Origin of the sequence: Actinomadura sp. NPDC049753 (genome assembly GCF_040674655.1) — a bacterium.
Taxonomy (GTDB): domain Bacteria; phylum Actinomycetota; class Actinomycetes; order Streptosporangiales; family Streptosporangiaceae; genus Spirillospora; species Spirillospora verrucosospora.
Genome location: NZ_JBFARL010000038.1, coordinates 1 through 50,210 on the forward strand (window position 1 = coordinate 1; position 50,210 = coordinate 50,210).

34 protein-coding genes and 2 tRNA genes are annotated in these 50,210 nt (G+C 72.9%); 21 read left to right on the forward strand and 15 right to left on the reverse strand.

Annotation, left to right across the window (positions count from 1 at the left end; all coding sequences use genetic code 11):
- The first annotated feature begins 320 nt into the window (after positions 1 to 320).
- The 4 genes from AB0K37_RS13180 to AB0K37_RS13195 all read left to right on the forward strand — a co-directional run bounded on the left by AB0K37_RS13180 (position 321) and on the right by AB0K37_RS13195 (position 2,791).
- Complete coding sequence (locus AB0K37_RS13180; RefSeq protein WP_179836164.1) at positions 321 to 767, forward strand: roadblock/LC7 domain-containing protein; 447 nt, start codon at positions 321 to 323, stop codon at positions 765 to 767.
- 30 nt (positions 768 to 797) lie between these two features.
- Complete coding sequence (locus tag AB0K37_RS13185) at positions 798 to 1,253, forward strand: DUF742 domain-containing protein (protein WP_363979341.1); 456 nt, start codon at positions 798 to 800, stop codon at positions 1,251 to 1,253.
- 34 nt (positions 1,254 to 1,287) lie between these two features.
- Positions 1,288 to 1,902: an ATP/GTP-binding protein gene (locus AB0K37_RS13190; RefSeq protein ID WP_363979426.1), complete on the forward strand. Its 615-nt coding sequence runs from the start codon at positions 1,288 to 1,290 to the stop codon at positions 1,900 to 1,902.
- Between the two features lie 115 nt (positions 1,903 to 2,017).
- On the forward strand, positions 2,018 to 2,791 hold the full coding sequence (locus AB0K37_RS13195) for an SGNH/GDSL hydrolase family protein (RefSeq protein WP_363979344.1): 774 nt from the start codon (positions 2,018 to 2,020) through the stop codon (positions 2,789 to 2,791).
- Positions 2,792 to 2,822: 31 nt separating this feature from the next.
- On the opposite strand, the gene AB0K37_RS13200 is transcribed toward AB0K37_RS13195, so the two are convergent.
- The gene (locus AB0K37_RS13200; protein WP_345184612.1) at positions 2,823 to 3,161 is read right to left on the reverse strand and encodes an STAS domain-containing protein; all 339 of its coding nucleotides are present in this window, start codon (positions 3,159 to 3,161) and stop codon (positions 2,823 to 2,825) included.
- Positions 3,162 to 4,705: 1,544 nt separating this feature from the next.
- Here AB0K37_RS13200 and AB0K37_RS13205 point away from each other — a divergent pair.
- From AB0K37_RS13205 to AB0K37_RS13225, 5 genes are all read left to right on the forward strand, one after another.
- Positions 4,706 to 5,983: an SseB family protein gene (locus tag AB0K37_RS13205; RefSeq protein ID WP_363979347.1), complete on the forward strand. Its 1,278-nt coding sequence runs from the start codon at positions 4,706 to 4,708 to the stop codon at positions 5,981 to 5,983.
- On the forward strand, positions 5,980 to 6,348 hold the full coding sequence (locus AB0K37_RS13210) for a hypothetical protein (protein WP_353832141.1): 369 nt from the start codon (positions 5,980 to 5,982) through the stop codon (positions 6,346 to 6,348). Before AB0K37_RS13205 ends, AB0K37_RS13210 begins: the two co-directional genes overlap by 4 nt.
- A gap of 121 nt (positions 6,349 to 6,469) precedes the next feature.
- Complete coding sequence (locus AB0K37_RS13215) at positions 6,470 to 7,471, forward strand: hypothetical protein (protein ID WP_363979350.1); 1,002 nt, start codon at positions 6,470 to 6,472, stop codon at positions 7,469 to 7,471.
- A gap of 552 nt (positions 7,472 to 8,023) precedes the next feature.
- Entirely contained in the window at positions 8,024 to 8,443 is a 420-nt protein-coding gene (locus AB0K37_RS13220) for a hypothetical protein (protein WP_363979353.1), read from the forward strand.
- A 381-nt stretch (positions 8,444 to 8,824) separates the two neighbouring features.
- Complete coding sequence (locus tag AB0K37_RS13225) at positions 8,825 to 10,249, forward strand: sialidase family protein (RefSeq protein ID WP_363979356.1); 1,425 nt, start codon at positions 8,825 to 8,827, stop codon at positions 10,247 to 10,249.
- A 73-nt stretch (positions 10,250 to 10,322) separates the two neighbouring features.
- On the opposite strand, the gene AB0K37_RS13230 is transcribed toward AB0K37_RS13225, so the two are convergent.
- The gene (locus AB0K37_RS13230) at positions 10,323 to 11,135 is read right to left on the reverse strand and encodes an RNA methyltransferase (protein WP_363979359.1); all 813 of its coding nucleotides are present in this window, start codon (positions 11,133 to 11,135) and stop codon (positions 10,323 to 10,325) included.
- A 272-nt stretch (positions 11,136 to 11,407) separates the two neighbouring features.
- Between AB0K37_RS13230 and AB0K37_RS13235 the strand changes: the two genes are divergently transcribed.
- The 3 genes from AB0K37_RS13235 to AB0K37_RS13245 all read left to right on the forward strand — a co-directional run bounded on the left by AB0K37_RS13235 (position 11,408) and on the right by AB0K37_RS13245 (position 17,144).
- A complete protein-coding gene (locus AB0K37_RS13235; protein WP_363979362.1) occupies positions 11,408 to 13,630 on the forward strand; it encodes a substrate-binding domain-containing protein in 2,223 nt (740 codons plus the stop codon).
- 291 nt (positions 13,631 to 13,921) lie between these two features.
- Positions 13,922 to 15,442, forward strand: a complete 1,521-nt coding sequence (locus AB0K37_RS13240) for a sigma-70 family RNA polymerase sigma factor (protein ID WP_363979365.1) — start codon at positions 13,922 to 13,924, stop codon at positions 15,440 to 15,442.
- Between the two features lie 214 nt (positions 15,443 to 15,656).
- Positions 15,657 to 17,144, forward strand: coding sequence for a sigma-70 family RNA polymerase sigma factor (locus tag AB0K37_RS13245; RefSeq protein ID WP_363979368.1), 1,488 nt, complete (start codon positions 15,657 to 15,659; stop codon positions 17,142 to 17,144).
- A 27-nt stretch (positions 17,145 to 17,171) separates the two neighbouring features.
- On the opposite strand, the gene AB0K37_RS13250 is transcribed toward AB0K37_RS13245, so the two are convergent.
- Positions 17,172 to 18,257: a phosphotransferase family protein gene (locus AB0K37_RS13250; RefSeq protein WP_363979371.1), complete on the reverse strand. Its 1,086-nt coding sequence runs from the start codon at positions 18,255 to 18,257 to the stop codon at positions 17,172 to 17,174.
- A gap of 428 nt (positions 18,258 to 18,685) precedes the next feature.
- Between AB0K37_RS13250 and AB0K37_RS13255 the strand changes: the two genes are divergently transcribed.
- Positions 18,686 to 19,375 carry a hypothetical protein gene (locus AB0K37_RS13255; protein WP_363979374.1) on the forward strand — a complete coding sequence of 230 codons (690 nt, stop codon included), beginning with the start codon at positions 18,686 to 18,688 and terminating at the stop codon, positions 19,373 to 19,375.
- Positions 19,376 to 19,379: 4 nt separating this feature from the next.
- Here the strand turns inward: AB0K37_RS13255 and AB0K37_RS13260 are convergent, their stop codons facing one another.
- The gene (locus AB0K37_RS13260; RefSeq protein WP_363979377.1) at positions 19,380 to 20,696 is read right to left on the reverse strand and encodes a PLP-dependent aminotransferase family protein; all 1,317 of its coding nucleotides are present in this window, start codon (positions 20,694 to 20,696) and stop codon (positions 19,380 to 19,382) included.
- 117 nt (positions 20,697 to 20,813) lie between these two features.
- On the opposite strand from AB0K37_RS13260, the gene AB0K37_RS13265 reads away from it, so the two are divergent.
- The 3 genes from AB0K37_RS13265 (at position 20,814) to AB0K37_RS13275 (ending at position 22,243) form a co-directional block, all read left to right on the forward strand.
- On the forward strand, positions 20,814 to 21,464 hold the full coding sequence (locus AB0K37_RS13265; RefSeq protein WP_363979380.1) for a pyridoxamine 5'-phosphate oxidase family protein: 651 nt from the start codon (positions 20,814 to 20,816) through the stop codon (positions 21,462 to 21,464).
- A 52-nt stretch (positions 21,465 to 21,516) separates the two neighbouring features.
- Positions 21,517 to 22,113, forward strand: coding sequence for an oligoribonuclease (gene orn / locus AB0K37_RS13270; RefSeq protein WP_363979383.1), 597 nt, complete (start codon positions 21,517 to 21,519; stop codon positions 22,111 to 22,113).
- A 54-nt stretch (positions 22,114 to 22,167) separates the two neighbouring features.
- Positions 22,168 to 22,243 (forward strand) — tRNA-His (locus AB0K37_RS13275).
- A 47-nt stretch (positions 22,244 to 22,290) separates the two neighbouring features.
- On the opposite strand, the gene AB0K37_RS13280 is transcribed toward AB0K37_RS13275, so the two are convergent.
- The 3 genes from AB0K37_RS13280 to AB0K37_RS13290 all read right to left on the reverse strand — a co-directional run bounded on the left by AB0K37_RS13280 (position 22,291) and on the right by AB0K37_RS13290 (position 24,834).
- Entirely contained in the window at positions 22,291 to 23,124 is an 834-nt protein-coding gene (locus AB0K37_RS13280; protein WP_363979386.1) for a Crp/Fnr family transcriptional regulator, read from the reverse strand.
- Positions 23,125 to 23,310, reverse strand: coding sequence for a hypothetical protein (locus AB0K37_RS13285; RefSeq protein WP_363979389.1), 186 nt, complete (start codon positions 23,308 to 23,310; stop codon positions 23,125 to 23,127).
- A gap of 567 nt (positions 23,311 to 23,877) precedes the next feature.
- A complete protein-coding gene (locus tag AB0K37_RS13290; RefSeq protein WP_363979392.1) occupies positions 23,878 to 24,834 on the reverse strand; it encodes a restriction endonuclease in 957 nt (318 codons plus the stop codon).
- 195 nt (positions 24,835 to 25,029) lie between these two features.
- Here AB0K37_RS13290 and AB0K37_RS13295 point away from each other — a divergent pair, with 195 nt between their 5' ends.
- Together AB0K37_RS13295 and AB0K37_RS13300 are read left to right on the forward strand one after the other, a co-directional pair.
- Entirely contained in the window at positions 25,030 to 25,599 is a 570-nt protein-coding gene (locus AB0K37_RS13295; protein WP_363979395.1) for a response regulator transcription factor, read from the forward strand.
- A gap of 84 nt (positions 25,600 to 25,683) precedes the next feature.
- A tRNA-Lys gene (locus AB0K37_RS13300) sits at positions 25,684 to 25,756 on the forward strand.
- Positions 25,757 to 25,882: 126 nt separating this feature from the next.
- Here AB0K37_RS13300 and AB0K37_RS13305 read toward each other — a convergent pair.
- From AB0K37_RS13305 to AB0K37_RS13315, 3 genes are all read right to left on the reverse strand, one after another.
- Positions 25,883 to 26,512, reverse strand: a complete 630-nt coding sequence (locus tag AB0K37_RS13305; RefSeq protein ID WP_363979398.1) for a hypothetical protein — start codon at positions 26,510 to 26,512, stop codon at positions 25,883 to 25,885.
- Between the two features lie 117 nt (positions 26,513 to 26,629).
- A complete protein-coding gene (locus tag AB0K37_RS13310; protein WP_363979401.1) occupies positions 26,630 to 28,159 on the reverse strand; it encodes a VWA domain-containing protein in 1,530 nt (509 codons plus the stop codon).
- 44 nt (positions 28,160 to 28,203) lie between these two features.
- Positions 28,204 to 29,412 (reverse strand): hypothetical protein, encoded by a 1,209-nt coding sequence (locus AB0K37_RS13315; protein ID WP_363979404.1) that lies wholly within the window; start codon positions 29,410 to 29,412, stop codon positions 28,204 to 28,206.
- 582 nt (positions 29,413 to 29,994) lie between these two features.
- Here AB0K37_RS13315 and AB0K37_RS13320 point away from each other — a divergent pair.
- Both AB0K37_RS13320 and AB0K37_RS13325 read left to right on the forward strand, forming a co-directional pair.
- Positions 29,995 to 32,022 (forward strand): serine/threonine-protein kinase, encoded by a 2,028-nt coding sequence (locus AB0K37_RS13320; RefSeq protein ID WP_363979407.1) that lies wholly within the window; start codon positions 29,995 to 29,997, stop codon positions 32,020 to 32,022.
- A 22-nt stretch (positions 32,023 to 32,044) separates the two neighbouring features.
- Positions 32,045 to 34,051, forward strand: coding sequence for a serine/threonine-protein kinase (locus AB0K37_RS13325; protein ID WP_363979429.1), 2,007 nt, complete (start codon positions 32,045 to 32,047; stop codon positions 34,049 to 34,051).
- Positions 34,052 to 34,103: 52 nt separating this feature from the next.
- Here the strand turns inward: AB0K37_RS13325 and AB0K37_RS13330 are convergent, their stop codons facing one another.
- Positions 34,104 to 35,573 (reverse strand): hypothetical protein, encoded by a 1,470-nt coding sequence (locus AB0K37_RS13330; protein WP_363979410.1) that lies wholly within the window; start codon positions 35,571 to 35,573, stop codon positions 34,104 to 34,106.
- A 114-nt stretch (positions 35,574 to 35,687) separates the two neighbouring features.
- A complete protein-coding gene (locus tag AB0K37_RS13335; RefSeq protein WP_363979413.1) occupies positions 35,688 to 37,415 on the reverse strand; it encodes an ATP-dependent DNA helicase RecQ in 1,728 nt (575 codons plus the stop codon).
- A gap of 250 nt (positions 37,416 to 37,665) precedes the next feature.
- On the opposite strand from AB0K37_RS13335, the gene AB0K37_RS13340 reads away from it, so the two are divergent.
- Positions 37,666 to 40,464 (forward strand): AAA family ATPase, encoded by a 2,799-nt coding sequence (locus AB0K37_RS13340; protein WP_363979416.1) that lies wholly within the window; start codon positions 37,666 to 37,668, stop codon positions 40,462 to 40,464.
- A gap of 15 nt (positions 40,465 to 40,479) precedes the next feature.
- Here the strand turns inward: AB0K37_RS13340 and AB0K37_RS13345 are convergent, their stop codons facing one another.
- From AB0K37_RS13345 to AB0K37_RS13355, 3 genes are all read right to left on the reverse strand, one after another.
- A complete protein-coding gene (locus tag AB0K37_RS13345) occupies positions 40,480 to 42,273 on the reverse strand; it encodes a hypothetical protein (RefSeq protein WP_363979419.1) in 1,794 nt (597 codons plus the stop codon).
- Complete coding sequence (locus AB0K37_RS13350; protein ID WP_363979421.1) at positions 42,270 to 46,748, reverse strand: hypothetical protein; 4,479 nt, start codon at positions 46,746 to 46,748, stop codon at positions 42,270 to 42,272. The genes AB0K37_RS13345 and AB0K37_RS13350 overlap by 4 nt, the downstream gene beginning before the upstream one ends.
- Positions 46,745 to 50,210: hypothetical protein (locus AB0K37_RS13355; RefSeq protein ID WP_363979424.1), on the reverse strand; the 3,466-nt coding region annotated here is incomplete at its 5' end. The genes AB0K37_RS13350 and AB0K37_RS13355, both read right to left, overlap by 4 nt.

Genomic DNA, 50,210 nt, shown 5'->3' on the forward strand with positions numbered 1-50,210 from the left:
CCGATCTACCGACCGTCCGGGACATCCCGACGGTCGGTCGGTCCCCGACTGCGGCTGTATCGGCTGGAGACGCTTCGGCCCTGCCCGGGGCCGGACGGCTAGGGACCGCAGGCGCCGACGCAGGGCCTCCCGGTCGTCGGCCAGGCGCCCGGGCAGCCGCAGGGACAGCAGGAGCAGGGCCACGGCCAGTCGGCCGACGTCGTACGCAACCGCTTTGCGAGCCTGCAGCGCGGCGTCCACCGCGGACGCCATGAGGCACGCGGCGCAGGCACGTCAGGTGAGGTGCCGTCACAGAGTGACGGCGAGACAGGAGGCACCCGGTGAGCGGGCAGGATCTCAACTGGTTGGTGACGAACTTCGCGGACCGTGTCGCGAAGGTCGCGCACGCCGTCGTGGTCTCCTCGGACGGATTGCCGATGGCCTACTCGGCGGGCTTCCCGCCCGAGCGGGCGGACCAGCTGTCGGCGATCGCCTCGGGGCTGATGAGCCTGACCCAGGGCGCGGCGAAGATCTTCGACGCCGGCGGGGTCAACCAGACCGTCGTGGAGATGGACCGCGGGCTGCTGTTCGTCATGTCCATCACGAACGGGTCGGTGTTCGCGGTGCTGGCGGCGCCCGACTGCGATCTCGGGCTGGTGGCCTACGAGATGACGCTCCTGGTGGAGCGGGTGGGACGGGTGCTGACTCCCGCCCTGCGCGCCCAGGAGCAGCCACCGTACTCGGGGCCTTCCGTGACCGAGATGGGCGCCGGGCCCGCCCGCTATTGACCGTGACTGACTCTGACGGAGGTCGGCGACATGGATCGAGGCAGTCCCTTCGGGGGCGGTCCCGGAGGCGGCGGCCGCTGGCCGGGTGACCAGGGGCGGGCCCCCGCGCAGGGCCGTCCCCCCGAGCGCGACGACAACGACGGCAGCTCGCTCGTGCGCCCGTACGCGGTCACCGGCGGGCGCACCAGGCCGCGCTACGACCTGGCCATCGAGGCGCTGGTCACCGCGGCGCCCTACCCGCCGCGGGACGTGGCCGTGCTGACCCCGGAGTACCGGGCGATCATGGACCTGTGCCGGTCGGCCCGCTCGGTCGCCGAGGTGTCCGCGCTGCTGCGCCTGCCGCTCGGGGTCGCGCGCGTCCTCGTGGCCGACATGGCCGTCGAGGGGCTGCTGCGGCTGCACCAGTCGCAGTCCCCCACCACCGCCGGCGGACAGCCGGACCTCCGCTTGCTAGAAAGGGTGCTCAGTGGCCTTCGGAAGCTCTGACCAGGTCCCGGGGCCGCACGGCGGGGAGGCCGAGCTGACCTCGGTCAAGATCGTCGTCGGTGGTGGCTTCGGCGTCGGCAAGACCACCTTCGTCGGCTCCGTCTCGGAGATCATGCCGCTCACCACCGAGGCGGTGATGACCGCGGCCAGCGCCGACGTGGACGACCTGTCGGCCGTCCCGGACAAGACGACCACCACGGTCGCGATGGACTTCGGCCGCGTGTCGCTGGACAGCGAGCTGATCCTCTACCTGTTCGGCACGCCCGGGCAGCACCGCTTCTGGTTCATGTGGGACGACCTGGTCCGCGGCGCGATCGGCGCCGTCGTGCTGGTGGACACCCGCCGGCTGGAGGACTGCTTCGCCGCGGTGGACTACTTCGAGGAGCTCGGCCTGCCGTTCGTGGTGGGGGTCAACGGGTTCCACGGCGAGTTCCAGTACGCCGTCGAGGACATCCGCGACGCCCTGTCGATCAGCGCGCACGTGCCGATCGTGCAGTGCGACGCGCGGAGCCGCGAGTCCACCAAGCAGGTGCTGATCACGCTGGTCAAGCACGCGATGACGGTGCACGCCGCCGGAGCCCCCGCGGGCGCCCCCGCGCCGGGCGCCCCCGGCGGGCAGCTCGGCACCACGTCCCCGAGCTGGACCTAGACGCCGCGCGCGGGGGGCGCGGCGCGGTCCGGCCGGGGGCTACGGTCGCGTAGGTCGTGTGCACGATGCATGATTGTTCGTCGTGATCGAGCATGAATCCGCTCTGGGGGTTGCGATGAGCCAAGTGGAGAAGATCGGAACGTTCGTGGCCATCGGCGACAGCTTCACCGAGGGCATGAACGACCCCTACCCGGGCGAGACCGACGTCTTCCGCGGCTGGGCCGACCGGCTCGCCGAGCACATCGCCGTGCTGAACCCGGAGCTGCGCTACGCCAACCTGGCCGTCCGCGGGAAGCTCGTGCGGCAGATCGTGGACGAGCAGGTGCCGATCGCCGTCGGCCTCTCGCCCGACCTGGTGACGCTGTGCGCGGGCGGCAACGACATGATCCGTCCGGGCGCGGACCCCGACGCGGCCGCGGTCGTGTTCGACGACGCGGTCCGGCGGCTGCGCGCCACCGGTTCGCGCGTCGTGGTCTTCACCGGGTTCGACCCGCGCGGGCTGCGCTCGGGCGGCCGGATCCGGGGCAAGGCCGCCACCTACAACATGCATCTGCGCGCGATCGCCGACCACCGCGGCTGCTCGGTGGTGGACCTGTGGCCGCTGCGCGTCTTCCACGACCCGCGCGCCTGGTACGAGGACCGCCTGCACCTGTCGCCCGAGGGGCACCGGCGCATGGCGCTCTACGTCGCCGGGGTGGTCGGCGTCCCGGTCGAGGGCGACTGGCGCGAGCCCTGGCCGCCCCTGGACTCCGCCGACTGGCTCACGATGAGGCGCCAGGACGTCCACTGGGCCCGGACCTACCTGCTGCCGTGGATCGGCCGCCGGGCCACGGGCCGCTCCTCCGGCGACGGCCGCGGCCCCAAGCGCCCCACCCCCCTCCCGCTCTAGGGCGGGGCCGCCCGCCCGGGCCGCGCCGGCCCTAGGCGCGGTCGGGCTCGGCCGCCAGCGCCTCCTGGAGGGTCCTCTTGACGGGGATGCGCCGGTGCAGCCCCGTGATCTCCAGGGCGCGGCGGACGATGGGCCGGGGGCCGGCGAGGACGAGGCTTCCGCCCGCCGCGGTGGCGGCCTTGTAGCAGGCGACGATGACCGAGAGGCCGCCCGAGTCCATGAACTCGAGGTCGGTGAGGTCCAGCACGAGGTGGTCGCCGTGCTCGCGGCGGGCCTCGTCGAGGTGGACGCGCAGCTCCTGCGAGCCCGCGGCGTCGAGTTCTCCGCACAGCCTGAGGACGGCGCGTCCGCCGTCCGGCCGTGTGGTCACTTCCAAAGGTGACACGGGGGGTTCCCCTCTTGTGTGCTGCTTTGACCGGAGTCGTCCGGCAAATATTTTCCGTTCGACAACTATCGCGGACGCCGGGCCGCCTGCCAACCCGCGGCAACGGGGGTGTGCGTGATCGTGACGCGCCGTAAGGTGCTTGTCGGATGTGATTGCCTCGACGATCCGCTGCGTAGGAGACGACCCCAGGTGAGTTCCCCCCGGCTGCCGGACCATCTCGAAGTGCTGCTCACTGAGGAGCCGGTCCTCGACGTGTACGCCTACGGCCCCTGGCGCGTGCCGGACGGCCTGTACGAGGAGATGCGCGAGCGCGCGGTCGCCTACAACACCGACCAGCGCGCCGTCGTGCTGACGCGGCAGCTCAGCGACTTCTACGGAAGCGACACCAGCGCGGCGGGGGCCGAGCAGTGGTCGCTGCTGACCTTCCTGCTGGGCGCGTCGGCGTTTCAGAGCCTGGCGTTCCCGGGCCTGCGCCTCAGCACACTGAGACACCGGCCACCGGTCCGAGCGCGCCAGAAGGAGCGGACCGCGCGCACGCTGACTTGCCCAGCACGACCGCTCCCGGCACGGCCACGCCCTCCGGCGGCGACGCAAAGCCGGGCGTTCCCGGGCCTGCGCCTGAGAACGGCGGCCCCCTCGACACCAAGCCAGGCCTGCCAGACGACGCGGGCCGTCCCTACGCGGGCGCGCCGAGCACGGCCATTCCCGACACGACCGGCCCGTCCGGCGGCGTCCCGGAGCCGAGCCTTCCGGCGACCACCTCTCAGAACCTCGCGGCGCCGGGGAGCGAGCCGGGCGCGCCAGACGACGCCGGCCGCCCCCACACGGACGCGCCCGTCCCCGGCACGCCCAATCCCGTCGGCGGGGTCGTGGAGCCTGGGCTTTCCGGGGCCGTGGCCCAGAGCAGCGAGCCGCCGAACAGCGGATCGGGCGCGCCAGAGGACGTAAGCCCCCACACAGGCGCGACCAACCCGAACGATGGCATCAGGCAGCCAGGCCTTCCCAGTGCGACGACACAGGGCCCCACGACAACAGGCCCAGGATCGGATGCGCCCGCCCCGGGCACGCCGAACCCCGTCGGAGAGGTTGTAGAGCCGGGGCTGCCCGGGGCCATGTCCCAGGGCAGCGAGCCGCCGAACAGCGGATCGGGCGCGCCAGAGGACGTAAGCCCGCAGCCGGGCCTTCCTAGTGCGACGACACAGGGCGTCACGACAACGGGCCCAGGATTGGACGCGCCCGCCACCCCGCCGAACACCGCTGCTCCTCAGGGCACCGGGCCTTTCGGTGCCGCGTCGGGTCTTCCCGACGACGCGGGCGTGCCCAGCGCGACGGGTTCTGGTGTGGGGCCCGGCCTCCCCGGTGCGGGATCTCAGGGCAGCGAGCCGCCGAACACCGGGTCGGACGCGCCCGGCGTACCGTCCGGGACCACCGGATCTCTCGGTGCCGCGCCGGAGCATGGGGCCGGACGAGACGGCCGCCTGCCGGACGGCGCCGACCGCCGTGTTGCGGGGCCCGTCGCGCCTCACGGGGTGGCGCGGCCCGGTCAGGACGCGGGCGTCCAGGGCGCCGAACCTCCCGGCGCCACATCTGGCACCCCGGGGGAAGCGGAACTTCACCGCGCGGGCACGCCGATCCCATCGCATGGCGCGGTCGGCGAGGCGCCCGGGGAAGCGACGCCGGGCGGCCTCGCGGCGGTTCCTCAGGACGCCGCGCACCCTGGCCAGGCGGAGGCAGGCGGCGATGACGGCGCGCCTGCCGGGGAGCCGGGGGCGGGACGGGCGCTGCATGCCGTCGGGGAGCCGGAGCCCGAGTTCGAGCCGGGGAACCGGATCGACCAGGAGCTCTTCGAGGCGGCTTCGGGCGGCGACTCCGACGCGTTCCTGCGGGTGCTGCTGAACGCGAACGTGCTCGTGCCGATCCCCGATGACGCGCCGCTTGAGGTGACGCCCGTCCAGCGGGAGTTCCGGTGGGACGCGGCGCTGCGGGACGCGGTGTCCGTGCAGGTGTTCACGTCGATGGTCCGGTTGCGGGAGGTGCTGCCGCAGTCCCGGTTCGTGTACGCCGACTTCCGGGAGCTGATCGGCGCGTGGCCCCGGGAGGACTGGGCCATGGTGCTCAACCCGGGCACGCACATCGGGGCGTCGCTGCACGGCGACCAGGTGCGGTCGCTCAGCGAGTGGGCGGTGCGGGTCGGGCTCGTGCAGGCGCGGCCGGAGGTTCCGCTGCCGCCGCCGCGGCGGGAGCCGGTGCCGCAGGCGCCCACCGACCCCGAGGACCGCGTCTCGTCGCCGGCCATCATGCAGAAGGTCGTGCCGCACGGTCACGTCTCCTGGTACCTGGAGCAGGGGTACGACCGCGTCGGCGGCTTCGTCCACTCCACGAACGACGTGGCCGAGCTGCAGACGCCCTCCCAGCTCTACGAGGCGCTGGGGCTGCTGTTCCCCGACTCCTCGTTCTCTCTCGACGACGAGGGCGTGTACGTCATCCGGTGGCCGGCGTACTGCCCCGACCTGTACCGCGTCCCGTTCGGCGGGCGCGACGAGGAGGAGATGGCGGCCTGGGGCGAGTCCGGGTGGGTCATCGAGCGGCCGCCGTTCACGGGGAGCGGCTTCGCGCCGGGAAGCGCCGGGTCGATCCGCGAGTACAAGGTGACCAGCGTCCGGCTGCCGTACGGAGCGGAGATGTACTACATCGGCAGGGACCGGTCGGAGCGGTTCATCGCGATGTACGACCCGGACCGGCTCGCCTGGCTGCGGCCGGACGCCGGCGCCGAGGCGTGGGACGGACGGACGGAGGCCGCGCAGTGATCCGGGACGGGTACGTCGCGCGGTGGCTCGGCCGCGACTTCGAGGCCGCGCCGGGCGCCGACGGCGAGATCAGGCTGTACGCGCCCGGGCCGACGGACGGGTTCGAGGAGCTGCGCCCGGGGCGCTTCCGCCGCATCGTCCCCGCGTCCGAGGTCGAGGAGCTCCGCTACGTCCGGACGACGTGCCGCTGGCGCGGCGAGCGCTTCGTCATCGTCGGGGAGCACGAGACGTGGCTGCGGGTCGAGTACGCGGGCGGGCGGGCCCCGGTCGCCGAGAGCCTCGGGCTCGACCGCGTCGACCAGGGCATCTGGCAGGCCTGGGCGCCCGGGTCGGAGATCGAGGACGTCCGGGAGGAGTTCGTCTGACCGGGTGGGGTTGATTTGGCCCTTGGATCCGTGTTCGCATGTGTGCCGAGGCGATCCCTCGGACGGAAGCGCTCAACGGCGACGCGACGGAGGTGCGGCGGCAGTGATCTGCCGAGCGACGGTGAAACCGATCCTTGTTGGGCTCGGCACGGCGGCCATCCTCGCCGCCGGGGGCGCGTCAGCCGTGGCCGACGAGTCGCCCTCCCCCTCAGGGTCGGATCCCGCGTCCCCCGCGACGGGCAAGCTCACCGTGGACGTCGCCTCGACGGCGGCCAGGCTGGACCCCGGCGGCTCTCTCGACATCACGACGACGGTCACCGCCGTCGGCGGCGACGTGGCGAACATCAAGGTCACCAACATCACGGCGACCCTCAAGGGCACGACGGTGACCGGTGACTGCGGCGCGCCGTTCGAGTCGGCGGGGTGCGCCGTCGGCGACCTCGCCGACGGGAAGAGCGGCACGCCCGTCAGGTCGCATGTGACGGTCCCGAAGGACGGGCCGGAGGAGACGGCGGTCTACACGATCATCGTGACCGTCGACGCGGCCGACCTCGCCCCGGTCGCCGGGACCACGACGTTCAAGTACGTCGTCCCGTCCAAGCCGCCGCCCACGAAGACGCCGACCCCGACCCCCTCGAAGACGCCCACGAAGTCGCCGTCGCGCAAACCCACGAAGCCGTCGCCCACGCCGTCGCACTCCACGTCCTCGGGGACGTCGCGCGGCGGGTCCGGCAGTGGAAGCGGCTCCTCGGGGAACGGGTCCGGGAACGGTACGGGGACGAGCGGGTCCGTGCAGACGTCGCCCAACTCGTCGTTCGAGCCGCAGAACCCGCAGGTGGCGTTGCCGTCCATCCAGGCGCCCAGCCCGTCGGTCGCGCCGAGCCCGGCACCCGGGGCGGAGACGCCGCAGAGCCGCCTCCAGGGCAACCAGGCGCCCGTCGCGCAGGACCTGACGTTCGAGCGGATGGCCAGCACGCAGATCGCCTGGCTGGCGGCGCTGATGGTGGCGTTCTCGCTGCTGCTGACGCAGCTGCGCCTCGGCCGCCGCCGCGTGCCCGCCGGGGCTCCGAGGCGGCCCAGGGGAACGCACCGCCGACCGCGGGGCGGCATGTTCGGCCGCTGATTCCCGGCGCCCGCGTCCTTCACCCAGGCGATCAGCGCGGCTCACGCGCCGGTCACGCTTTCGACAGGTGGCTCGCGTTCGTTGGAGGCATGCCCCGAGGAACTCGACCGCCTGCACTCCGCACCGCATCGGCTCTGGAAACGGCGGATTCTCGAATGAGAATCTCACAAATGCCTTTCCGATGCGCGGAGAACGGGACCGGAAATACTCACGCACGGCGACGCCAAGGGTCCGAACCGATGCGGATCGCCCACCGGCGAAACTGATGAATGACGGCGGGAACGGCGTAGACCGTGAGGCGGCGCGGCACCGGCGGGCCCGTTCCAAGGCAAGCGAATACCCCGGTTCGCGCAGCGCGCCTTGACGATCGTCGGCGGGTGGGCGGCGCGTCCGGCGAAACGGCGGCGACCGCGCGCCCTTCCTTCCGCAATCAGGGGCCCGGCCCGGCAACTCGCCGGACGGAAGCGGTTTGAGGCCCTCTGGAATGGTTACTTTCCCGAAGCGGCTGTTCCTTGCCAGCGCCCTTGCTGCCCCCGGAAGAGGTGACCGGTAATGGAAATTCGGACAAACGGTGACGTACCGAACCAGGACGAGATCGCAGAGCTGCGCGCCCGAGCGGAGGCCGGCGACCGGAACGCGGCCGGACGCCTCGGCGAGGTCCTGGCGAAGCACGGCGACCTGGCAGCCGCTCTGGACGTATGGGCCCGCGCCTACGGCGACGCCGCGCCGACGACGAGGCGGCTGGCCGAACTGCTGGCCGACCGCGGCGACCTGAGGGCCGCCGTGGAGGTGTGGCAGTTCTCCGACCCGGTCCGGCAGAACCCGTCCGGCCTCCACGAGGAGTTCATGGCCGGCCTCGACATCGAGGAGCGCGTCGACTGGGAGGACGACCCGGAGGACTGGGCGTTCATGGAAAGGGAGCGGCTGGCCCGGCTCCTGGCCGACCGGGACGACGAGGCCGCCGTCGCGTAGCCGTCGCGGCGCCCGCTCCGCCAGGAGGCGCCCTCCGCGTGAGGGCACGGCGGGCGAGCGCAGCGGCCGCGGTGGCGCCGAGCCGCTCGACCCCGCTCAGATTGGCCGGAACTCCATTTATGGATGTCCTCATTTTCGGCCGACCGGCGCACCCCCGGGACCAGGTTGGACATTGTCCAAATAGCCTCTCCGGACGATTCCCGACGCGGGAGACGAGGTGCGCCGAGGCGAAGCGGGCGAGGAAGTCGATCTTGGGCTGTAATGTCGTCCTGCTGTTCGGCCTTTGCTGGGAACGCGCTGCCGGCCAGGTGGCGGCGTCTCCGGCGAGACCCCCCATCGAGGACGAGGAATGCACCGTTGAATCGACGTTCCAGGTCGGCCATGGTCGCAGCGGCCACCCTGTTCGCCTTCGCCTTCGCGGCCCAGGCCGCGTCGGCGGATGGAACCGATCCCGCCGGCGTGGTGCCGGTCTCGGGCACCAGCGCCCTGCCGCAGGGGTGCGGACTGCCCGAGGGCGACGGCTATGTCCTGAACCCGAACACCGAGGTCCAGCCCATGGTGGCGCGGGACCCGAAGCGGCCGTGGCGTCTCGTCACGGTGTACCAGCAGGACAGGTGGAACCGCTACGGCGGTAACGGGACCGGCACCGCCGTGTCCGACGACTACGGCGCGACCTGGCGCCGGTCGGCGGACCAGCCCGCGTTCTCCCGGTGCGACGGCGGCACCGCCGCCAACGGCGGGGACTACGACGTCACGACGGACCACTGGGTCACGATGACGCCGTCCGGCGCGGCGGTGGCCGCGTCGTTCTCGCTCTCGCGCACCGGCGAGGTGACGGCGATCCTGGTGTCGCGGTCCGGCGACGGCGGCGACCACTGGGGCGCCCCGGTGACCCTGCAGCGCGACGACGACGCCCGGTTCTTCAACGACCGCCCGGCGATCACCGCCGACCCGTACCACCCGGGCACGGTCTACGCGGTGTGGGACAGGGTCGACACCCAGCCGAACGGCGACTGGGTGCAGCCGATCTACATGGCGAAGTCGACCGACGACGGGCGCACCTGGACCACGAAGAAGGTGTACGACTTCCCGGCCAACAGCGGTGTCATCGGTACCGAGCTCGTAACGATGGCCGACGGGACGCTGCTGATCGGCATGCACCACGAGACCAACACCACCGCGGCCACCCAGGTCATCCGCTCGACCGACGGCGGCGCCACGTGGTCCGCGCCGACGCTGAACGTCGCGGCGCCCATGGCCGTGGGCACGAGGATCCCCGACCCCGACAACTCGGGTGACCCGGTGCGCAACGCCACGCTCCCGCTGCTGGCGGCACGGCCGGGAAGCAAGGTGGTGAACGCGGTCTGGCCGAGCCAGGACGCCGACGGCACCTTCCATGTCGCGTACGCGCGGTCCGCGGACAACGGGAAGACCTGGTCCGCCCCGGTCCGGGTGGACAAGACGCCCACCGGCTCCGCCGCGGTGCCGGCGATCGCCGTCTCCCCCGGCGGCACCGTGGCGATCACCTACTACGACTTCCGGAACAACACGTCCGCCGCCACCCTGCCCACCGACTTCTGGGCCGTGACCTGCGCGACCGACTGCACGAAGCCCGGGTCGTGGCGCGAGCGGCACATCGAGGGCCCGTTCGACGCGCGCACGGTGCCGGCGACGAGCTCCGGCCGGATGCTCGGTGACTACACCGGCCTGGTCTCGACCGGCTCGTCCTTCGTGGCCGTCTACGGCGTGGCCACCGGGCAGGCCGCCAACCCGGTGGACATCCACAGCGCGACCTTCTACAACTGACCGGCCCGGTGCGGCCCTCCTGCGCGGAAAGCGCAGGAGGGCCGCACCCATTTCCGGCGTTCGGACAGTCCTGCTACCGCATGAGGGTGTGGCAGGCGATCGCGGCGGCCGCGGTGACGTTGAGGGAGTCGACGCCGGCGGACATGGCGTCCCCGCTCATGGGAATGCACACCGGCTCGTCGGCCTCGTCCAGCCAGTGGGACGAGAGGCCATCGCCCTCCGAACCGAGCATCAGGGCCACGCGGTCACCCATGGACGCCTTCTCTATGGGCGTGGCGGTCTGGTCGGGGGTCAGGGCCAGCAGGGTGAAGCCGGCGGCGCGCAGCGTCCCGAGGTCGTCGTGCCAGTTGGTCATGCGAGCGTAGGGGATCGCGAAGACCGCCCCCATGGACACCTTCACCGACCGGCGGTAGAGGGGGTCGGCGCACCTCGGCGACAGGATGACCGCGTCGATGCCCAGGGCGGCGGCGCACCTGAAGATGGAGCCGACGTTCGCATGGTCGACAAGATCCTCCAGGACAAGGGCACGGCGGGCCGGGGTGAGGACGGCGTCGACGGACGGCAGGGGGAGGCGCTCCAGCGAGGCCAGGGCGCCGCGGTGCACCTGGAAGCCCGTGATGGATTCCATGGTGGCGTCGTCGACCAGGTAGGCGGGGGCGTCCACGCCGTCCAGCAGGTCGGCCAGCGGTTCGGCCCAGCGCCGGGCCATCAGCAGCGACCGGACGGGGTGCCCGGCGCCGACCGCGCGGCGGATCACCTTCTCGCCCTCGGCGACGAACAGGCCGTGCTCGGCCTCCAGGCTCTTGCGGAGGTTGACGTCGCGGAGGCGGACGTAGTCCGCGAGGCGCGGGTCGGCGGGGTCGGAGACGGGGATCAGGCTGGCCATCCCCCAAGTCTGCCGCCGGGCGGGCGGTGCCCCGGCTGCGCGGCGGCCGGATCCGGCCGCGAAAGGCCACTGAATCCGGTTCTAGAGAGGGATTCGCGTACGCTCGTACCCCTCCGATCGCTGGGCGCGGCGGCCGTGCGCGCTGCCAGGTTCGTCCGGGACTCACGCTCATGACCTGCGTCATTAGCAGTTTTGAGTCCTTTGTAACCTCTGGGGCGTACTACTACAGTGCCGGGGAACATCGGCCGGTTTCAGGTGAATCGAGGGCAGCCGTGAGCGGACGTCATCGCAATGACTTCCCCGAAGGGACGGGTGAAGGCGGGTACGACCCGTCCACCCCGGTCTTCGGGCCGGCCAATGACGGGTCGTCCGACTGGTTCGGTGGGCGGGTGGGCCTGGGCCCGCCGCTCGCCCAGCCCCCGGCGGGCCCGCAGGGCGCCCCGCCCGGCATGGCGCCGGGCGGGTCCGGTGAGACGCCCGAGTGGTTCACGCCCCGGCAGTCGTCCGAGCAGCCGGTCTACGGGCAGGGCCGGTACGGGGAGGAGCCGAGGGCCGCGTCCCCGCAGGGGCCTCCCCCGGCGTCCTCGCCGCTGGCCGGGACGGGTTACAGCGAGTACGACGCCATCGGCAGGTCGGACGGCGGCCAGGCCGGTTTCTTCGGCGGCTCCGGCGGCTCGGGTGACTCCGGCGGCTACGGCGGCGGATCCGGTGGTTCGGGCGGTTCGGGCGGCTACGGCGGCGGCTCGGGCGGCTACGAGTACGGGCGCCGCAGGCGCAAACGCAGCGCGACCGCGCTGATCGGTCCGATGGCCGGCGCTGTGGGCCTGGCGCTGCTGCTCGGCGTGGGCGTCTACGCGTTCGCCGAGAGCGGCGGCGGCTGCTCCGGCGACGGCGCGATGGACCTGTCCGTCGCCGTCGCGCACGACATCGCGCCCGTGGTGGAGAAGGCCGCCGGACGGTTCAACGACGGCAAGCACAAGGTCGACGGCAAGTGCGTCAAGGCGACCGTGAAGAGGGTCGAGCCCTTCTCGGTGACGACGCTGCTGTCCGGGCAGGCCGTGGCGAACGACCGGCCGGACGTGTGGATCCCCGACTCGTCCCTCTGGGTCTCGCTGGCGAGGACCGAGGGCGACAACGGCGACAAGAGCGGCGTCGTGTCCACCAAGACCTCCCTCGCGACGAGCCCGATCGTGGTCGGGCTGCCGCGGACGCTCGCGGTGGAGCTGAAGAAGCAGGGCATCACCGCCAGCCCGTCGTGGGACAACCTGCTGAAGGCCGCGGGCGGCGTCGCGGGCGGCGCCGTCACGAAGAACCAGATGATCCCGGCGGGGTCGGTGCGGCTCGTCGTGCCCGACCCGATGCGCAACGCCGCGGGCATGGGCTCGCTGATGGTCACGAGCACGCTGCTGGCGAACGACCCGAACCGGGACTCGATCTTCACGGGCATCGTCCGGACCGTCCGGGAGAGCACCGTCCCGAACGTCAAGGCGGAGTTCGAGCACTTCCGTAAGGACCGCACCGGCAAGCAGCCGATCTCGCTGTCGTCGGAGCAGGCCCTCTACTCCTACAACCGGAGCAGGCCCGCCGAGCCCGCGGTCGCGCTGTACCCGATCGAGGGCACGCTGTCGATGGACTACCCGTTCACCGTCACCGCCCAGGGCGCCTCCCAGCGCAAGGCCGCCCGCCTGCTCGAACAGGCGATGCGGACCGAGGCGACCCGCAAGGACGTCCTCGACGCCGGTTTCCGGGCGACGGACGGCAAGGCTCCGCCCGGGTTCGGCGAGGCGGCCGGCGTCAGCCCGGCCCGGCCGCGGCAGCTGCCCGCGCCCAAGAGCGAGGACGTCGCGAAGGTCATGCAGGCGTGGTCGAAGCTGTCGCTCGGCCTGCGGATGCTGACGCTGATCGACGTGTCCGGCTCGATGGCCGAGAAGGTCGGGCCGAACGTCAACCGCCTCCAGGCCATCGCGCAGGTCTCGCAGGGCGGGCTCAGCATGATGTCCAACGACACCGAGCTCGGCCAGTGGCTGTTCTCGACGAACATGGACGGCAAGACCCCGTACAAGGAGACGGTGCCGGTCGGCGCCCTGGGCGATCGGATCGGGTCCAACACGCGGCGCGGCCTGGTGCTGTCCACGCTCAACCAGATGAAGCCGAAGCCGGACGGCGACACCGGCCTGTACCGGACGATGCTGGCCGCGTACAAGAGCATGAACGACTCCTACAAGCCGGAGTTCGGCAACTCGATCCTGCTGCTCACCGACGGGAAGAACGACGACCCGGACGGCCCGTCGCTGCAGGACACGCTGAAGCAGCTCAAGGACATGCAGGACCCGAACAAGCCGATCCAGGTGAACATGATCGGGTTCGGCAAGGGCGTGGACCGGGGCGAGCTGGAGCAGATCGCCGCGGCGACGAACGGCAACGTGCAGATCGCCATGACGCCCGGCGAGATCTCCAAGATCTTCCTGAAGATGCTGTCCCGCCGGATCCAGTGACCACCAGTCGGTGATCTTCCGGATGCGCCAGGTAGTTCTTGATTTTTCCCTGAAATCCATGTCAACCGGGCGCCGGATTCGGCCGTCAATCTATGTGGAGGCCCGACGGGGAGCGGGGCCGTCGGGCCTCCGACCTACTCCCCTCCCAGGCCCGTGACCGGGAGGCGGCCGCCGGTCGGACGACCGACCGGGGCCGGGAGAGCGCACCGCTCCCTCTGAGATCTTCCAGCCCGTCCCCGGCGTCCCGGACGCCCCGGACGAGGATTCCGAGCAAGCCCGCAGGAGGACTTCGTGTCCGGTTGGCCCAGTCTCGACCGCGCCGACGACGAGCGCCTGGCGCGGACGCTGGCGGCAGGCGATCCGAGTGCCCTCATCCAGGTCATGGACCGCTACGCGGCCCGCCTGTACGACTACTGCCACGCACTGCTGCGCGACCAGGACCAGGCGGCCGGCGCGCTCCACGACGCGCTCATCGCCGCCTACGCGCACGTGTCCGTCCTCCGCGACCCCGAAGGCTTCCGCGGCTGGCTGTACGCGCTCGTCCGCAACGAGTGCATGCGGCGGCTGCGCGACCCGGACCGTCCCGCGCAGCGCCGCGAGGCGCCCGAGGTCGAGGACGGCTTCCTGGACGACGCGGAGCTCGCCCGGCGCCAGGAGGCCCGGCGGCTCGTCCACGCCGCCCTGTCCGGCCTGCGCGGGCGCGAGCGCGAGTCGCTCGACCTGCTGCTGCGGCACGGCCTGGACGCCGGAGAGATCGGCGGCGTCCTCGGCATGGACGCGCAGCAGGCCGCGGCGCTGACCGCCGAGGCCCGCGCCCGCCTGGACGACTCCCTCGCCGCCGCCTACATCGCCCGCACGGGACGCGGCGACTGCCCCGAGACCGCGGCGATCGTCGACGGCGCCGGATGGCCGCTCCCGCCGCCGGCCGTGCACAGGCTCGTCCAGCACATCGACTCGTGCGGCGTCTGCGGGCCCCGGCGCGACCGCACCGTCTCGGCGGCGCGGCTCCTTCAGGTGCTGCCGGTCGCGATGATGCCGAACGACCTGCGCGGGCTCGTCATGGCGACCGCCACCGACCCGGCGCTGGCTCCCGACCTCGCCGCCATCGCGCATACGGCCGAGCCGTTCGACGACTGGGGCTGGCCCTCCATGGTCGAGCAGGAGCCCGTGCGCGCCGCGCCGTCCGGAACCGGCGGCGGGAGCGGGCGCGGGGTGTGGGCCGCGCTGGCCGCGGCGGCCGCCGTCATCGCGGTCGTCGCGGCGGCGTTCTACCTGATGTCGGGCCCGTCCGGCGAGCCGACGGCCGCGCAGAGCCCCTCGGACAGGACGTCGGCGCCCGAGGTGTCGCCGTCCTCCCCGACCGAGTCCCAGGAGCCGTCCGACACCCCGACGCCCACGCGGTCCGCCACCCCGACGCCGACGACCACCTCGCCGACGCCGACCCCGACGAGGACGCGCGAGCCGTCGCGCTCGCCGAAGCCGACCGCGACCCGCACCCAGCCGAAGACCGGCCGGCTGGCGATCGGCTCCTGCACCATCGAGGGCGCGGGCCCGGGCAGCTGCACCATCCCCGTGCGGGCCGTCGGCGGGACGGTGACCTGGTCGGTCACGGGCGCGTCCGGCGGTCTGAGCGCCAGCGGGGGCGGCACGCTGCGCAGCGGCCAGACCGGCTACGCCCGCGTCAGCGGGACCTGCACTCCGCCCGGCGGCTCGGGAACGGTCAGCTTCTCCAACGGGGACGTGCGCACCGTGACGCTGTCGTGCCAGCCGGACGACGGGGGCGGCCCCGGCGGCGGCCAGCGGACCAGTTGATCGCGAAAGTGACTCAGATCACTTCTATCGCCGGGAGGGCACTCCCACATGGCGATACGGCCACGGGGCGTACCGGATTCGTCACTTAAATCCGCTCATAAAGGAGAAATCCCAGCAACTTGGTGGCAAGATCAGGCAACCTGAGTCGGCCGACGCGCGTCGGGGCTCGTCGGGGGCAGATCTTTGAACACCGATTTCGACTGGGAGGGTTCCCGTGGCCGGTGAGCCAGGGGCCGCGCAGAATGACGACCTCAGGCTGGCGGACTCGCTGCGAGCCGGGGACGTCATCGCGCTGACCGAGGTCTACGACACCTACGCGCCGTTCCTCTTCGACTACTGCCACGGCCTGCTGCGCGACCGCGTCGAGGCGTCCGGGGCCCTGCGCAACGTCGTGATCGCCGCCCGCGAGCACGTGGACCGGCTCACCGAGCCGGCGCGGCTGCGCGGCTGGCTCTACGCGATCGCCCGCAAGGAGTGCATGCGGCGCCGCGACAGCCCGAACCGGCACACCGGGCAGGAGGCACCGGAGGCCGAGGACGAGCTGACGCCCGAGCAGCTCGCCCGCCGCGAGGAGCGCCGGCTGCTCGCGCACAGCGCGCTCGCCGCGCTCAACGGGCGGCAGCGCGAGGCCATCGACCTGTCGGTCCGCCACGAGCTGGACGAGGTGGACCTGTCCGGCATCTTCGGCATGCCGCTGGAGGAGACGCTCGCGCTGGCGCAGCAGGCCCGCGAGGACCTCGCCGCCGCGCTGCACGCGGCCCTCATCGCGCAGAACCACTGGAAGGACTGCCCGAGCGTCGCGGCGCTGACCGAGTCGTGGCCGCTGTCCCCGCAGACGTCCACGGCGCTCGTCCGGCATGTGGAGAACTGCCCGGTGTGCGGGGCGCGGGAGACGCCGCCGCTGCCGCCGGACCGGCTGCTGTCGGTGCTGCCGATCGCGGCGATCCCCGCCGACCTGCGGCTGGACGTGCTGACCGCCGCGACCGCCGAGGACCGCGCCGGGAACCGCCGCGCCATCGCCGCCTGGACCGAGCCGTTCGACGAGTACGGCTGGCCGCTCCCCTACCAGCCGACCGCCCCGCGCGCCCGCGACCGCGCGCCCGGCAAGCGGCGCGCGCCGCTGCTCGCCGCCGTCGCGGTGGGCGTCGGCGTCCTGGTGCTGTTCGGCGGCGGCATGGCGTGGCTCGGCGGCGGGGACGACGGGACGAACGCGGCGGCGACCGGTCCCGTGACCCCCGGCGGCAGCACCCCGCCCGGCGGTTCCACCGCGCCGGAGCCGATACCGACCGACCCCTCGTCCCCCACGTCGCCGACGGCGTCCCCGTCCGCGTCGAAGTCGCCCTCGAAGTCGCCGTCGCCGTCGGCGTCCGAGTCCTCGTCGAAGCCGCCGTCGAGCAGGCCGCCGGCGCCGCCCACCACCAGCGCGCCGACGCCGCCCAAGCCGGGCACGCTGTCGGTGAGCGGCTGCGACATGGGCAGGAACGACTCCTGCACCGTCACGGTCACCGCCGTGGGCGGCTACGTGAACTGGCAGGTGACCGGCACGTCCGGGCCCGTCAGCGCGGGCGGCTCCGGGCACCTCGACGCGGGTCAGAGCGGCGGGGTGCGGGTCTCGCGCGCGTCCGGGTTCTGCTGGGGCCGGCAGACCGGCACGGTGATGTTCTCCTCCGGCCGCTCGGCGACGGTCACCTACCGCTGCTGAGCGAGGCGCCCGCCGCCGGGCGGGCGCCTACCGGACCGAGCCGGCGTCGAGCGTGCGGTGGGCGCGGTCCAGCAGCAGCGGCACCCCGCCGCCGATCTGGTCGAAGCCCTCGCCGACCGTCGCGTTCTGCAGGTAGCGGGCGTGGATGCCCTCCAGGATGACCGCGAGCTTGAAGCACGCGAACGCGACGTAGAAGTCGAGGTCGGCGAGGTCGAAGCCGGTCAGCTCGGCGTACCGTCCGGCGAACTCGCGGCGCGTGAGGAAGCCGGGCGCGGAGGTGATCGTGGCGCCCACCGGCAGCTGCTCCGCGTCGGCCGCCTCGGCCCAGTAGACGAGCGTCAGCCCGAGGTCGGACAGCGGGTCGCCGAGCGTCGACATCTCCCAGTCGACGACGGCCGCGATCTCCGGGCGCGGCTCCAGCCGGGCGAGCGCGTTGTCGAGCCGGAAGTCGCCGTGCACCAGGCGGGCCGGGGCGTCGGCCGGAAGCCGTTCGGCCAGCCGTGCCACGAGGCGGTCGTATTCGGGCAGGTCATGGGCGTTGCCCGTGGCGCGGACGGCCTCCTGCGAGCTGTCCCACTGCTTGCCCCAGCGCTTGAGCTGGCGCTCCATGTAGCCGCTCGGACGCCCGAAGTCCCCCAGCCCGACGGCCCGCACGTCGACCGTGTGGATCGCGGCGAGCGCCTCGGCCAGCGCGTCGCTGAGGCCGCGCGCCTGCTCGGGGGTGATGCCGGCGGCGTCCTCCCGGGTGCGCAGGACGCGTCCCTCGACGAAGTCCATGAGGTAGAAGCGGGCGCCGATGACCTCCTCGTCGTCGCAGAAGGCCAGCGTCGCCGGCACCGGCACCGCCGTCCCGCGGCCGAGCGCCGACAGCACGCGGTACTCGCGGCCCATGTCGTGCGCCGTCGGCAGGACGTGGCCGAGCGGCGGCCGGCGCAGCACGACGCGGCGGCCCCCGTCCAGCGTGATGCCGTACGTGAGGTTCGAACGCCCGCCCGCGATCAGGTCGATCGCGCTGATCCGTCCCGATCCGGGCAGCTCACGGGCCAGCCAGGCCGCCAGCCGGGGGACGTCGATACCGGGCACCCCGGCGGGCAGTTCTGCGTCAACGGTCATGACGCCCTATTAGAACGCGGCTCGGTCAGGGCTGTGAACCCCACCCCCGTACCGCCGTCCGGTCCGTAAGACCCCGGCCACTTCCGGCCGACTTGCGGCCGCGTGTAATCCGATCTTCGAGGTCGGCGCTGACCTGCGCGAACGCGGCGACCCTCAGCCCCTCTTTCCCCCAGGGTGAGCAAGTCGACCGAACTCCCGGGAGGAAAAAGGTGACACAAGGTGGAATGCTCGGACACGCGGGGTGCCCGTCTGCCGCCACACCTGATCGAAGCCGGTTGAGGCGTCGTCAGCCGTCATCCCGCCACGACGCGGCGAGCCGTACGAGTCTCGCTGGGCTAAGAGAAGCAACTGAGACCACTCGGGGGTCAAACCGCCCGATTGGGGGGGAACGCACCGTGGCAGACGCATGGCTGCCAAGAGCCGGCCGCATGCCGGCACCGAACGATGGCGGAGCGTTGCGGGGAGGTGCTCCCCGCGTCGTCTGGTGCGCCGAGGAGCACGACCCGCACACCGTCTCCGCGCGCTCGGTGGCCGCCGACCTGCTGAAGGAGAACCGCCCGGCCCACCTGGTGTGGCACCCGGGAACCGGTGAGATCGTCCAGCTCCTGCCCATCACCCGCGCGGCCCGGCTGCTCGGCGGCGCGCTCGGGCGGGAGGGCCGCGTCTGCGCGCAGATCATGGTGGTGGGCCAGTCGCGGTCGCCGTTCACCGGCTCGCCGCTCACCGGCGTCGAGGCGATCGTCCAGTGGCTGGACGCGTGGGGCGTCGCGCGCCGCTGGCCCGCCGGCCCCCCGCTGCCGTCGCCGCAGTCGTACCACGCGCAGCGCACCCGCAAGGACTGGGCCCGCGGCGGGCACTACGGCGCGTCCCAGGTGCCGCTGCTGGACCGTCCCGACCCCGGCGGCATCGACATCCGGCGCATCACCGGCCCCGACACCCCGGTCGCCCCCGTCCCCAAACCCCGCCTCCCCGGCGCCCCCGCAGGCCCCCGGCTGGTCACGCCGCGCCCCCGCACGCCCGAGACCCTCCGCCCGGCGCCGAGCGAGACGCCGCCCGCGCGCCCCGGACCGCTGCACCCCGCGTCGGAGCCCGTCCCGGTCGGGCCCCTGTCCAACTGACGCGCTACCCGGCGAGCGTCCGGACGATCTCGCACCCCTTGCGCAGCTCGGCCGGGGTCGCGGCCGAGCCGTAGCCGATCACGAGTCCGGACGCGCGCACGGGACCCATGTGGTGGCGGTCCAGCGTCTCCACCACGACGCCGCGCCGTGCCGCCTCGTCCACGACCCGCGCGGCCACCGCCTCCGGGACGTCCACCACGAGGTGCAGCCCGGCCGTGTCGCCGCGCAGCGGCAGGCCGTCCAGCGCCTGCACCACCACCTCGCGGCGCCGCGCGTACTCCCCGCGCATCCGGCGGACGTACCTGTCCAGGTCACCCCGTTCCAGGAGGAGCCTCAGCGCGTCCTGCGGCACCACGGCGGTGCGGTCGTTCAGCTCCTCCCTCCGGAGCGCCACCTCCGCCACCAGATCGGGACGGCCCCCCAACCAGCCGACGCCCATGTCCGCGGTAAGGATCTTGGCGGTCGTGCCCAGGTAGACGACGACGTCCGGGTCCAGCCCGTAGAGCGCGGGCAGAGGGGCGACGTCGTAGCGGAACTCTCCGTCGTAGTCGTCCTCGGCGATGAGCGCCCCGTTGCGCCTCGCCCATGCCAGCAGAGCCTGCCTGCGCGGGACGGGCAGCACGCCTCCCATCGGGAACTGGTGCGACGGCGTCGTGTACACGAGGCGCAGGTCATCGGGCAGAGCATCGACGACGAGGCCGTGCTCGTCCACAGGACACGGAACGAGCTCCGCACCCCGTCCCCTCAGGACCGCCCGCGCCCTGCCGTAGCCGGGCTCCTCCACACCCACCCGGTCACCAGGACGAAGGACGGTCGCGGCAAGCAGATCGAGCCCGTTCGTCGCCCCCCGCGTGACAAGAAGGCCGTCCACAGGGCAGACCACACCACGACTACGCCTGATGTAGTCGACCAAGGCCTGCCGTAGGCCGAGCAGACCATGCGGGTCCTGACGCTGCTGCGGCGGCATGCCCGCAGCGAGCCGCCACGCCCTGCGCCACGCGGGCGTGTCCAGTGCTCCGACCCATGCAAGACCTGGCCTCAGGTCGATCTCGCCAGGGGCCGCCGCCCTCCGCGCCGGTTTCGTCGTCAGCCGTGGCCTCGGCATAGGCGCGGCAGCCACACCCTCGGTCACGTACGTGCCGGACCCATGGCGCCCTTCCAGCCAGCCCTCCGCATAGAGCTGCTCATACGCCTCCGTCACGACCGTCCGGCTGACACCCAGCAGACCGGCCAGCGCCCTACTGGACGGAAGCCGTTCGCCCGCGGCAAGCCGTCCCTCCCCCATGGCGGAACGCAGCTGCGCAACGAGTTGCGCACTCATCGGCTGCTGAGCGTCCCGCTCCACGGAAAGAGGCAGATCGATCGACAAAGTGGTCACCTGCTATACGCGCCAAGTGGCCATACCGGCCAGGCCACTCGCCTCCTAGCGTAAACGGACATGAACCCACTCTCCTCAACCGCCCGCACCCGTCTCGGCCGCCTTCCGGAACGCTCCAGCACCGACAGGTCCGTCCTGTACGAGATCCTCGACGACGGCCTGATCTGCCATCTAGGCGTCGTCGTGGACGGCTCCCCCCGCGTCATCCCCACCGGCTACGGCCGCCTGGACGACACCCTCTACCTGCACGGATCCACCGGCGCGAGCAGCCTCAGGGCCGGACCGTCCCAGGACGTCTGCGTCACCGTCACCCACCTCGACGGCCTCGTCCTCGCCCGCTCCCTGTTCCACCACTCCATCAACTACCGCAGCGCCGTCGTCTACGGGACGCCTCGCCTCGTCGACGACCCCGAGGAGAAGCTGACCGGCCTCCGCGTCATCACCGAGCAACTGACCCCCGGCCAGTGGGACGTGGCCCGCCGACCCAACCGCAAGGAACTGGCCGGCGTCTCCGTCCTGGCGCTCTCCCTGGACGAAGCCTCCGTGAAGGTGCGGCAGGGCCCTCCCGGCGACGAGGAAGAGGACTACGCCCTCGACGTCTGGGCCGGCGTCGTCCCCGTCACCCGGACCTTCGGCGTTCCCGCCCCCGACCCACTCCTCCGCCCCGGCATCCCCGTTCCAGGACATATCGCCCGGCGCGTGACCTCCTAAATCGATCGCCCGCGATGCCCCGCGCAGTCGTTCATGGCCGTAGGGTGAGTGCATGAACGAGCGGCTGGTCTGGATCGACTGCGAGATGACGGGACTCGACCTGCGCGACGACGCGCTCATCGAGATAGCCGCACTGGTCACCGACAGCGAGCTCAACATCCTCGACGAGGGCGTCGACGTGGTCATCAAACCGCCGCCGGAGTCCATCACCCAGATGACCAAGGTCGTCCGCGACATGCACACCACGTCGGGCCTCCTGGAGGCGCTCCCCGGCGGCGTCACCCTCGCCGAGGCCGAGGACATCGTCCTCAAGTACATCCGGGGCCACGTGAAGGACGCCAAGAAGGCCCCCCTGTGCGGCAACTCCATCGCGACCGACCGCTCCTTCCTCGCCCGCGACATGCCGTCCCTCGACGCCCACCTCCACTACCGCATGGTGGACGTCTCCTCGATCAAGGAGCTGGCCCGGCGCTGGTACCCCCGCGTCTACTTCGCCAGCCCCGAGAAGAAGGGCGGCCACCGCGCCCTGGCCGACATCACCGAGAGCATCCAGGAACTGCGCTACTACCGCGCCGCCGTCTTCGTCCAGCCCCCCGGCCCCGACTCCGACACGGCCCGCGCCATCGCCTCCCAGGTCGCCTCCGGCTGACCCACCCCGAAGAAACCGCTACACTACTGGGAGCCGGGAGCGATCCCGGCCACGGTGGGTGTAGCTCAGCTGGCAGAGCACTTGGTTGTGGTCCAAGATGTCGGGGGTTCAAGTCCCCTCACTCACCCCAACGAAAAGCCCTGGTCCCCGCAAGGATGACCAGGGCTTCTTCATGTCTCACGTCACCCGCAGCCGCCCGGACCTCCGGTGCGGGAAGCGGGCTGAGCGTGGTCTTGAGACGCCTGCTTCGCCGTGCTGGGCTCGGGAAGTGCGGCCGAAAGCTCGCAGACCCGAAGGATCGACGACGGTGATCTTTCGCCGATCCGTTCGGACTAGCCCCTGCCGGCGCAGGGCCCCCAGCGAACGCGCGACCGTTTCGCGGGACGCGTCCATCCAGCGCCCCAACTCCTCCTGGGAGAGCGGCGGGCCGATCTCGATGCTGCCGTCTGGGCCGGGCGGGACCCGTCCAGCTGACAGCTCAGCGAGATCAGCCAGTAGCAGTGCGAGACGCTCGAGACCCCGGCTGGTGAGGTGCACCCGGAGCCGGCGATCGGCGTCATCGAGACGCCGCACCACAGTGGAGCTGACCAGCAGCCATACTTCCGGGTGGGCATCAAGGAAGGCTGTAAAGCGCGCGGCAGGGATCACAAGGGCGCGAACGTTGGACAGGGCTTTGATCGTTGCCGACCGCTCCCGGCCTCCGGTCAGCGCACTCTCTCCAACGAGGTCTCCTGGGCCGCGCACGGCAAGCACAACCTCCTGACCATCCGCGGTGGCCGAGGTGACTTTTGCCCAACCGCTTTCGATGACGACCACATGGTCGGACTCATCTCCCTGATGCATTATCGGGGTCCCCCGCGCAAAGACGCGGAAGCACCCGGCTTCGCGGAGGGCAGTCTGCCGATCGCCGTCAAGAGCGAACCAGAACGCTTCTTCCGAAAGCTCAGGTAGGGAGGGCAGGTGCGATGAGCCGCTTCCCTGCCCTCCCCGTTCTGGATTTGACCTGACCATCTACCCGCCGTAAAGAGCGAACAGGATGGCAGGGAGCGCGGCGAGCACAGTAGCGGCCGCTGTGAGCACCAGCGCTGGTCGTCCGGCCGGAGCGTTCTGTGTGCGATGCACGATGAACGCGATAAGCCCGAACAGCGCGAGGGTGATGACCGCCCCGACCGTGATCGCGGTGGGGTCCTGCTGCAAAGGCGCCTCCTGAAGCTCCGTGCGTGGACGTGGACTTGCGGGGTGAACCCGCTGCCAGGACTCGCAGTTACCGCAGGAAAGAGGTGTGCAGTTCCGACTTCCTTGCGCGCGTCCGGCGACGAGCCACTCGTACGCTAGCGGTGACCGCGCGAAGATCGGTAGGTATCTAGGCACGCCGAAAAGGCGATCCATCCGGGCTGCACTCCCGGATGGCCGCCTCTTGGCGGGCGTCCACGTCCACGCAACAGACTCCGAACGCCTCGTCTGCTGCCAGTGAACACGCATCTAGCAGCGGAGACTGTGACGCCACGTCACTAAGTCAGGGGTCATTCGTTGATGCTTCCAGGCGAGAAGGACAAAGACCTTACCGAATGGACACATCTCCCCACCTTGGAGCGTTCACACGTCTTCCCGAAGGGTGTACCGACGGCCTAGCTGCCGGACCGGCAGGCGCTCCGCTCCCTCGTCCGAGGTGGCAGGAGGCAGATCGAATGCCACGATCTCGGCTGCCAGCCCGGTTGCGTGGCCCTTCAGACACGCCACGAAGCTGCGTATCCCATAAACGATCTAGTAAGGCGAGAGTGGACCAGCCCACGGGTGGTTCTCGTTCGTGTCGCTGGGGTGCCGCTCAGAGATGCGCATCCAGACCGTCTGGTCCGGCCAGATGATGTCGATGGCTAGTGAGCGACATAGGTCGACAAGGTCACGGCGAGGTTCGGTCGGCACCAGGACGGCGACGCGTTGGGGATCGATGTAGCGGCGGTAGTCAAGGATCTGCCCGATCGCCATGCGGACACCCTCTCGGGTCACCGTTCCCTTTGCCTCGATCAGCTCATCCATGGTCTGGTCGTACAAGTCGGTATACAGCGGTTTCGCTTCACCGGGCGGATTGATCTGATGACGTACGACCTCGTGGCCTAGCGACATGAGGTGGTCGGCGTAGGCCCGAACGAGGGTGCTCTCTCTGCGCTCGGCTTCGTACGGCTCACGAGCCGGATCGACCAAGGTGCGCTCAGTACGCTGCTCCTCGGGAGGTATGCGAAGCACGACGGGCTTCTCCGAGGGCGTCTTCGGTATCCGGGCTCCCTCGTGCTTCACATCTCCGCGGGGTCTGAGTCTGAACATGATGACGCTGCGGACTGGCCCGTTTCCGGTCTCCGGAGCGTCAGTTAGGTAGAACGGCACTTTCTCGTCTAGTTCGAACTCGCCCACGTACTGCATGCCTTGAGGCTGCACAGCCCGGAACAGGCGCAGAGCCCGTCCATCGGCGCGATGGTTCAAGATTGCCAGGTTGCCCTGAACCATTCTTTGGTCACCGACCTGACCCTCACCGCTGTAGTGATAGCAGCCGTCGTCGCCCCAACCGTCGAAGTAACCGTGTTGGTGGCCCTTCACGGGGTCGGTGAACAGCAGCACGTTCGAGGTCACCCGGGAGGGGCCGATTCCTCCTTGGCGTCGCCCGCCGTACTGGTCATGCAGCTCCCGACGAACAACCACGTCACCAGGCTTCAGCGTCCAGGTCACCCCTACCTCCAAAATTTTAGGGTGATTTTATGGGTAAAATCTGGACATAGCAAGCAACCTGGACGGCTGGAGACTGCGCCACCCCGAGGAATCCCGGTGCGAATCGTGGGGTTGAACGCGGGATTCATCGACTCTCGAAGATCATGCGGTTATGCTCCGAGCCTAGAAATGTCAACGACACGCCAAGGGCGACGGATGAGTGTCGACGAGACGGCTCCGCTGCGCGTACTCGTGGTGGACGGCGACCCACGGTGCAGGGCTGACGTGATCTCCGTGCTGGACGCCAGCGACGAGTTCCAGGTCGTCGCCGACACCCCCGATCCCGCCGCGGCGGTCCCCCTGGCCGAACGCCTGCGCCCCGACATCGTCCTGCTGGACACGGCGGCCGCCGATCATGCTTTGCCGCTCAGCACGTCCTCCCGCGTCTTCGTCCTCGCCTCGGAGGACCAGCCCGCCGTCGAGGCCGCTCTCCGCGCCGGCGCCTGCGGCCACCTCGTCCCGGGCTCGTTCACGGCCCACGACCTCGTCCGCGGCGTCCGCCACGCGTCCCGCACCACCCTCGGCCTGTCCGCCCGCGAGTCCGAGGTCATGGACCTCATCGCCACCGGCCGCTCCAACGGCGAGATCGCCCGCCAGCTCTTCCTCAGCGAGAAGACGGTCAAGAACCATGTCAACCGGATCTACGCCAAGCTCGGCGTCGGCTCCCGCGCCACCGCGATCGCCCTGTGGCGGGGCATGATGAGCGTCCTTCCGGCCCGGGAGTAAACCGATTCGCACTGGTCCGCAGGGCCTGATACTGTTCTTCCTGTCGCGAGGGACCCCGGCCCACCGCCGAGGCCCGTACGACAGGCGCCGTTAGCTCAATTGGCAGAGCAGCGGACTCTTAATCCGCGGGTTCGGGGTTCAAGTCCCTGACGGCGCACCCCGCATGGTCTGGGCACTTGTGATTCTTTCGCGAGTGCCCATCGGTGTTCATGGGCCTGTTCTCCACGGCGGCGCCACCCGGAACCAGCCCACTCCTTCAGCACGAGCCCGACGCGGTCGTGGGTTACTGGAAGATGGCCAGCACGGGCGAGATCTTCACGTCACCCGTGCTGGGATCCCAGCTGATCTTGCCGAGGCAGCGTGCCCGGAACGCGCCGTCCGGGGTCTTGCCGTCTCGCAGCTGCTCGGTGACGCAGGACACGCTGACCACCCGGTCGCTGGAGTCCCCGTACGGGGCCACGAACGTGGTCATCTCCCCCGACTCGTCCCTGACCGTGAACCGTCCCTCGACCGACACGAAGGCGGCAGGTTCCAGGTCCCGCAGCCGGGCCACGTCCACCCGCTTCGATCGCCCACCGAACAGCGGCTTCAGCGCTCGGTCCAGGCCGGCGTTCGGCGCGATCGTACGGGTGAGGAGATCCACGTACACGATGTCGTTCTCCTTATCGAGCGCTCGGACGATGCGCCCGATGACCGTGATCGATCTCGTCTCCTCGAAGTACTTGGTGACCTGCTCTTCCCCGGCCACACGCCGCACGCCCCCGCGTAGGGGCCGGAACAGCAACTCCAACACGATGTTGCGGCGGGTCGTCTTCTCCACCGAACGCTGCAGGTAGGGGTAGTCGCCCTGGAGGTAGAGGTCCATGGCGTTTCGCTCGTCGAGATAAAAGCAGAACCCCGGTTTCTGTTTCATCACCCAAGTCGACAGGTGGCGACTCACTCTGACCCTGTGCGCGCAGTAGAGCGCTACTGCGGAGCAACCGGCAATGGCTGAGATCGCTAGCAGCAATGGCATCGGTGCCTCCTGAGGTCAAGAGCAGCCGCGGGTCTGCTTGAAGGCCAGGTTCAGGGAGGACGCGTTGGCGTCCACCATGCGTCCGCCGGTCGCCTTGGCCGCGCGGTCCAGTTCGACCGGGTCGGCCTCGCCGAACCGAACGGTGTACGAATGCACGGCCCTGGTCTGCGGTGGCAGAGCCTGGTATCGGCGGAGGAAGTCGTTCAGCCCGATGCCGGCGTTGTTCAGACCGTCGGTCATCAGCACAATGGTCACCGGCCGCCCCGGGGCGGCGCGCTTCAGCTCGCCGGCACGCCGGTAAGCGTGGTCGAGCGCAGACCACACGGCGGTGCTCCGCTCGAACTTCTCGGTGCTGAGGAAGTCGCGGATGGCACCGGCGTCACGCTGGTCGGCGATGGTGAAGTCTCGCTCTGCCCGGACCTTCTCCCCGAAGCGCATCAGGATGAACTTCTCGCCCTGGTAGAACCTGACGAACTTGCCGATGGACGAGCCGTCGCCGCCGATCAGGTCCTCGAACGTGGATCGCAACGCCTTGATCCGCACGCCCCTCATGGAGCCGGAGTAGTCGAGCACGAAGATCACCTGTCCGGGCGTCCGGGCACTGGGGTCGTAGTTGGCCAGCAGCCGGTCGATCACCTCGGGCCGGTCCGGAAAGTACAGCGCATTGCCGATCTCAGTGCGCAGCCGCGGATCCCGTCTCACGCTGGGATCGAGTGGACGGCGCAGGGTGCGCTGCATGATCTTCCGCTGCGTGTCGGCGCGGGTCAGCCACGCCACGACCTTGTCATAGGCGGCGCGGCGCGATGGATCGAGCAGCAGCAGCGGGTATCGGGACAGCACGATGCCGTCCTCGGGGTAGATGATCTCCAGCGGCTCGCGCAGGCTCCCGCTCGCGTTCAGGGACAGCAACGTCGACTCGTACCCGATCAGCGCGTCGGCCTTGCCCTGGTCCGCGACGAAGGCGTCGATGAGCTCGTCCGAGGACGTCGCGGTGATCGTCTGGCCGGAGAACAGCCCGCGCAACCGGTCGCACGTGACATCCTCCGGACGCAACGCGCTGCCGGTACCGGCGGCCGCGGTGGCCACCCCGACCAGTGCGACCAGCCCGCTGTTGGCCTGCCGGGGGTCGGCCATGCCGAAGCGCACCAGCCCTTCGGCGGCGCCGTCGGCGATGTCCGCCCAGGACAGCTTCGAGTCGGGGGCGTTGCGGCGGAGCCGCTCGGCCGTCCGCGGCCGCACGCCCAGGACCACCGGTGACGTCATGATCGCGGTTGACAGCGGCCGCAGCCGCTTCCCGCCCGCCGCCCGCAGCTTGAGCTGCAAATAGCGGTCGTCGGACAGCCAGGCCAGGTCGTGGTCGTCGTTTCCCTGGGAAAGTGATGTGGAGACCTCCACGGTGCCCCGATAGTCGAGCTCGATCGCTATGCCGGTGTCACGCCGGAGCTCGTCGAGCAGCGGGCGCATATCGGCGAGTTCGGAGCTCGCGAGCACTCGCAGCGTCGTGTCCGGCTTGTCCGAGGCGCAGCCCGTGCCCGCGGCCAGCATCGCACAGGCCATCAGTCCGGCTAACGTCCGCGAAGGCCGCCTCATCATCGGCACTCGTCCACCTTGTCGGCCAGCCGTTGCAGAAGGGTCAGCTTCGGGAGCTCCGCGCGGGTGTAGTCCGTCCGCTCGTCGGGCACCGGCACACCGCTGTCTTCGAGCAGCCCGTACAGCGGCTTGGTCCCGCGGTCCGAGGGGTCGTCGACGACCCGGAAGCCGAGCTCCAGCATGCGCCGCCTGAGCCCGGGATCTGTGCGCAGCAGTCGGCCGAGCCGGTCACCGTTGCCGCGTTTGAGGGAGATGTATGCCGGGTCGGTCTGGAACTCCTGCTCCGGATAGAGCAGCACCCGCTCGGTGTCGACACGCCCGGAATTACGCCGATGTTCCTGCTGGTAGGCGAAGAACTGGTGCTCGTAGACCACCACGATGGGTCCTTGGCTCTTGCCTTCGGGCGTGACGTAGACCGAGAAGAGCTCTGACTCCGGCATGCCGGTCCCCGTGATGAGCGGTCCGATCTCCTTGGCGATCTGGTCTGCCTCGGTCTCGGTCTGCACCGGCTTGCCGCCGTTGACCACGTATGCGACCAGGCCGAGGTAGGTGAGGCCTGAGTTGGACCGGCACACCCCGGAGGTTCGGGCGAGTACCCGGTTGCCGTTGGTGATGCCCTTGATCCCGATGTCGTTCCAGGTCTTGCCCCGCCGGCCCAGCTCGACGAACTTCGCCGTCCTCAGCGTGTAGTAGAGCGCATCGCCGGGCCCTCCCGAATGCCGCTCCGCGGCACCGCGCTCGACCAGGGTCTCGGCGTACTCGCGATAGCTGGCCAGAACGATCGGGCTCGTGAACAAGTAAGTCGTTCGGTTGTACAGGCGTCGCCTGCTGCGCTCCTTCCTGATCAGATCCGCAGCCGGCTGTCCGGACGGGAAGGCGAAGTCGTAGGACTCGGTCTTTTGGCCGAGGACCTCCGCGGCGACCTCTCCCGAGCCGCGCGGAGTGACCTCGACGCGGATGTGGTGCTCCAGTAACAGGTCCTGGACTTTCTCGTCGTTGAAGAAGTCCTGCTTGGAGGCCATGATCCCGCGGATCGTGACGACCGGACCGGGCCGCGCGACCAGCACCGCGAGGGACGCCCCCGCACAGACCAGCGCAACAAGGGCAGCAGATGCCGCTCCCCAGCCGAGTGGCGAAGGCCAGAAGCGGGGTGGCCGGGGGATGCTGAACGTCGGTTCTTCGACAACATTCGGGGGGTCGGCCGTCACCGCAACTCCTTGCGATCACATTCGCAATACGGCCCAAGCTTACGCACCATCACCGAGGGCCAGGGGCGTTCCTGCCGGACATGGCCGATTCGTGTGACCGTCAAGCACGTGGATCGTAAGGAGCCACTTGCCGGGCGATTCGCTGAGCCGGTTTCGTTCACTTGCATTACAAACCGGACTTCCAGGTTCGGTCGTCCTTCGTTCGGGGACAGCGGCGGCGGACGACAGGCCGCCATGCAAGGGGGTTGGATGCGGGCAAGGTGATGACATTTTGACAGTAAGAGCACCGATCTGATCCGATTGCGGCGCACTTTTGAATTGAGGCCATCCTGCGCCCTGGACGCGGGTGCGTCACCGCACGTAGACGAATTCGGTCGCCCCCCGAATAGCGTCCCGGCCTTCCTTATCGTGCGGCCAGACCAGTCGCGGGACGAGGTGGGACGTCGGCGGCTGGCGCGGGCCAGCGGCGCGGACCCTCACTGGGGGCGGCGGGGAGACGTGGCGGGGTGGTGACGGATGACTGCGGGGGCCTCCGCGTTGATCAATCAGACGCTATTGTCTGTTTGACAGAGGAGGTGTGCCGTGAGACCCCTGGAGGCGTCCGATCCCCGCCAGATCGGGCATTACCGAATGCTCGCCCAGCTCGGCCGCGGAGGCATGGGACGGGTGCTGCTCGGCAGCGGGCCGGACGGCCGGCTGGCCGCGGTCAAGCTGGTCGACGAGCAGTTCGTGCACGACGACGGGTTCCGCGGCCGGTTCCGCCGCGAGGTCCGCGCCTCCCGCCGGGTCGCCGGAGCCTACACCGCGGCGGTGATCGACGCCGACCCCGAGGCGGCCGAGCCCTGGCTGGCGTCGGTGTACGTTCCAGGCCCGTCCCTGCACGAGGTCGTCGCGGCGACCGGTCCGCTGGCGGCAGGGCCGGCGCTCCGGCTGGCCGCCGGGCTCGCCTCCGCGCTGACCGAGGTGCACCGCGCCGGGCTGGTGCACCGCGACCTGAAGCCGTCCAACGTGCTGCTCACCGAGGACGGCCTGCGGGTGATCGACTTCGGTATCGCGCGGGCCGCCGAGGGCGATGACGGCACCCAGCTCACCCGCACCGGCGCGCTGGTCGGCACGCCCGGCTTCATGTCCCCGGAGCAGGCCCTCGGACGGGACCTGACCACCGCCAGCGACGTCTTCTCCCTGGGCTCGACGCTGGTGTACGCCTGCACCGGCCACGGTCCGTTCCACGCGCGCAGCACTCCGCAGACCCTGCAGAACGTGATCCACGCCGATCCCGTGCTGGGCGATCTGCCGGACCGGATCCGCGAGATCGTTTCCGCCTGCCTGGCCAAGGACCCGGCCGCACGGCCGGTGCCCGCCGAGCTGCTGCGGTGGATCGGCGAGGTCCCGCCGTCCGCGCGGCCCTGGCCGGACGCGGTGCACGAGACGATCGCACGGCAGGGCACCGAGGTCGCCTGGCTGCTTCAGGCCCCGCAGACCCCGCCGCCGCACGTCCCGCCCGCATCGGCGCCTACCCCCACGGCCGTCGCGCCGGCGCCGGGCAGGAGGCGGTTCCTGCTGATGGCGGGCGGCGGCGCCCTCGGCCTCGTCGCGCTCGGCGGCGCCGCCGCCTGGGCACTGCGCGGTGACGACGACGAGCCCGCGTCCGGCAAGAAGAGCGCGTCCGGCGGGAGCGGCGGTACGGACGCGAAGCCGCTGGCGGTCTTGGAAGGCCATGCCGGTTCCGTGCACCACGCCGAGTTCGACCGCGCGGGTGACCTCCTGGTCACCGCCGGGGAGGACGGCACCGTACGGCTGTGGGACGCCAAGACCCGGCGGCCGTCCGGCCAGCCGCTCAAGATCGCCACCAAGTCGGCCCTCAAGGCGAGGTTCGACAAGGCCGGGCGGCTGCTGCTCACCGCCAGCATGGACGGCGGCATCAAGGTGTGGGACGTGCGGACCCGCCAACAGGTCGGCGCGACCCTCGGCATCCCCATGTTCGACTTCTCCGACGATCCGGCCCCGGTGAGCGACGTGGCCTTCAGCCCCGCCGGGGACCGGCTGGCGGCCATCGGCTCCCATCTGAAGGTGTGGGACACCGGATCCCGCAAGGAGGTGAGCGGGCTCACCTTCGACAAGGCGAACATCATGTCGTTCATCGCGTTCAGCGGGGACGGGCGGCTGCTGGCCTTCACCGAGCGGGATCTGGTGCGGGTGTTGGACGTGGATTCCCGCAAGGTGGTCGGGCAGCCCCTGCGCGGGCACACCGTCCAGATCACGGAGGCGGTGATGAGCCCGGACGGCCGGACGCTGGCGACCGGGGGCGCCGACCTGACCGTGCGGCTGTGGGACGTCCAGCGAACGGCTCCGCTCGGCGAGATGGTGCCCGCGAGCGATCACGCCCCGCAGGGCATGGCGTTCAGCGGGGACGGGCGGATGCTGGCCACCGTCGGCAACGACTCCACCGCGCGGCTGTGGGACGTGGCCGGGCGCAAGGAGGTCGGGAAGCCGATCAGCCTCCCCGGCAAGGCCTCCGCCGTGGCGTTCAGCCCGGACGGGAAGGTCCTCGCCGTCGGCGGCGACGAGAAGGTGTGGCTCTACGACGTCGCCGGCCGCACCCGCGCCTGAACCGCCGGTGAGCGAGGTGACCATGCGACCGCTCGCCGCGTCCGACCCGGAGCGGGTCGGGCACTACCGGATGCTCGGCGAGCTCGGCCGCGGCGGGATGGGCCGGGTGCTGCTGGGGTCCGCGCCCGACGGGCGGCCGGTCGCGGTGAAGCTCATGCACGCCCGGCTGGCCGGCGCCCCCGGCTTCCGGGAGCGGTTCCGCGCCGAGGTGGCGGCCACCCGCAGCGTGTCCGGCGCGTACACGGCCGCCGTGCTCGACGCGGACGCCGGCGCGCCGACCCCGTGGCTGGCGTCGGTGTACGTGCCGGGGCCGTCGCTGCGGGACGCGGTCCGGGCGGCCGGGCCGCTGCCGGAGCCGGCGGTGCTGCGGCTGGCGGCCGGGCTCACGGCCGCGCTCGTGGAGATCCACCGGGCCGGGCTGGTGCACCGCGACCTCAAGCCGTCCAACGTGCTGCTGGCCGCCGACGCCCCGAAGGTGATCGACTTCGGGGTCGCGCGGGCGGCCGAGAGCGACGGCGACGGGCCGACCGGCGTCATGGCCGGAACGCCCGGGTACATGTCGCCGGAACAGGCCGAGGGAGGGTCGGGGACCGCGGCCGGCGACGTCTTCTCGCTGGGGGCGGTGCTGGTGTACGCCTGCACCGGCCGCGGCCCCTTCGACGGGCCCGGTCCGGCGCAGGCGCTGTACAACGTCGTGCACGCCGAGCCCGACCTGTCCGGCGTACCGGACCGGCTCCGCCCGGCCGTCGCGGCGTGCCTGTCCAAGGACCCGGCCGGCCGGCCGGACCCCGCCCGGCTCGCGGCGATGGTCGGCGCGGTCGCCCCGGCCGCGCAGCCGTGGCCGCCCGCCGTGCAGCGGATGATCGACGAGCGGCGGGCCTGGATCGGGTGGACGCCCGGCCCGGAACCCGCGCCGACCCTGGTCTACACGCGCCGCCCCCGCTCCGGCCCGTTCACCGTCCTCGGCACCCCGCGCGGCGTGCTGGCGGCGTGCGCGGCGGTGGCCACGACCCTGGTGGTGGCGGCCCTCGTGGTGACGGCCCTGGTGGTGGCGCCGTGGTCGGAATCGGCTGCCCGAAGCGACCCCGCGGCACACCGGTCCACGGCACCGCCGCCGAGCCGATCGCTGCGCGGACACACCGCGTCCGTGCGCGACCTGGTGTTCACCCCGGACGGCCGGACGCTGGCCAGCGCCAGCGACGACGCCACGGTACGGCTCTGGAATGTCGCGGACGGGAAGCTGCGCCGCGCGCCCCTCGACCACCCCGACGGCGTCAACGCGCTGGCGATGAGCCACGGCGGCAGCACCCTGTACACCGCGGGCGACGACGGCCGCCTCCGCCTCTTCCCGGTGTCGGGCAAGGGCGAGCCGGACGACCTCGACATCGATCTCGGGCCCCTGACGTCCCTGGCCCTGAGCCCGGACGACCGCGTCCTGGCCACCAGCAACACGGACCAGTCCGTGCGGCTGTGGGACCTGGACGACGCGAAGGTGGGCCCGCTCCTGGAGACCGGCGCAGGCAACGTCCAGGCTCTGGCGTTCGCGCCGGACAGCCGGATGCTGGCCATCGGCACGACCGGCACCGAGCAGGATCCCAAGACCGGAAACACTCGCGGTGTGGCGCAACTATGGGAGGTCTACGACCGCAAGAGGCTCAGCGAGAACCTGACCGGCCACGACTCCTGGATCGAGGACGTGGCGTTCAGCCCCGACGGGCAGACGCTGGCGACGGCGGGCGGTGAGACCGTCCGCCTGTGGGACGTGGCCCGGAGCCTTCAGAAGGGCACTCCGTTCCAGTGCGACGGCCGCTGCCACACGGCGGTGTTCAGCCCGGACGGCCGCATCCTCGCGGCCGGAGGCTCGGGAGGGACCGTGCGGCTGTGGGACGTGACCCGCCACCGGCAGCTCGGCCCCGCGCTCACCGGGCATGGCGGCGCCGTCCTCAGCGTGTGCTTCACCCCAGACGGCCGAACCCTCGCCACCGGCACCCAGGACGGCACCGTCCGCCTGTGGCAAGTACCCGTGTAGGCACGCGAGCCGACCTTCGCCGACCAGCCGTTGCCGCGCCGACGGCTCGCCATCATGCTCCGGACGGCCCAGGACGCGCGCGGCGTACGGTGAGAGCCTCGTCGGGCAGGGTGAAGGAGTGCACCACGTCCTGGTCGATGACCGTTTGGGGGTGGTGGGGGCCGTCGAAGGCGGAGCTGTGGAGGCGGAACCGGCCGGTGTCTCCGATCTTCAGCGTGCGCAACATCCAAGGTTCGTCCGGGGCGGCCTCGGGATGAAGCGGCACGGCCAGGTTGAGAACGCTGGATGCCTCTCGCTCCCGGCCATGCCGGGTGTGCGCCGCGGTGTAGGAGGCCAAGCGCAGTTCGGCCTCCGAAGGCGGCTCAAGGCCCGGCGCGCTCTCCGGCCTCGAAGACCGCGGCCGTTGTGGTGCCAGGGCCGCGAGCCACGACCGGGTGCTCTCACCGATGTGCGGCCCGTCAGCGACCCGCCCCAACCATGGCCAGAGCCGGTGGTGAAGTGCAGGACCGGCGCAGTCCAGCCACTCTTCGACCAGCCGGCGGAACGCCTCCTCACGGCGTCGAGCGCCGCCGCGGCGGCCAGCGGCCAAGACCTGCGTGCCTGCCCCGGCCAGCACCCGGCACAACGGCGCGATCGGCACCACACCGACCCGGTGGACGTAGCGCACCGTGCGGATGTCCCACATCACCCCGCGCAGCAGCGTCGCCGCCGCCAGCGCCGCACCGTCCAACCGCTCCGGCCGCCGCAACGGATCGGGCCACGCAGGGCGCTCGCCAAGGGGCGGAGTCCTGCGGTCGGCGGTCAGCCCGGCGCCCGACAGGTGCCAGTACGAGTCGTCGCAGTACACCGACCCGCTCTTCGCACGGATGACACCGTCGCCGCCAAGGCCGACAACGATCCGATCAGGCCCTGCGCACACGGTGACCGGTGACCTGTCACCGGCATCGAAACGCGCCTCGGTGACATCGTCCAACCACATCTCCAGTTCAGCCGGTCCGGCGTCATCGGAACCGATGGGGAACCGGCGTGCGGCCACCGCCTCCACGAATCCGACCAACCTGTCACCGGCCCGCTCCACCTGGAAGGTCCGCACCTGCGCGCCGGCCAGGTCATAGTCGGCGGCCAACTCCGCCGCCGAGTCTTCGGTCAGCGGCACGCGCCGCGGCCTCATCACACCCCGATAATCCCGGCCGGGCACGGTTTCCGGCCCCGGAGCCGGCAGCAGCGGCTCCAGCCGGTGCCCGGCCGAACCGGCCTGCTGCACCATCCAGGCCCGGCGTTCCGCTCCGAAGTCGGCCATCCAGGCCAGCGCGACCCGCGCCCGCCGCTCGCGGCTCCACCGGGTACGGGCCACCGCAACGCGGAACAGCGCGAAGGTGTTGTTGTCCCACACGTCCGACACCCAGCGGACCGCTTCCCGATCGAACATCCGCCCATCGGTGGCCACCGCCTCGATCTGCGCCACCGAACGATCCAGCAACGCGCCGAACGCGGCCGCCGCCACCGACTCTCTCGGCTTCATGCCCCTCCACCCGAGCGCCGTTTCGCTTGGGTACGAACCATCGCACGTAACCTCACACCGCCACATTCGCCGCGCCCGGGGAAGGTGTCCCCACGGCGTCCTGTGCGGCTGGGGTCAGGAGACGCCGGTGGTGGATTTCTTGGTGCCTGCGGCGACCTTGTTTTCGGAGCGGAGGGTCAGGAGGCCGTTGTCGCGTTCGATCGCCTCCAGGGACAGGGTGCGGTAGCCGGCCTCTTCGAAGAGGACGGTGATCCGGTCGGGTTCCACCCGCATCACCGTGCCGGTTCCCCATGAGGCGTGCTCCACTTCGGCGTGCAGGGGGAACGGGGCATCGTCGGCGCGGTTCGGTGGTATGGACGTAGGGGCCGGCGATGCGGCCGGCCCGCTCTGGCATACGTCGCAGCGGCCGCATGAGCCCGGGTGGGGTTCGCCCAGGTATTCCAGCAGGAAACGGCGACGGCAATCTGTCGTCTCCGCATAGGCGCGCATCATGTCGATGCGTGAGTCGTCGACGCGGCGGCGGTTCTCGTCGAGTTCCACGGCACGTGCCACGGCCTCTTCGGGCGGTGGTCCTTCCTGGACGTATCGCAGGTTCCCCCGGCCGGTCGTCTCCACGGCTCCGGTCTGTTCCAGCAGGTTCACCAGGCTGGTGAGCTTGGATGCGCCGACGCCCAGGGTGGTACGCATCTCGCTTGCCGGGACGGTGCCACCGTGGGTCTGGAGGAGCGTCGCGGTCTGGAGCATCTTCTCCTCGTCGGGCTTGCCCGCGGCGAAGAAGCGGCGCAGGCCGAGGTCCTGCGACCGGTAGTACAGGACGGCCGCCGCGGACTCCCCGTCCCGCCCGGCGCGGCCGATCTCCTGGTAGTACGACTCCGGGGACTCGGGCGGAGCGGAGTGCAGCACGTAGCGGACGTCGGGCTTGTCGATTCCCATGCCGAACGCCGAGGTGGCCACCACGACGTCGAGCTCGTCGCCCTGGAACGCCTCGTGCACCCGGTGGCGGTCCGCCGCCTTCATCCCGGCGTGGTAGGAAGCCGCACGCAGGCCCGCCGCGGTCAGTTCCTCGCCGTACGACTCGGCGTCCCGCCGGGTGGCGACGTAGACGAGGCCCAGTCCCTTTCGTCCGGCGGCGTCCTCGACCAGCGCCCGCCTCTTGTCCGCCTCCTCGTGGAACCGCCGCACCTCCAGGGACAGGTTGGGACGGTCGAAACCGCGGACGATCTGCTGCGCCTCGCCCAGCCCGAGCGTCGCGAGGATGTCGTCGCGTACCGGCGGCGAGGCGGTCGCGGTCAGCGCGATCACCGGGGGGTGGCCGAGACGCTCGATCACCCGGCCGAGCCGCTGGTAGTCCGGCCGGAAGTCGTGGCCCCACGTGGAGACGCAGTGCGCCTCGTCGACGGCTATCAGCGAGGGGCGGACGGCGGCGAGCCGCTCCACGACCGGCGGCTTGGCCAGCTGCTCGGGTGACAGGAAGATGTACTCCGCTCGGCCCGCCCGGATCTGGTCCATGGCGTCCTCGCTCGCCCCGTCGGACTGGGCGGAGTTCACCATCACGGCGCCGCCCGCGTCGCGGCCGGTCAGCGCGAGCATCTGGTCCCGCTGCAAGGCGATCAGGGGCGAGATCACGACGGTCGGCCCGGGAAGCAGTTGGGCGGGGACCTGGTAGACGGCCGACTTGCCGCCGCCGGTCGGCATGACCAGCAGGACGTCGCGGCCCCGCAGCAGGTGCTCCATCGCCTCGCCCTGGCCCGGGCGCAGGTCCGGCCAGCCGAAGACCTCTCTGGCGACCCGGCGCAGCCGGCGGCGCCTGCCCATCCGGCCCCAGACGTCCCGCATGCCCATTCAGTCCTCCTCGCGCCGTGTCCCTGCCGCCGACCGCCCTCCGGACGAAAGCGACGAAACACGCAGAGATCTTTCTCAGGAGCGCCCGCGGAAACGTCCGGCGGCATTGCACTGCGGTAACGCCCGTGGGCGGCGTGCCAACAGCCGGTCGCGCCTTCCGTCCGGGATCGGCCAGGAGAGCTCGCGGGCGCGGGAAGCCGGGCACGATCACTCCGTCTGGAGTTCGATTGCGGGTTGCGAAGAGGTGGCTGTGCAGGAGCCTTCGCTCATCGGACGCGATGCCGAGTTCGGCAGGCTGGTCGAGATACTCGGGCGCAGCGCCGGGGGCACTCGGCAGATCGTCTTTCTGGAGGGTGAGCCCGGGATCGGCAAGACGCACCTGCTGGAGGCGCTGCTCGACCGGGCGGGACGGCAGGGGGCGCGGACGCTGTCGGGGACGGCCGACGCGATGGGCGGGAGCCGGCCGTTCGGCACGCTCGCCGCCGCGCTGGACGAGGAGCGGCTGCTCTCGCCGGCCGGCGCGCCGGCGGAGCAGGGGCTGCGGGGCCTGCAGGTGATCGAGGGGCTGCTGGGCGGGCTGGAGCGGCTCGCCGCGCGCGGGCCCGTGGTGTTCGCCCTGGAGGACCTGCACTGGGCCGATCGGGAGACGCTTCGTGCGTTCGACGCCGTGGTGCGGCATCTCGGCGCGCTGCCGCTGCTGCTCGTCGGCACCTTCCGGGGGTACCCCCGGAGCCCGGAGCTGGCGGCCCTGCTGGACCGGGTGACGTCGCGGGGCGCGGACGTCCTCAGGCTGGACGGCCTCGGCGAGGAGGCGGTCGGGGCGCTGGGCGAACGGGTGCTCGGGGCGCGGCCGTCGGCGGCGCTGCGGCGGCGGCTGGCCGCCGCGGGCGGCAACCCCCTGTTCGCCGTCCAGCTCCTGCGCGCCCTCCAGCACGAGGCGTCCGTGACGGTGGAGGACGGTGTCGCGGACGTCGCCGACGGGCCGCTGCCGCCGGGGCTGCGGGAGATCCTCGTGCGGCGTTTCGGGCACCTGCCGAGGGCGACGGCGGAGCTGCTGCAGGTGGCGTCGGTGCTCGGGGCGTCGTTCGCGCCGGGCGAGCTGGCCGCCGTGCTGGGCAGGCCCCTGGCGGGGCTGCTGCCGCAGCTCAACGACGCCGTGGCGCACGGGCTGATCGGGGAGCGCGGGGACGCGCTCGCGTTCCGCCATCCGATGATGCGGGAGGCGCTGTACGAGAGCCTGCCGTCGGCGATCCGGCGCAGGCTGCACCACGAGGCCGGGCAGGCGCTCGCCGCGGCGGGCGGTCCCACCGCCCAGGTCGCCGCGCATCTGGCGGAGGGCGCCGAGCCGGGCGACCCCCAGGCCGTCGCCTGGCTGCGCAAGGCCGCCGAGGAGGTCTCCGCCTACTCGGTGGGGATGGCGGTCCGGCACCTGGAGCGGGGCCTGGAGCTGGCGGGCGGGGACGAGGCGCGCGCCGCCGCGGTCCGCGCCGACCTGGTGCCGCTGCTGGCCCTCGAAGGCCGGTTCGCGGAGGCGCGCGAGGTCGCGTCGGCGATCCCGGACGGGCGCCTCGCCCCGGAGGACGAGATCAGGCTGCGCAGCGGCCGGGCCCGCGCGCTGTCGCGGCAGGGCCGCTGGGCGGAGGCCGCGCGCGCCTTCGAGTCCATCGCCGGGCTGCTGCCCGCGGGTCCGCTGCGGGCGCTGTTCGACGCGCGGGCCGCGTACGCGCTCATCTACGCCGGGGACGTGGAGGCCGCGCGGCGCCGCGCGGAGGACGTCCGGGCGGGGGCCCGGGGCCGCGAGTACGAGCAGGCGCTCGGCGCCGCGCTGACCACGCTGAGCCTCGCCCTGGCCGCGGCGGGCGACCTGCGGGACGCGCTGGAGCTGGGCGAGCGGGGGCTCGCGGCCGTCGGTCACTCGCGTCCCGCGCCGGGGGCGTTCCTCTTCCCGCACGTCCCGGTCGGGTTCGTGCTGCTGGACGCCGACCGGCCCGCCGAAGCGGAGCGCGTGCTGCAGGGCGGCCACGCGCTGGTGGAGGAGGTCGGCGCGCTGACGTTCCGGCCGTACTTCCCCGGCGTGCGGGCGCTCGGCGGCTTCCATTTCGGCGACTGGGAGTCGGCCCTCTCGCAGGCGGAGTCCGGGCTCGTCCTGGACGAGGAGATCGGCACCCGCTGGCTGTTCTTCGCCGAAACCGTGATCGGGCGGATCGCGCTGGCCCGGGACGACCTCCGGACGGCCGGGCGGATGGCGGCGGAGACCAGGCGGGTGCTGGACGGGCCGGACGCCCCGGAGTTCGCGACCGGCCGGGGCTGGGCACTGTGGATCGAGGCCCTGCTGCTGGAGGCCGGAGGCGAGGGGGACGCGGCGGCGCGGACGGCGATGCGGGCGTGGCGGGCGCTGGACGGCTGCCGGATGCTCGGCAACCGGCTGCCCGCCGTGGACGCGGTGCGGCTCGCGGTGGCGGCCGGAGACGCGGGGTCGGCCGCGGCGGTCGCCGAGGAGGCCGCGGCGTACGCCGGGCGCGCAGGCACCCCCACCGCCGAGGGCCTCGGCCTGCACTGCGCCGGCCTGGCCCGCGGGGACACCGGTGCGCTGGTGGCGTCGGTCGAGGCGTACCGGGGCGGGTCCCGCGGCTTCGAGCACGGGCTGGCCGCCGAGAGCGCCGCGGTGGCGCTGGCCCGCGACGGCCGGACGGCGGACGCGCGGCGGATGCTCGCCGAGGCGTTGGAACGCTACGAACCGCTGGGCGCACGGCGGGACGCGGCCCGCGCCACCGCCGCGCTCCGCGGACTCGGCGTGCGGCCGGGGGCGCGGCGGCGGCGCCCGGACCGCCCCGCGCACGGCTGGCAGGCGCTGACCCCGACGGAGCGGAAGATCGCCGCGCTCATCGCCGAGGGCCTCACCAACCCGCAGATCGCCGAGCGGGAGTTCATCTCCCGGTACACGGTGGAGACGCACCTGAAGCGCGTCTTCGCCAAGATGAGCGTCCGCAGCCGCACCGAGCTCGCCGCCCGGGTGCTGTCCGGTCCCGCGTTCTCGAGTTCCGAGTGACGCGCGCGGGGCGGGTCAGCGCGGGCCGACGGCGTCGTAGCGCAGGCCGCTGGAGGCGGTGCCGCCTCCGGTGCGCTTGGCGCGGGCCAGCCACAGGTGCACCGAGCCGTCGGTCCAGCGCGCGAGACGCCATTCCCGCACGACGCGGGCCCCGGCGCGGCCGACCTCCTCCTCGGGGATCTCCAGTCTCGCCACCCGTCCGGTGTCATTCTCCATCGTCCAGTCGAGGACCCGGCTGTGCCCGATCACCGGCACCGGCGTCCCGTCCCTGGTGGGCTGCTGGAGGGGGACGCGGCGCAGCCGGACGCTGTCCGGCCGCCCGTCGGCCGGGGCGGGGACGAGCGGCACCCAGTTCTCCGGCACGGTGGTGGCGAAGGTGTAGGTGAGCTCGGGAAGGCCGGGGACCTCGGCGCGCGGCGGGACACCGGCGCGCGGGACCTGGCCGTCCCGGTCGATCGGCTCGCCGGTGGCGCCGGTGACGGTCCGCTCGACCGCCCAGGCGAGGTTGGCGGTCTCGTCGCGCAGGAACCGGACCTCCTCGACGGGCGCCGAACTCTGCGTCGAGAACGTGGTGGGCGGCAGGACGAGCAGGGGCGTCGGCGGCCCGCCGCGCGCGGACGCGGGCCGGAACAGCCCCCAGCCGCGCCCGGCGGCGGCGCCGTAGGCCGCCGGGGGCACGAGGGTGCGGACGCCGAAGCTGTCGGTCACCACGAGCGAGCGGACGCGGGTGACCGATCCGCTCGGCACCTCCACCGGGACGACGAAGTGGTCGTTGGCGTACACGGTCGCGTACTCCAGCAGGACCATGCGGGCGAGGTCGGTGGTGCCCGCTCCGATCCGGCCGAGGTTGACGTCGGCGTCCTCCATCTGCCAGAACCGCGTCGCGGGCATGCCGGGGTAGGCGGCCACGGTCGGGACGACGACGAGGGTGCGGCGCTCTGAGTCGGACGCGGCGCCGAGCGCGGCGTCCGGGTCGTGGTCGAGCTGGTACCAGTCGAGCCGGTCGCCGTCGTACTCGGGCGCGGTCAGCACCGTCTCGCCGACGGAGTCGGAGGCGGCGGCCGCGAAGGCGTACTCCAGCCGTTCGCGCTGCCAGGCGCGGGCGCCGGCGCCCGGCGTGTCGACCAGCGGAAGGAACCCGTCGGGCGCGGGACCCTCCCCCGCCTGGAGCCAGGCCAGCCAGTCCGCGACGGCGGCGGCGACCGCCGCCGACAGCTCGGGCGGGACCGGCACCGTCCCCGGGAACCGGCCCCCGGCGTGGTCGCGCAGCACGTTGGTGCCGTGGGGCGCGCGTCCCGCCATGATCCGCAGGTAGCCTGCCGTCGCCTCGTCGGCTTCGGACGGACCGGCGGGCGGCGGGCTCGGGATGGGGTACCGCGCGACGACGGCCGCTCGCAGAGCGCCGGCGCCGTGCTCGGCGAGGAAGCGGAGCAGCTCCTGCCCGGTCTCGGCGGCCCAGCGCAGGTCGTGGGCCCCGGCGGCGTCCTCGGCCTCGACGGCCGACTCCAGCGGGCGGCCGGCGGGCAGCGGCGCCGCCGGCCCTCCCGAGGGCCCGTACCGGACCTCGGCGAACCGGGCGGACTCGACGTCGAGCCTGGCCAGCACCGGGGTCCCCGCGTCCTCGCCCTGGAACTCCCCGAGCTGCCACTGCCGGGCGAGGAGCCAGAGCGGGTCGGCGGTGCGGGCCTCCAGCGCCGGGCTGAGGTCCTCCGCGCGGGTGCGCGGTTCCAGCCGGCTCCAGGTGGTGATGGACGGGACGTGCTCGGGCTCGGCGGGCTCCGCGGCGGCCCGGGTGTCGGAGACGGTCATCGCGTTCCCTCCGTGGTGGCCGGCGCGGCGGCGGGGCCGTCCGGGGCCGCGGCGTCCGGGACGAAGTCGGTCGAGGTGCCCGGCTCGGCCATGTTCACCGGGAAGTAGGCGGCGGGCAGGATCTGCCCGATGTCGCCGAGCGAGTCGAGGTCGGCGGCGCGGGTCGTGGTCAGGATGAAGGCCCAGTTCAGCGCCTGGAGGACGGCGTCGGGGTCCCAGGTGGGCGCGTCGTCGGCGGGCACGGCGACCAGCACGGCCTGCGGCGCGGCGGCGCCGGGCGCGTCGTGCTCGAAGGCCAGCCCGGTCGTCTGCCGGGCGGCCGGGACGACCTCGGTCCACTCGTCCACGACGAGGCCGGAGACGGGCCGGGCGAGGTCGAGGTCCCCGATCGTGATCACCGCCATGGACACGACGTCGCCGTCCGGGGTGCTCTCCCCGGCCCACCGCTCGCCCGCCTTCCCGGGGAGCTGGACGGCGCGCGGCGTGGCGGGGACGGTGGCCGCGCCGGCGCCGGTCAGCGCCTCGGTGTAGGTGAGGACCTTCTGGAGGTTCGCCAGCTTCGGCCGCACCCGGGCGTACTTGGCCAGCCAGCGCCGGACGTCGTGCGCCGAACCGCCCTCCAGCTCGTTCCCGGCCGCGAGCGCGGCGGCGAGCGGGGCCGGGGCGGGCAGGGTGAGGGACTGCAGGACGGGCAGGTCCTGGCCGAACAGCGTCCGGAGCCGGGCGGTCTGGAACTCGCGGCGCCGGGCCGGGGCGGCCGCCGGGACGTCGAAGTCGGCCATGGCGCAGCCGCACGCCTCGGCGGTGCAGGTCAGCGGGCGCCCCCGGAACTCGGCGACCAGACGGCAGTGCGCCAGCCGGCGCTGCCGGAGCTCGGCCCGCGCCGACGCGGCCTGCTCCAGCACCTGCTGCTCGGTGCCGGACCTCGGCGGCGGGGCCACCGCGCCGAGCACGCCGAACCCGGCGGCGGTCCGCAGGGCCGGGCGCACCGCCGCGGCGGTCGCCCCGGCGAGGCCGGCGATGGCCGTGCCGGCGAGCTGCCAGGCGAAGTCGGCGCGGTTGCGCGTCCCCTGGTCGAACCCGCTCTCGGCGGCGGACCCGGGCCCGTCGAGGTCGGCGGCCTCCACCTGCCGCGACTGGGTGAGCAGCCGCCGCACCGCCGAGGCCGCCTCCAGGAACTCGGCGAGCGACACCTGGTCGTACGACCAGGCGGGGTCGCGCTCGAAGCCCGGCTCCAGCGCCCAGTCCTCGCCGATCTTGGAGGCGTCCCGGCGCGGCCAGGCGGCCGCCTCGATCCGCCGCTCCAGTTCGGCGCCGGCGTCCGGGGCGGCGCCCCGGACCGGGGCGGCGACGTGGTCGATGGCGGGGATCTGCAGGTAGTCGAGGCTCAGCGGCGGCTGGACGACGGTGCGCGTCCCGTCCGGCGAGCGCCAGGTGTTGCGCCACTTCACCCGCCAGTTCGGCGGCAGCAGCGCGGTGGCGAGGACGTCGGCGGGGGCCGCGGCGACGACCCGCGGCTGCTCGCCGACGGCGGCGCCCCAGCGCAGCCTGTCGAACCGGGCGTCGTGGTTGAACAGCAGGAGCACCCGGTGGGTGACCGCCGCGCCGCTGTCGGCCGTGCGGCAGAACTGGAGCTCCGGCGGGGTGCTCGCGCCGTGCGCGGAGGCGTCGAGGGCGGCGGCGGCCCGCGTGGCGTTGCCCTGGGCGATCTGGTGGACGCCCTCGGCGAGCAGCGCGTCCCCGACCGCGTCGACGGCGTCCGCGACGTCGTCGAGGACGTCCTCGACCGCCGTCCGGTCGCCGGGCGGGAGCGACGCGAGATCCTGCTCCAGGTCGCCCGCGCGGTACAGCCGGTGAAGCTCCAGCCCGTCGGTCACCGCGGTCGACTCGACGGCCGGTTCCGCGGTCCCCTCCGGCGTGACGGTGTGCGCGCGGACGGGCGCGGCGGCCCGGAACAGCGGCAGATGCTGGTCGAGGGGCCCGTCCGGGTGCTCGTGCAGGCCGCGTTCGAACCGGTAGCCGAGGAGCAGGCCGAGGGGCTGCCCGGCGCGGACGCCGGAGACGAGCTGCTCGGCCAGCCGCACCCGCCGCGAGGTCAGGTCGACGGCCAGCGGGTTCCCCGGCCCGTCGCGCCCGGCGGGATCATCGTCGGGCCGCGCGTCCGCGCCGCCGTGGGAGCGCCAGCCGCTGCGCAGCACCGCCGCGGTGACCGCCTGGCCGAGCGTCGGCGCGTGCACGTGCCCGGCACCGTCCGGGGCCGGGTGGAGCGGCCCCTCCGGGACGCCGTCGGGCAGCGGGACCTCCTCTCGGGCCACGGAGGGCGGCACCAGGTCGCAGACCCAGCCGTAGCCGCCGATGTGCGTCCCGGCGGCGTCTCCGGCGGGACGCTCCTGGACGAGCCGTTCCAGCCGGCGCGCCGGGAACGAGGTGATCCAGGCGTCCAGCCGGTGCGCGGTCAGGGCCAGCGTCCCCGCCACCTCGCGCTCCAGGCGCTCCGGGGCGACGTCGAGGTCCACCAGCCGGTCCAGCGCGTCGCGGAACTCCTTGATCCCGGCGGTGACGGCCGCGTGCCGCTCGTCGCCGGGCCGCTGCGCGGCGGCGAGGTAGTCGCCGACCGTCAGGGCCGGGTCGGTGCCGCCGCCGGGCAGCGGCAGCGGCCGCGCGAGGCGCCGCGCCAGCGTCGAGGTGACCTCGCGGGGGAAGATGTCCACCAGCTCAGGGTCGGGGACCTGCCCGACGCCCTCGATCAGCCCGGCCGCGTTGGAGTGCTCGCCCAGCAGCGCCGCTCGCAGCAGCCGCTGGAAGAGCGGCGCCGGCCCGGACGGCACGGGGACCTCGTCGGCGCGCAGCCCCGGCGCGGCCAGTTCCGAGAGGTACGCCCGGATCGCCGCCGCGTCGGCGCCCGCCACCGGCGTGCCCAGCCGGATCGACTTGTCGGCGAAGACCGCCAGGGCCAGCCGCGGGTCGTCGCCGGTCGCGAGCCTGAGGTCGGCGAGCAGCCGCCGGGTCGGCCCGGCGACCTGCTCGCGCCAGCCGCCGCCGAGCTCCAGGCGGGCGAACCGCCACAGCCAGGCGACGTACTCGTTGCCGAGCATGCCGCGCACCCGCATCTCGCGCGGGAGCGCGTCGGTGGCGAGGATGTCGAGCATGACGCCGTCGGGGTCGTCGAGGCCGGGGCGGATCCGCGGCACCGGCGACCGCGACCACACCCGGTTCATCAGCCGGACGAGCAGGTCGACCGCCCTGGCCTCCCCCGCGCCGCCGGACTTCCACCGGGCCATCGAGGCGACCGGCAGCACCCCGTAGACCTGGGCGCCGACGCGCAGCGCGGGCAGCGGCCCGTCGGGGTGGACGTGGGAGACGAAGTGCGAGCGGACGGCGGGCAGGTCGGCGGTCCAGCCCGCCTCAGCGCCGTCCGTCAGGTGGCGGACGAGGTAGTCGAGCCCGACCGGCCAGAGCAGCCGCCGCACCGCCGCCCCGGGACGGCGCAGGTCGTCGGCGCCGTTCGGGGCGCGGCCGAGCGCGGTGGCCGCCCCGGACGGGACGGGTCCGCGCCGTGTCCGCTCCAGGACGTCGCCGTCCCGGTGGGCGAGCGGGAGGCCCAGCGTGTCCGCGAGCAGTGCCGCCGCGGTCTCCGGGGGCGCCGCCGTCGCGGGGGCCCCGGTCACCCGCGACGAGAGCGCCGCCTCGCGCGACCGGGGCGCGTAGCCGCTGGACACGGTCTCGGTGTTGTTGGTCGGGGTGCCGGGCGGGACGAACCCGAGCCCGACCGTCGCGGCCTGCGCCTCCAGCAGCTCCGACAGGATCGTGGCGCCCCGCGCGGGGGTGGCGCGTTCGTCCACGCCGTACACGGCGAGGAACGCGACGTGCTCGGTGACGCCCTCGACGACGGCCGCCATCCCGGCGTCCACCGCGGCCTGGAAGTCGACGAGCCAGCGCATGCCCTCGTCGACCGGGGGGTCCTCGTCGGTGAGGGGGCGGGCGGCGTCGTCGCCGGTCCTGACGGGCGACGGGCCGACCGCCAGGTCGGGCCGTACCTCGTTGGGGAAGTCCGCCTCGATGGCCCGCCCCCCGGCGAAGCGGGCGAAGAAGCGCCAGCGGGTGGGCAGCGCCCGGGCGCGCGGCGCCCGCGTCCAGGTGCCGGTGCGTTCGAGGGGGCCGGGGAACTTTCCGGTGGTGTCCGGCTGCATCACCCGGGCGATCCAGGTGGCGCGGGGCGCGCCGTGGTACCGGACGAGCTCCTCCCAGGCGTCCGGCTCGCCGATCCGCTCCCAGTAACGGCGGCCTTCCCGCCGCTCCGCCGCGGTCAGCTCCGCCTCGTGCGAGTCGACGTGGATCTGGTCGGGGTAGACGCGGACGAGCAGCCGGGTGCCGTCGAACCTCGTCTCCAGGCGGACGGGCAGCAGCGTCACGGGGTACCGGGTGGACAGCGTCCATGCCGCGGCCGTGGCCCGCTCGGTCAGCGGTCGGGTCATCGGAGGGCTCCAAGGGCTCGCAGAGTTCCGGCGGTTCCGGCGAGGGCGTCCGGCTGCGGGTCGAGTGGCAGCAGGTCGCTCGCGTGCCGGGCGACGAGCGCGGGCCGCTGGAGGACGACGCGGGCCATGTCGGCGGCGTTGCGGCCGAAGACCGCGCCGTCCAGCGGCTCGCCGCCGAACCCGCCCGCGCCCGGCGACAGGAACCGCGCGTCCGCCGGGAGGTGGCCCCAGTGCAGGTCGTCCCAGTGGGCGCCCGACCAGGGCGTGCCCGGCACCCAGTCCTCGGGCGGGTCGTCCACGCCGAAGCGGGGCGCGGTGGGCTGCTCGCGCAGCAGGAAGAAGTACCCCGGCCTCCCGGCGGCCGGGTCGGCGTCGCCCCGGGCCCGCCCGGCGGTCAGCGGGAAGCCGAACAGCAGCAGGTCGGGGTCCAGCCGGGCGTGGAAGATCGGCGGGATGTCCGGGCCGGTGACGTCGCGCCGCCCGGCGGCCGTCCACGCCGCCGCGCGCATCGTGACGGCGGTGGCGGGGTAGCGGCGCAGCACCTCGCCGCGGACGACGAGGATCAGCGACTGCTCGTCCGGCCCGCCCACGGCGGTGAGGTGGGCGCCGAGCGGCCCGGCGCCCCACGCGGGGTCGGTGAACGGCGGGATGTCGGTCAGCGGGGCGCCGGCCGAGACCGCGTTCCGCACGTCCCAGAACTGCCGGAACCAGGTGTTGCGCGGGTCGGCGGGGAACTCCCGCCACAGCATCTCCCGGCTCGTCTCGTGGTTCAGGCCCACCATGAACGCCTCGATGAAGCGCGGGTTCGCGGCCAGCGCGGTCAGCGTCTCCGGCGCGACCTCCGGCAGGCCGGGGACGACGTTCTCCTGCGACAGGCCGCGCAGCAGCTCGTAGGCGGGCACGTTGAACGCGACGCCCGCGAGCAGCCGCCGCAGCGGGTCGCCGGTGTCGGGGATCGCCGAGGCGAGCGGCCCGTCGCCGAGCTTCAGGCCGTCCAGGACTTTGGGCGGCACCGTGTCCTCGGGCCTGAGCTGGTCGCGGACCGCCGTCGCCGTGGCGTCCACCGGGACGGCCTCCCCGCGCGCGTCCTGCGCCAGGGCCTGCGCCGGGGCCAGGTACTGCTGGTGCCGCAGCGCCGCCTTCATGAAGTCGTCGCCCATGGCGGCGCGGTCGGCGACGAGGCTCGGCCGCAGGTCGGCGAGCGCGACGCCGCCGCCCCGGACGGACGCGCCGGGCAGCCGGTCGACGGGACGCGACTCGCTCCAGCCGGTCGCGAACCCGTCCGGGTCGAGGTCGAACCCGATGCGGTAGGCGGCGTCGTTGCCGTCCGCGGTGCTCCCCACCCGGTAGACCAGCAGGTCGGGCCGGCGCGTGCCGCTGAAGTCGGCGACGACGATCCCGGCGCCGTGGTCCCAGCCGGCCTCCCGGTCCTCGGGGACGGGGACGGGCGCGCTCCAGCCGTCGAGGACGACGCCGCGGCGGTTCACCGTCCGGCCGATGCCGTACCGGGCGACGGTGCGGCCCCACTCGTTCCCGCCGGTCCACAGCACGACCAGGTCGGGCCGCAGGTCCCGGCCGAGGTCGGCGACGTCGACCGCCACGTCGCCGAGCCCGCCGACCGTGTAGGGCAGCGTCACCGTGTCGCCCCAGCCGCCGGTGACGGCGCCGTCGTCGGAGATCCGCCAGCCGATCCGGTAGCAGATCCTGTCGCCGGAGGTGTAGACGAAGACCAGCTCGGCCCGGCCGTCGCCGTCCAGGTCGGCGAGCGCGATGTCGGCGCCCCGGATGGACGCGCCGACCGGGTCGTGCACGGGGCGCGGCGCGCCCCAGCGGGCGGGCACGCCCTCGGCGTCGAGGTCGAAGCCGACCTGGTAGACGACGTTGCCGAGCACGTTGCCCAGCACCACCATGGCCTGCGCGCCGGACGCGGTGATCCGTCCCACCGCGACCGCCATCACCTCCACGTCGATGCCGCCGAGGTCGGGGCCGGTGCGGGCGGCGGAGAACCCGCCGAGCCGTCCCTCCGCGTCGAAGCCGTGCGCGACCCGGTGCCGGACGCGCCCGGCGCCGCCCTCGCGGGAGAAGTCCGCCACGATCAGGGACGAGAACAGGCCGACGCGGGCCGCCCACCGGTTCTCCTGAGGCGGGACGTCGGTGGGCGCGCCGGCGCCTCGCAGGTCCCGGGGGGCGCCGTGGTCGCTCCACTGGCCGTTGTGGTCGACCGACAGCAGCCGCCCGTCGGCGGCGACGGCGAACAGCTCGCTGTCGCGGCCGGGGCGCAGGACGACCGGGCCCGGCTGCCGGAGCGCGAGCCCGCCGGACGGCGGGCGCAGGCGCGTGCCGCTCCAGTTCCACTGGTCGGCGACGGAGTCGATCCGGCAGAGCGAGAGGTCGTTCGGATCGGCGTCGGAGGCGACGAGCACGCCGATCGTGGGGCGGCCCGAGAAGTCCTTGCCGCTCTGCCGCGCCACGGCCACCACGGACGTGCCGTCGTAGGGGCGCCACGCGTTCGCGATGGGGCGGAGGTCGCCGCGGGTGATGATCAGGTTCCCGTCGACGGAGGCGTACGCCATGCCCCTGAAGCCGTCGTAGTCGGGATAGGCGGCCGAGAGGTTGCCGTTGATGAGCGGCACGGTGCCGTCCCCGACGTTGAGGTTGGTCCACAGCGCGGCGCCGGTCCCCTGCCGGACGCACGCGTGGAGCCCGCCGAGGTTGGTCCTGACGTAGACGAATCCGCGGCCCCGGGTCGCGAGCGGGCCGACGGCCACCTCCTTGGGGCTGATCGTGGACGGCCTGCCGAGCGCCCGCCACGTCCATGCGGCGGTCGCGGGATCGAAGTCGCAGGCGTGCAGGCCGCCGTCGCCGCCGATCACGTAGACGCCGGTGCCGTGGGCGAGCGGATCGCTCCGGACGCCGTTCGGCGGGTACCCCCGGTCCTCCCACGCCCAGGCACCCGGCACCCGGTCCCAGCGCCGCTCCCAAAGCCGCCCGTCGGCCGTGCGGACCAGCACGCGGACCGGCCCGCCGTAGTCCAGCGCGGCTCCGGGGGACACCACTTTCTGGCCGCTGGGCGGCAGGCCGTGGTCGTACCAGAGCCAGCCGCCCTCGATCAGCCGCCGCTCGAACAGGTGGCCGTCGTTCGTCGCGGCGAAGAACCGGCCCTGCACCATGTCGCCGCCGGCGGAGGCGAGCGTCCGCGGCACGTCGTCGGACACGGCGGACACGTCGGCCGGGGCGCTCGCGGCGGCGATCGCGGCGCTGTGGGCAGCGTCCCACCAGGGGTCGGCCATCGCGGCGCGGATGGACGCCTCGTCCAGCGTCCCCAATGGCCGCCCGGTCACCTGCTCGAACGGGGCGCCGCCGGCGGGGACGTCGGCGGGCGGGACGGCCGTGTCGCCGGTCGCGAGCCGCTCCACGGCGGCCGGCGCGGCCCCCGCGCGCCTGGCCAGGGGGCCGCGCGGC

Coding starts and splice junctions, on each gene's coding strand:
- AB0K37_RS13220 (WP_363979353.1), top strand. CDS start 8,024: ATGGAAATTCGGACAAACGGTGACGTACCGAACCAGGACGAGATCGCA.
- AB0K37_RS13335 (WP_363979413.1), bottom strand. CDS start 37,415: ATGGGCATGCGGGACGTCTGGGGCCGGATGGGCAGGCGCCGCCGGCTG.
- AB0K37_RS13250 (WP_363979371.1), bottom strand. CDS start 18,257: ATGACCGTTGACGCAGAACTGCCCGCCGGGGTGCCCGGTATCGACGTC.
- AB0K37_RS13305 (WP_363979398.1), bottom strand. CDS start 26,512: ATGAAACAGAAACCGGGGTTCTGCTTTTATCTCGACGAGCGAAACGCC.
- AB0K37_RS13195 (WP_363979344.1), top strand. CDS start 2,018: ATGAGCCAAGTGGAGAAGATCGGAACGTTCGTGGCCATCGGCGACAGC.
- AB0K37_RS13185 (WP_363979341.1), top strand. CDS start 798: ATGGATCGAGGCAGTCCCTTCGGGGGCGGTCCCGGAGGCGGCGGCCGC.
- orn (WP_363979383.1), top strand. CDS start 21,517: ATGAACGAGCGGCTGGTCTGGATCGACTGCGAGATGACGGGACTCGAC.
- AB0K37_RS13280 (WP_363979386.1), bottom strand. CDS start 23,124: ATGGTCAGGTCAAATCCAGAACGGGGAGGGCAGGGAAGCGGCTCATCG.
- AB0K37_RS13310 (WP_363979401.1), bottom strand. CDS start 28,159: ATGCTGGCCGCGGGCACGGGCTGCGCCTCGGACAAGCCGGACACGACG.
- AB0K37_RS13225 (WP_363979356.1), top strand. CDS start 8,825: ATGGTCGCAGCGGCCACCCTGTTCGCCTTCGCCTTCGCGGCCCAGGCC.
- AB0K37_RS13230 (WP_363979359.1), bottom strand. CDS start 11,135: ATGGCCAGCCTGATCCCCGTCTCCGACCCCGCCGACCCGCGCCTCGCG.
- AB0K37_RS13345 (WP_363979419.1), bottom strand. CDS start 42,273: ATGACCGTCTCCGACACCCGGGCCGCCGCGGAGCCCGCCGAGCCCGAG.
- AB0K37_RS13295 (WP_363979395.1), top strand. CDS start 25,030: ATGAGTGTCGACGAGACGGCTCCGCTGCGCGTACTCGTGGTGGACGGC.
- AB0K37_RS13350 (WP_363979421.1), bottom strand. CDS start 46,748: ATGACCCGACCGCTGACCGAGCGGGCCACGGCCGCGGCATGGACGCTG.
- AB0K37_RS13330 (WP_363979410.1), bottom strand. CDS start 35,573: ATGAAGCCGAGAGAGTCGGTGGCGGCGGCCGCGTTCGGCGCGTTGCTG.
- AB0K37_RS13260 (WP_363979377.1), bottom strand. CDS start 20,696: ATGAGTGCGCAACTCGTTGCGCAGCTGCGTTCCGCCATGGGGGAGGGA.
- AB0K37_RS13265 (WP_363979380.1), top strand. CDS start 20,814: ATGAACCCACTCTCCTCAACCGCCCGCACCCGTCTCGGCCGCCTTCCG.
- AB0K37_RS13325 (WP_363979429.1), top strand. CDS start 32,045: ATGCGACCGCTCGCCGCGTCCGACCCGGAGCGGGTCGGGCACTACCGG.
- AB0K37_RS13255 (WP_363979374.1), top strand. CDS start 18,686: ATGCCGGCACCGAACGATGGCGGAGCGTTGCGGGGAGGTGCTCCCCGC.